The organism is Levilactobacillus sp. HBUAS70063, assembly GCF_038374745.1.
Lineage (GTDB): Bacteria > Bacillota > Bacilli > Lactobacillales > Lactobacillaceae > Levilactobacillus.
Genome location: NZ_JBANSM010000004.1, coordinates 57,672 through 115,342 on the forward strand (window position 1 = coordinate 57,672; position 57,671 = coordinate 115,342).

Below are 57,671 nucleotides of genomic sequence, written 5' to 3' on the forward strand. Positions count from 1 at the left end.
TATGCGGGTCGCGAAATTACACCATCACAGCAAGTGCAACCCGCACCAAGCGACTAGAGGTTATGAAGTTTTGTAAGCATTGCGGTAAGCACACATTACACCGTGAAACCCGTTAATTTGACTGATCGTAACGACTAACACACTACAATTTAGGAGGCAACACCATGCGTTTATTCCGTTTCTTCAAGGCGGTCGGACAGGAAATGAAGCAAGTTTCTTGGCCTGGTCCTAAGCAAACGCGGCACGATACTGGCACCGTCATTGGTATTTCAATTCTCTTCGCAATCTTCTTTGCGGTCGTTGACTGGGTCGTTCAGTACGGCTTAAAGTTCATCGCCTAGGTGAATTGTCAGTGGTCAAACCCGGCTAAATATGGTATATTAAGAGTCAACAGGAACTTCGTGCATTGCGGAGTTTTTTTATTTTGGACGAAAAAGTCAATTATTAAAAGGAGTGCAACACATGGTTGAGTCAGCTGAAAAGCAATGGTACGTGCTTCACACGTACGCCGGTTACGAAAACAAGGTTATGGCAAACTTGGAATCCCGGGCCGAATCAATGGGGATGCAGGACAACATCTTCCGGGTCGTTGTTCCCGAAGAAGAGGAACACGAAGTCAAGAATGGTAAGGACAAGGTTACCATGGAAAAGACCTTCCCAGGCTACGTCTTGGTTGAAATGGTCATGAGTGACCAAGCGTGGTACATTGTCCGGAACACGCCGGGTGTCACCGGGTTCTTGGGTTCCCATGGGCAAGGGAGTAAGCCAACGCCACTCCTGCCTGACGAAGTTGAACGGATCTTGCGGCGCGTGGGAATCTCTGCCCGGCACGCTGACCTGGATGTGGCCCCTGGTGATTCCGTAACCATCGTGGACGGCGCCTTCAGTGGCTTGGTCGGTAAGATTACCGAAGTCGACAATGAAAAGATGAAGTTGAAGGTTAACATCGACATGTTCGGCCGGGAAACCAGTACGGAACTGAACTTCGACCAAGTCGACCCGATCCTGAAGTAGGCGGCTGGATTAACGCCAGTTTCACCAATGTTTTCAGAAAAGAACTTGTTGCAGTTAGTAAAGTGTGGTATGATTCTCAGGTATGCGTGACGCATATTTTTCAAAGTGGGAGGGGCAAACTAACAGCCCCACTTACCACACACGGACTCAAGGAGGTATTGTCTCGTGGCTAAAAAAGTAGCTAATGTCGTTAAATTACAAATTCCTGCGGGTAAAGCAACCCCAGCTCCCCCAGTTGGACCAGCTTTAGGTCAAGCAGGTATCAACATCATGGGCTTCACTAAGGAATTCAACGCTCGTACCGCTGACCAAGCTGGTATGATCATTCCTGTTGTGATCAGTGTCTATGAAGATCGTTCCTTTGATTTCATCACCAAGACCCCTCCAGCAGCTGTACTGTTGAAGAAGGCTGCTGGTGTTGAAAGTGGTTCCGGCGAACCTAACACGAAGAAGGTTGCTACTGTAACCAAGGATCAAGTTAAGCAAATCGCTGAAACTAAAATGCAAGATCTAAACGCAGCTGACGTTGAAGCAGCTATGCGCATGATTGAAGGTACTGCCCGGAGCATGGGCTTCACGGTCGAAGGTTAAGCTCAGTTTTCGGATAGTCGGACACTTCACGAAAATGAAATGTGTCAAGTGGGAGGTTTATCCGTTACAACCACATTTGCAAGGAGGAATACACAAAAATGGCTCACAAACGAGGTAAAAAGTATCAAGACGCTGCCAAAATGGTCGAGGCTGATAAGGTCTACACGATGGGCGACGCCGTTGATTTAGTTAAGAAGATGGATTTCGCTAAGTTCGATGCAACTGTAGAAGTTGCTTTCAAGCTTAACGTTGATACGAAGCAAGCGGACCAACAACTCCGTGGCGCATTGGTATTACCAAATGGTACTGGTAAGGAAACCACGGTAATCGTATTTGCTAAGGGTGATCAAGCTAAGGCTGCTGAAGCAGCTGGTGCCGACGTTGTTGGTGAACAAGACTTAGTAGAACGCATCCAAGACGGCTGGTTAGACTTTGACGTTGCCATCGCAACGCCAGACATGATGGCCCAAGTTGGGCGTTTAGGTCGGGTCTTAGGTCCTAAGGGCTTAATGCCTAACCCTAAGACGGGTACGGTGACGATGAACGTCGAAAAGGCCGTTTCCGATGCTAAGAACGGGCAAGTTACTTACCGGACTGACCGGGATGGTAACGTTGCTGTTCCATTTGGTAAGGTTTCCTTTGATGCTGACAAGCTTGCCGGCAACTTGAAGACCATTGCTGAAACGATTGTTCGCATTCGTCCAGCCGCTGTACGTGGTACTTACGTACAACACGTTTCAATTTCTTCAACGTTCGGCCCTAGTGTCGACGTTGACTTGGCTTCCTTATTAGCCTAAGTTAAAACGTGAATTAAAAAAATCCCTAGCAGTGCATTGACAGTGATGTCAAAGTATTGTATGCTATTGAAGTTGTATTTAATAGATCTACCTAAGACTCAGGTGGCCGAATGGTCTTAATTTCCTGCCGAGGCAGAAGTTTACTTAAACTTTTGACTCCTTATGTCTTGGTGGCATAGGGATTTTTTTATCCCACCAAACTACTCCGGGAGGTGAACAATTTGAGTGAACAAGCTATTGCCGTTAAAGCAAAAAAAGTTGATGAGGTTGTTGAAAAATTCAACAACGCCGTTAGTGCCATCGTCGTTGACTACCGTGGTTTAACTGTTGAAGAAGCAACTGACTTACGGAAGCAATTACGTGATGCTGGCGTTCAGATGAGCGTCATCAAGAACAAGATTTTGGTCCGGGCAGCTGAAAAGGCTGGCTACGAAGGTTTAAACGAACTCTTCGCTGGCCCTACTGCTGTGGCTTTCTCTGACGAGGATGCCATTGCCCCAGCTAAGGTTTTGAAGAAATTTGCAGATAGCGTTGATGCCCTTGAAATCAAGGGTGGTTTCATCGAAGACAAGATCGTCTCCGTTGACGAAATCAACACTTACGCAAGCTTGCCTAGTCGTGAAGACTTGCTTTCTATGCTGGCTAATGTCTTACAAGCACCAGTACGGAACGTGGCCTACGCTGTTAAGGCGATTGCTGAAAAGGGTGACGAAGGCGACGCAGCCTAAGTCCCTGCTTCAGGTTGAAACATAAAAAAATAAAACCCAATTATTGGAGGAAAATAACATGGCTTTTGATAAAGATGCTATCATCGCTTCTCTTAAAGAAGCATCCATTACTGACCTTAACGACTTAGTTAAGGGTATCGAAGACGAATTCGGCGTTTCTGCTGCTGCCCCAGTTGCTGCAGCCGGTGCTGCTGGTGGCGACGCTGCTGCCAAGGATTCATTCGACGTTGAATTAACTGAATCTGGTGACGCCAAGGTTAAGGCTATCAAGGCTGTCCGTGAAATCACTGGTTTAGGTTTGAAGGACGCTAAGGGTCTTGTTGACAACGTACCATCTGTCATCAAGGAAGGTCTTTCAGAAGACGAAGCCAACGAAATCAAGGAAAAGCTTGAAGCCGTTGGTGGTGTGGTTACGCTTAAGTAGTCACCTTCAACTTAACAAAACGAATCGCTGCCCGCGGGTGGCGATTTTTTTGTACGAAAATTTACGGAAAAACAGGGGGTGTCCCGTATTCAGCGAACGACAAGGCGGCCAATCCCAGCTACGAAACGAGGAACGACTAACCTTATCTCTAATCGGCGTATGATGACCCCTGATTCTAGGCGATTTCGGTCCTGTACCGGTTAGCTGGCAGCTAAATAAGTTGAAGCAACGCGCCGTCACTTTTAAACCTATTAAGATAGTCTTAACTTTAAATGGTATAATTGGGTTTGCCTCACAAGTTGTGGGGGTACATATTCTTCGGGGAAAAGGGGATACAGTTATGCATAAAGTGATGCGCCAAGTCTGGTTCTGGGGCGGCTTTCTCCTGGGCCTGTACGTGCTCTTGGTTATTTCTAGCGTGCCGATGCTCGGGGTGATTCGGTGGTCAGGGGTCCACGGGATTGCCAACAACGTGGGGATTCGTGTCTTGAGTACGCTGGTACTGGTGGTCATCAGTGCCTTAGTGGTCTGGTGGATTTATCGCTACCGAACGGATCTGTGGCTGCGGCAGGTGATGACCCGCCAGCACGTCTGGTGGTCTCTCGGGGCCGCGGCATTAGGGGCGATTGGCTTATTCATCGTCGCCGCAACGCTGGGAATTTCCGACGGTCAGGATTTACCACCGCTATTGCCGGGCGCTTTGGTCCAGCTGGTGGTCGGCGCGTTCATGATTTTTGTCTTCTCGCTACTCTCCGTGTGGGTGTTGCAGGGGATGCTACAGGAACGGCTTAACCGGTTGCCGGACTTTCCCAAATGGGCGGCCGTGCTGTTGCCCGTCATCTGCGAGGTACTGGTCGCGTGGGGCACCCTCAGCGATAACCTCTCTTCGTTGGTGGTGAGCGTAGTCGTTGCCGGCCTGTATCAGGCCACGCGCGACTGGCAGTGTTCATGGCTCGCCATGGCGATTTTAACGGCCGTCAGTCTGGTGCTACCAGCATTAGGATTAAGTTAACCATTCAGGCACAATCGGTTCAGTCGGTTGTGTTTTTTTGATGGAGATCACGTATACGAAAAAAGTATGAGATGTTGTGCTAACTGACTGAAATCCAGATTTAACGCAATATCGGGCTCACTTACTTACTTTTAGTTATCAAATGATTGACCAGTTTTTATTGTATTTAGTTAACACCCATGGTAGGCTTAGCTTCGTCAATAACCCATTAGGAGGAAGCAATCATGACTGTAAAAATTGGCGTTATTCTTGGTAGCACGCGGACCCACTCGCTGGGGGAAAAGCTCTTTAAGTATCTGCAACGGGCCATGCCCACGACTGGGGTAGACTTCACCTGGATTGACTTGAAAGATTATCCGTTACCCCTGTACGACCACGCGGAGACCCCCCTGTCGGAACCGATTCAGAACCTGGCAGCGGTGGAAAAGCGGTGGCTGGACGTCCTCGACCAGCAGGATGGCTACGTCATTTTAAGCCCCGAATACGATCACGCCATCCCCGGTAGCCTGAAGAATGCCTTGGACTTCGTGGGACCGGAGACGGACCACAAGCCCGTCCAGATCGTCACGTACTCCAAGTACAGCGACGGTGGGATGTTGGCGGCGGCCTCGTTCGTCGAGATTTTACAAATGTTGAAGATGATGGTGCTCCCCACGCCGGTCCTCCTGTGGAACGCCGAACCGAATTTTACGGCCGACGGGGACCTGGTTGCAACGGCGCCGAACAGCGACCACTTCGCGGAACGACTCGCGGCGGCCTTTAACGAGCTGGTCCACTATGCCAGCTTGATGAAGGATCATCCCTTTAAAAGGTAAGTCAAATGGAGCTGACGCTGGATGGCGCCAGCTTTTTTTCGTCGGCCCGCATCCCTTGCGAAAGCGTGAAGATTGCCGCACAGGGATAGGCAAGTTGGCCGGTTTAGCGTAAACTAAGGCGTAATTAGGCGTGGCGCTTCGGCGATGCGGGGGCTAGTCGCCAAAAATTAGGGGAGATGCGTTCATGAACGAAATGATTTTAGTCGTGGAGGACGATGCGGCACTGTTGGCGTCGGTTACCATGGACCTGCAATTCGAGGGCTACACGGTGCTCAATGCCCAGGATGGCCGGCAGGCGCTGGAGATTTACGAAAATAATCGCGGTCAATTGGACCTGATCATCTTGGATTGGATGTTGCCGGAACTGGACGGGCTCGGCGTGTTGCGGCGGATTCGGCGCAGTGACGACCTGCCCGTCATCATGATGACGGCCCGCGACTACGTCAGTGACAAGGTCACCGGCCTGGACATGGGGGCCGACGACTACATCACCAAGCCGTTTGATCTTGAGGAATTGTTGGCCCGTATCCGGGTCATCTTACGCCATCGGCAACCGGCCAAGCCCGCGACCGAGCAATTTCAGGTGGGCCATCTGGTGGTGGACACCCGTAGTCGGCAGGTCAAGAATGCCGGTGAATTGATCCAACTGACCCAGCGGGAATATGACCTCTTGCTCTGCCTGATTAAGAATGCCGGGCAAACCCTGTCGCGTGACGAACTCCTCGATCGGGTGTGGGGCGTGGACTTCGAGGGCCAACCCAACATCGTCGACGTTTACGTCCGGTACTTACGGCACAAATTAAACGCGGCGCACGTGGCCGACTTAATTCACACGGTTCGGGGGGTCGGCTACCTCCTTTCCGCGGAAGTCGTGGGGTGAGCGTATGACTAAATCGCAAACCACGGCTCGTGAGATTCGCACGCGGTTCATCGGCATGCTGGTCCTGGCCACCCTCGTGATGGGGACGGCGATCATCGGCGTGGTCGGCTACCAGCAGGTGCGACAGACGCAGAACTCAGCCACGCGTCTGATGACCGGTCTGAAACATTCCGTCATCGACAGCCGACCGGACTGGCACTGGTGGCGCCGCTACAGTTCGATTAATACCATCGATACCTACGTGCGGGTGACCAATCACGGCGAGACTACCAAGCACTACTATTCACCGTTTACGCGAGAATTCTTGACTGAAGATCGTCATCGGATTCTCGGGACTCAGGCCCTGAACTATACGCCGGATTTCGGTTTTACCTACTACCGGCAGGCTAACTACCACGGCAATCATTTGGAAATCTGGTTGAATCTCACGCCAATCTTGACCACGCTGATCTCGGTCGTGCTGGTGGTCCTGGCCGTCATGGGGGCCACGATTCTGTTGGGCAGTGCCTACGTGCGGGTCATGGCCCGCAAGATTACCCAGCCCCTGGCCAGCCTAAATACGGCCGCTCGGGTGCAGACGCGCCAGCACGAAAAGAAAGTGGCGCTCCCCGTGCCGGCACAACCGGTCGAGGTTCGTGAGCTCGCCATCAGCTTTAATGAGTTGCTTCAGACCGTCAACGATCACGCGGTACAGGAGCAGCAGTTTACGGCCAATGCCGCCCACGAGTTGCGGACGCCGATTGCGGCGATTCTGACCCACGTTCAGCTGTTGAAACGCCGGGCCGCGGACCATCCGGAGATCGTCCCGCAATCGATCGACTATATCGGCGAGGAGTCCGGGCGGATGAAGCGGCTGGTCGACAGCCTCCTGACCCTCTCGCGGGCGGACCGGGCCGTCTTGCACCTGGCCCCGACCGATTTACACGCGGTGGCCCAGACCGTGGTGACCAGGGAGACCGCGCTGATTACGCAGTCGCTGACCTTGCAAGGCGAGTCGCCGGTGTCGGCACTGGTGGCCGGAGAAAGTGTCGAGCAGGTGCTGACGGCGCTGATTGATAACGCCGCCAAATATTCGCCGGCAACGGCGCCCATTACCGTGTGGGTTCAATCGACCGCTGCCGGTCAACAGATTGTGGTGGCCGACCAAGGCGTGGGGATTAGCGATGTCCAGAAGGCCCACGTTTTCGAGCGTTTCTATCGCGTGGACCCGGCTCGTAATCCCGAAATAGCTGGGACGGGGCTGGGGCTAGCCATCGTCTCCCAGCTGGTGCGCGCCAACCACGGGACGATTACGATCGCCGATAACCAGCCGCGGGGCAGTCAATTCATCTTAAATTTCCCCCAATCTGAGAAATTCTCAGAATAATTTCTTTTTTAAGCTATTTTTATGAGAGCGCCGTTCGACTATGATAGAGACATTCAGTTGCCCGTAGTCGCGCGGCCTTTTAATTGGGAATTAAGATGGCCGTACCATTTGGGGATTAACGGTGACGTACGGTGACTGATGGGGTGGCGGACAGCCGCGAGACGCCGGTCTGGGATGGCCGGTTAGCCGTGAGCAACCCGGGGGACCACTCCTTGGGGATTGAGAGAAGAGTAGTTGAACACCGACCGTTGGGGGAACGCCTCACGGTCGGTCAACTGACGGCACCGTTTTGAAAGGAGTCAGTGGTCAGAGGCGTAAGGGAATTTAAAGCAAACTATGAGATTTTTGGGGAGTTAGGCCGTGCGTGGGGGCGCCGGCCTTTTTTGGTAAGTTCGCTAACCTAACACGCCGTTGACCCTCTGCCTTGATTGTGTTTCGTCCGGGCCATTGCGATAATGAAGAACTACGGGGGGATTAACTATGGGGAAAAGACTATGGCGCACCATTCAAAAACACATGACGCTCATCAAGGGACTGTTCATGTTTTCCGTGCTCCTCTTCATCATTCATGAAGTCGGCCGGGTCGCCCACGAAATCAGCGGCCAACAGGTACGTTCGGTACTGGGGTCATTGAGCTGGGGGACGCTGGGCCTGTTACTGGTGGGGGGCTTTATCGCGGTCTTACCCATGTTGATTTATGATTTTACCATTGTTGAATTCTTACCGGGCCAATTTTCAGCGGGCTACATTATTCGCAGTGGGTGGGTCACCAACACCTTCACCAATCTCATGGGGATGGGCGGCCTGTTAGGGGCCAGCCTGCGGGCGAATTTTTACTCGCAATCGGCCACCAAGAAGCAGGTGGTCTACGCCATCTCCAAGATCGCTCTGTTCCTGTTGGCCGGGCTCTCACTATCCTGCTGGGTCGCGTTAGTTCTACTCTTCGGCCTGGATATCGGTCAACCCTACCAGGGCTACTGGATGTGGCTACTGGGTGGCGGGCTGTACTTCCCGGGATTGTTCGTCTTCACGCGGCTAAATGACAGCGCGTTCTTCAAGGACCTGACCTGGGCGCGCGAATTGCGGCTGATCTTAGGGTCCACCTTAGAGTGGGGCAGTTGCGCGCTGTTCTTCCTCCTAATTGGCTGGGCACTTCGCCTCCCGTTGAACCTGGCCGCGGTCTTTCCCATGTTCGTGGTGGCCTCGGTCGCCGGGGTGGTCTCCATGATTCCCGGGGGCTTGGGGAGCTTCGACGTCTTCATGATTCTGGGACTGGGGATGCTGGGCGTCAGCCGGGCCGATGCGGCGGGCTGGTTACTGCTGTATCGCCTGTTCTACTACTTCTTCCCGTTTGGCGTGGGCGTGGGGCTCTTCTTCCACGATGCCGGCCGACGCCTTAATCAATTCCTCAACGGCTTGCCGGTGGCGGCTCTGCGGCGGGGCGCTCACCTGTTCGTCACGACCTTTATGTACTTCTCCGGGGTCATGATGCTGCTGTACGCCACGATTCCCGACGTGGTCTTGACCAACCACCTGTACATTCGGTTGGTGCCGTATATGTTCTACTTTCTCGACCAGGTCTCCAACATCATCGTGGCCTTCCTGCTGATTGGGTTGGCCCGGGGCGTGGGAGCGCGAGTGAAACGGGTGTTCTGGCCCACGCTCATCGTGCTAGCCATCGCGATTGGTAATACGCTGTGGCGGGAAAACTTTCCCGGGGGGCTGGCCGTGCTTCTCGGCCTAGTCCTAGCCTGCCTGCTCTTCGCACGACCGGAGCTCTACCGCGAGGGCTTCCACTATTCCTGGGGGGGCCTGCTGGTCGATGGTAGCATCTACATCGGCACCTTCCTGCTGTATACCGTGCTGGGGCTGTCGATGTTTCAGGGCACGCACAAGGCGTGGTTTCCTCAGAATTGGCGGTTGCCGTCCACACAGGTCTGGCTCAACGGCCTGGGGGGATTGCTGGTGGCGCTGCTGATTCTAGTCGGCATCAACCGCTACCTCGCGCGCTCGCGGCAGGACTGGCTGCACCAGCCCTTCGATGCGACGCGGGTCCGGGCGTTGATTCGGCGGTTCGGCGGAAACGAGGTCAGTCACCTGGCGTTCCTGCGCGATAAGCAGTTGTACTTTTATCAAAAAGATGGCGCGGATCAGCTCCTGATTTTATTTCAGCAGCGCGCCGACAAGCTACTGGTGATGGGCGAGCCGATCGGCAATCAGGCGGAGCTGGTCCCCGCGCTCAAGCAGTTCATGACCGACGCCGATTTAGCCGGGTTGCGGCCGGTCTTCTATGAAATCAGCGAGGCGTTAACCCTGCGACTCCACGAGATGGGGTTTGATTTCATCAAGGTCGGCGAGGAAGGCCACGTGGATCTGACGACCTTTAGTCTGGCGGGCCGCGCGCACAAGGGCGAACGGGCGCTGGTTAATAAATTCCGTCGGGAAAACTACACCTGCGAGCTCCTTCAGCCGCCGTTGAGTGACCAAACGTTTGCCGAGTTACAGGCTATTTCGACCGCCTGGCTGGGGGAACAAACGGAGAAGGGCTTCTCACTAGGCTTCTTCGACCGGCAGTATCTGGACGAGGCGCCGGTCGCGGTGATGAAGACGGCGGCCGGGGAAATCGTGGCCTTCGCCAACCTGATGCCCACCGGTGACCGGCACATGACCTCGATTGATCTGATGCGGGAGAGTCCCAATGCCCCTTCCGGCATCATGGATGGGCTGTTCGTCTACCTCTTTGACTTGTGTCGCGACCAGGGTTACACGGCCTTCAACCTGGGGATGGCGCCGCTGGCCAACGTGGGCGTCTCCCACTTTAGTTTCATTGAGGAGCGGGCGGCCCACCTAATTTATCAGTACGGGTCCAGCGTGTACAGCTTCCAGGGCTTGCGGGCATACAAGGAAAAATACGTGACGACCTGGCAGCCCAAGTACCTGGCCTATCGGCGCCGGGCCTCGCTGATCTTCACGATGCTCCAGTTGATGATCGCGGTCAACCGGCCGACGACCAGTCCCAAGACGAGGTTGGTGCCGCGGTGGCTAGACCGCTGGCTGACCGACGAGATCACCTGGCAGAACCACCGGTGATTGGCGCGTTGACTCTGGCCGCCTTACCGTTTAGTTGGCAGAAACCAGTTGCCTGCGGCTGCCAGCAATTCCGCCTGCTGTGGGGACCGGTTCCAGCCAAAGGACGGGCTTCCACCTCGCTTGGAAGCCTTGCCTAAACCGCAAGTCTCCCAAGTCGTCCCACCCAGTAACCTGGCCAAGAACGCCAGCTAACTGGGTCGACACAGCTGGCTCCATTACTGGCCTCCTCCGGCGCATGGTTCGTCTGACTAATGACGGCCAAGACCCGTGACACCACCGCTGACGGTCGGATAATCAGCCACCAAGTCGATGACGACCACCATAGTAGCCGAGAGTGAAGCGAAATATGAGCTTAGCCGTGGGATTCCCTTAGCGGCGGGGCTTGCCAGTTAGGGAATGGCGACTTGGAAACGCCGACCCTTGGCGGTTTCAAGCGAGTGCCGAGACCGTTCCTCAGGCTCGGTGCGTCCTGCCCACCGCGATCCAGCTCATATTTTGCGAACGGAAGGTTTGTGTTGTGTGGCCAGTGATGTCGCCAGTTATACCGCCGGGACTCAAAGGCAAAATAAAAAGAACGGACCGTGTGCCCGTTCTCGAAAAGCCTAGTTGGTGTATTTGTAAGGAAGCTGGTGGTGGAAGGTTGCGAAGCCCTCGAAGATATCGTCGATCGAGGCCGCGTCGATGAAGAGGTCCATGTTCTCTTGCGGCGCAAACCCTTGGTCACAGCATTTCTGCATCATCGCCACGAGCTCATCGAAGTAGTGGTTGATGTTGAACAGCGCGATGGGCTTCTGGTGGACGTTGATCTGGCTCCACGACAGCATGGTGGTAAATTCCTCGAACGTGCCGAAGCCGCCGGGTAAGACGATGAAGGCGTCGGATTGCCGGAGCATCTCGTCTTTCCGTTCATCCATGGTGCTGGTCTCCAGCAGCGTGGTGACGTTGGTCTCGGCCAGTCCCATTTCACTTAGGAAGGTGGGAATAATGCCAATGACTTCACCACCGGCGTCCATGGTGGACTTGGCGATCGCACCCATCAGGCCTTCCTTACCGCCACCGTAGACCACGGGATGGTGGTTAGCGGCGAGGTATTGGCCCAGCGCGTTGGTTTGTTTAAGAAAGTCTGGATCGTAACCGTGGTTGGACCCGCAGAAGACGCAGACGTTTTTAATTTTTGGCATAAGAACTGACCCCCTGAATTTAGACAGCTACGTGGCGGAAAAGTCGCGTAACTTACCACTCATTATACCGCAAAATACGGGCGGTTCCGGTGGAAATTTCGCGGGGGATGGGGCGGTGAAGTGGGTCCAGTGCCGCCTTGGTGGAGAAACAACGAGGTGTGGGGGAGTATTGGAGAAAGGATGAGGAATCATGGCGATTGAGAAAGTGGTGATTGCTGGCGGGGGGACCATGGGCAGTCAGATTGCCTTTCAGACTGCGTTTAGTGGCCTAGACGTCACGGTTTACGATGTGAGTCCAGCGGCGAGTGCGGCGACCAAGCGGCGGGTAGCGACCTGGGATCAGACCTACATGCACGAACGCCAGGCCACACCGGCCGTGATTAAGACGACCAACGATCATCTGCGGTACGCCACGGATTTAGAGACGGCCGTGGAAGGTGCCGACCTGGTCATTGAGACTACGCCCAAGGTGGTGGCCGTTAAGAACGAATTTTACGCGTTATTAGCTAAGGTTGCCCCAAGCGAGACCATCTTTGCGACCAGTTCGTCAACGATGGTTCCCAGTCAATTTGCGGCGATTACGGGCCGGCCCGGAAAGTTTCTCGCGCTCCATTTTACCAATCACGTCTGGGCGAATCATTTGGCGGAAGTCATGGGGCATCCGGGCACCGATCCCGCGGTTTACCAGGAAGTCGTGGCCTTCGTCCGGCAGATTGGATTGGTCCCGATTCAGTTGCGGAAGGAACATCCCGCCTACATCTTAAATGCCATGCTGGATTCCTTCCTAAGCACGGCGTTGATGCTGTGGGTCGAGGGGGTCGCGGACTTTGAGACCATCGACCGGACCTGGATGATGGCGACCGGCGCGGTGCGGGGACCGTTTGCCGTCTTGGATGAGATTGGGCTGAAGACGGCGTATAAATTAATGCTGGCCGCGAGTGCCGAGCCGGGGCGCGAGGGCCTCGTGATGGTGGCGCACCAGATTAAAGTCGAGATGATTGACCAGCACCATCTAGGTCAGGAGACCGGGGCCGGTTTCTACCGGTATCCGGATCCGGCGTATCTGCAGGCGGGCTTCATCCAGGGAAATTAAAGCTGAGGAGTGGCTAATCCTCTGGGGGAGCCACTTTTTGTGCTATCCGAAGGGAAAAGACGAAAGTCGACTAAAACTAAGGTTATCAGCTAACTCATGACGGTAATTTTAGTCGTATACGGCTCCGTCGTGAAAGCGGACCGGGCCTGAGAGCGGTCTCGGCCTCGCTTTGAGCCGATAGCCCGCGTCTCAAAGACGCCAGTTCCCTAACCGGCTAAAGCTGCCGCTAAGGGAACTCCCACGGCTGAACCCATATTTGGCTCACTCACGGCTACGAGAGTGCTGACCAGCAACCAGCGGCTTAACTCGACGTAACAACTAGTTTGTCGATAAACGTCGGTGTTGCTGATAAACACCATCCCGCCGGAGATCGCTAGGGGTGGAGCCAGCTGTGTCGACGGTGTTAGCTGAGGGCCTTTCTCAGCTTACAGCGTGGGGCGACTTGGGAGACTTGCGGGTTTGGCAAGGCTTCCAAGCGAACCGGAAGCCCGTTTTCCAGGCTGGAGGCGTCCCCCATAGCAGGCGGAACCCCTGGCAGGCGCAGGCACCTGGTTTCACCAGTCTTAATGGACAGAACACCGTCGTTACGGAAATTAACGTGTTAATTCTACTTTTAACCTTCTGGTGACGATCCAATCAAATCGGGGGTGATTGGTCGCCTGGAGGAGTCGTTCATTTGGTTAACGAGTTTGCTAACCCCTCTGGAATCGTTGTTTTTCGGCGAGTGGTCACGGTATGATGGTCGTAGTCAGACGAAGGAGAAGCTTGATATTATGGGAAAACAACCTGCAATTGCCCTGGGAACTTGGGCCTGGGGGGATAACGCATCGAACAAGTATTTTGGAGATACCCTGTCGGCCGAGACGCTAAAGCCGGTGGTGACGGCGGGCATGTCTCGGGGCTTTAACCTCTGGGACACCGCCTACGCTTACGGCAAGGGGACGTCCGAACGCCTGGTGGGCGACCTACTCTCGGCTTATCCGCGGATGGATTATCAGCTGTCCACCAAGTTTACGCCCCGGATGGCCGGCAATGGCCCCCACGAGATGGCCGATATGTTGGCCGGCAGTCTGAAACGACTGCGGACGGATCACGTGGACCTTTACTGGATTCACAACCCGGATGACGTGGAGAAATGGACGCCGGAACTGATTCCGCTGGTCAAGAGCGGTCAGGTCAAACGCGTCGGGGTCTCCAACCACAACTTGGCCCAGATTAAACGAGCCAGCGAGATTTTGGGGACGGCGGGCATTCGGCTCTCGGCCGTTCAGAATCACTTTAGCCTGCTCTACCGGTCGTCCGAACGGGCCGGCATCATTGACTACTGCCATCAGCACCACATCGACTTCTTCGCCTACATGGTGCTGGAACAGGGGGCGCTGGCCGGCCACTACGACGTCGACCATCCCTTACCCGCGGGCAGTGAGCGCGCGAAGGTCTACAACGCCGTCTTGCCTCAGCTCACGCAACTAACGGCGGCCATGCGGGCCATCGGGGCCAAACAAAACGCCTCGGTCGCTGAGGTCGCTACGGCTTACGCACTGGCCAAGGGGACGACGCCCATCATCGGCGTGACCCAGGAAAAGTATATTGCCAGTACGCTACGGTCGGAAAAGGTTAAGCTCACGCCGGCAGAAATCACGCAGTTAGAGACGCTAGCGGCGGCCACCCACGTCGATACCAAGGGATTCTGGGAGGCGCCGATGGTCTAACGCATTGCCGGCACCTTGCCGGAAGTTCCGCCGGCTGTAGGGACTGCCTCCGGCCAAAGGGTGGGTATCCGATTCGCTTGGAAGCCGCAAACTATGCCGTAACCTGTCGTTTTTAGCCAGATTACGGTGTTATCACGGCCGGCGCTCTCCGGCAGGGTAGGTTTATCCCAAAATGTCGATAGTCCCGTCAGCGGTGGTGGATTGCGGCTTTGCGCGTATCAGCAAACGTTTTAAGCACGCCTATTTAAGCCGAGAGTGAAGCCCTAGATGAGCTCAGCCGTGGGATTATCTAAGCGGCAGTAGCCGGTTAGATAATGGCGACTTGAAAACGCTGGTTCTTAGCGGTTTCAAGCGAGTTTCGAGACCGTTCTTTGGCTCGAAACGTCCTCCCCACCGCGTTCCAGCTCATCTGGGGCGAACGGCAAGGCGGCCAGCGTGGACAAAGTTGCCTAAGTCGTTTAATTTCAATGACAAAAAAACCGGCAGCCGGTCGCAATCGTGAAATGGATTGCGGCCGGCTGCCGGTTTTAACTTAGTCGTTATTTACTAGGATCCTCGGGATCATCGGGTTCACCGATATTGTAGTCGCTGTCGTTCATGGCTTCGACGTTCCCCAACAGGTAGCCGTTACCGACCTGGGAGAAGAAGTCGTGGTTAGCCGTGGAAGTGGAAATCCCGTTCATGACCACGGGGTTTACGTCCTCGGCCGTATCAGGGAAGAGGGGATCTTGCCCCAGATTCATCAGCGCTTTGTTGGCGTTGTAGCGAATGAAGGTTAAGACCTGTTCCGTCCAGCCGACTTGGTCGTACAGCGTGTGGGTGTACTTTTCTTCGTTGGCGTAGAGCTTGTAAAGGAAGTCGTACATCCAGTCCTTCATCTGTTGTTGTTCGTTGTCGGTTAGTTCCTTCATGCCAAGCTGGAATTTGTAGCCGATGTAGGTGCCGTGGACGGATTCGTCCCGCAGAATCAGCTTGATGATTTCGGCCACGTTGGCGAGCTTGTTGTGGCCCAGATAGTACAGGGGCGTAAAGAAGCCGGAGTAGAACAGGAACGTTTCCAAGAAGACGCTGGAGATTTTCTTCTTCAGAGGATGTTCGTCATCGTGGTAGAGGTCAAAGATCCGCTTGGTCTTGTTCTGCAGGAATTCTTCGGAGTCGCTCCATTGGAAAATTTCATCGATTTCTTCTGGGGTGTTCAACGTGGAGAAAATCGTGGAGTAACTCTTGGCGTGAACGGATTCCATGAATTGGATGTTGTTGAGCACCGCCGTTTCATGGGGCGTCCGCACGTCCTTACGCAGGGCGGCCATGCCGTCTTGCGATTGGAGGGTATCCAGTAGGGTTAATCCCCCGAAGACGTGGCCCACGACCCATTGATGGTCGGTGTCTAACGTCCGCCAGTCGTCCAAGTCATTGGAGACGGGAATCCGGGTGTCAAGCCAGAATTGTTCCGTTAATTTTTCCCAAGTTGCTTTGTCGATTTCATCAGAAACCGCGTTCCAGTTAATCGCCTTGTAATTTTCTGTTCGTGTCATTGCAGCCACTCCTTTGTCTTTTACTAGGGTTCCACCGGTGTGTTGGCTTAAGCTTACCACACTCGTGGCGAGAACCTTTAAGTAAAGAGCGGGCGACCTCGTGAAATCTACCGGACAACGCCCGTCAAAGGCGACCGGACGGGGGCCCCACTCTCGTTATATTTCGTTTAAAATTGAAGCCTTGTTTTTTTACCGGATCAAAATGAAAATACCGGTGCCAGTAGCATTGATTGAAGTGGAAGCTAGATAACACAGCTTTCACATTGGTTGGCGCCGACTTCGTTGTTGTCATCGGTGAAGGTCCGGACGTAGTAGATTGACTTGATGCCCTTCCGGTAGGCGTAGTTACGCAGGATACTCAGGTCCCGGGTAGTCATCTTGTCGGTCCGACCGTTCTTCCATTCGTACAGGCCGGCGGGAATCGTGGAACGCATGAACAGGGTCAGACTCATCCCCTGATCCACGTGTTTTTGGGCCGCCGCGTAGACGTCGATGACTCGCCGCATGTCGGTGTCGTAGGCCGACTTGTAGTAAGGCATGGTGTCGTTGTCCAGGTAAGGTGCTGGGTAGTAAATCTTCCCAATCTTCTTTTCCTGCCGTTCCTCAATCCGGTTGATAATCGGGTGAAGGCTAGCGGTGGTGTCGTTGATGTAGGAGATGGATCCGTTGGGGGCCACGGCCATCCGGTTCTGGTGATACAGGCCGTCTTGCATGACCGCCTGCTTGAGGTCGGCCCAGTCTTCAGGAGAAGGTAACCAGACGTCCTTGAAGAGGTCTTGGACCTTGGCCGCGGTTGGGCGCCAGTCGTGTTCCGTGTAACGGTCGAAGTAGCTACCATCGGCGTAGGTACTCTTTTCGAAGTTATGGAACGTTTCGTGGCGTTCCTTGGCAATCTCGTTGGAAGCCTTTAATGTCCAATAGTTTAAAAGCATGAAGTAAACGCTGGTGAAGGCGATACTGTCCTTGGACCCGTACATCATGTGGTTCTTGGCGAAGTAGCTGTGGAGCCCCATGGCCCCCAAGCCAATCGTGTGTGCCAGGTGGTTGCCCTTTTGGATGGAAGGCACCACGTCGATGTCGGAGTGGTCGGTGACGAAGGTGAGGGCCCGGACCATCGTTTCAACGGAATGGCCGAAGTCGGGGGACGTCATCAGGTTAACGATGTTCGTGGACCCCAGGTTGCAGGAAATATCGGTGCCCTTTTGAATGTATTCTTGCTTATTGTTAACGGTAGAAGGCGTCTGAACCTGCATGATTTCGGAGCACAGGTTACTCATCACGATGCGCCCGTCGATGGGACTCTCGCGGTTGGCGGTGTCGATGTTGACGATGTACGGGTAGCCGGATTCCTGTTGGAGTTTGCCAATCTCAGTTTCCAGCTCGCGGGCCTTGAGCTTCTTCTTGCGGATGTCGGGGTTGGCGACCAAATTGTCGTATTCCTTAGTGATGTCCACGTAGGCGAACGGCTTGCCGTAGATGCGTTCGACGTCGTAGGGGCTAAAGAGGTACATGTCGGCGTCCTGTTCACAGAGTTCATAGAACTTGTCGGGCACCGTCACCCCGAGTGACAGGGTCTTGAGCCGAATCTTTTCGTCGGCGTTTTCCTTCTTGGCGCTCAGAAAGGCCACGATGTCGGGATGAAAGACGCTGAGGTAGACCACGCCGGCCCCCTGACGTTGTCCCAGTTGGTTGGAGTAGGAGAAGCTGTCTTCGAGAAGCTTCATGACCGGCACCACGCCGGAAGCGGCACCATCGATGTGTTTGATGGGGTCGCCGGCACCCCGGAGGTTGGACAGGCTAATCCCCACGCCACCGCCGATTCGCGAGAGTTGGAGGGCGGAATTAATCGTCCGGCCAATGGTGTTCATATCATCGGTGGACTGAATCAAGAAGCAAGAGACCAGTTCGCCCCGGCGTGCCCGCCCGGCGTTTAAGAAGCTTGGCGTCGCGGGTTGGTAGCGCTGGTGGATGATTTCATCGGCCAGGTCGTGGGCCAGCGTCTGGTCGCCGTCTCCGAAGTCCAGGGCGTTCATGGCCACGCGGTCGATGAAGTTTTCCAGGTAGTAGTCGTTGTCATCGGTCTTTAGCGCGTATTGGGCGTAGAACTTGTAGGCCGCCATGAAGGATTTGAAATGAAAGTTCTGGGCCTTCAGGTAGGCGTAGAGGTCTTCGATAAAGGCAAACGGGTACTGGTCGATCACCTTTTTTTCCACGTAGTTGCCGGCAATCAAGTAGTCGAAGCGCTCGCGCAGAGAGTCAAACGTCTTGGTGTTCGGGATCACATTTTCCTTCAAGAAGGCCTGTAAGGCTTCCTGATCCTTATTCAACGGAATCTGCCCATCCACGGGGATGTTGATCTCGTTGTTCAAGTCGTAGTATGTGACGTCGCCTAAATTCTTTAAACTCATACTCGTCATCTCTTCCTTCTTTTTTAGTGGTGAACTATTTCAGGTCTAGGTTAATCGGTTCAAATAAAAATGGCGGCACCGTGAACCAGCACGGCGTCGCCAAGAGGGGTTGGGGCTTACGAAGTTAACCCGCAATCTTGGTCAATTGATCTGGCCGGAAGCCGTAGAAGGCAGGAATTCCGGATGCTTCAATTACTGGAACGGCTTGGAAGCCATGTTCCTTGAGGTAAGTCACATATTCTGGGTTTTGATTAATGTTCCGTTCTTCGAATTCCACGTTGTGTTCGCTGAGAAAACGCTTCGTCATCTTGCATTGCATGCAATTATTTTTTGAGTAAACTGTTACTTTCATTGTTGCCACATCCCTTAAATTTCAATCTCAATGAGTTAAGTGTACACCAGATATAGAAAATAGCAATCAAAAAAAGCACCACATTTGGTAGTTGGGTTATACAATAACCACCAAATATAGTGCTTTGCGCTTTAAAAGTTTTTTTCCTGTTTTCCGTCAAAAATCTAAGGTAAAATAGACCTAAAAGGTGGCGGAGAATTTGACTAATCACTATTATACACAAAATCCAGATGTTTTACACGAAGAACACCATTGGCCGTTTACCCTCTTAGGCAACGAATTGTTGTTTACCACCGACAACGGGGTCTTCTCCAAGAATCGCGTGGACTACGGGTCACGGACGTTGCTGAACGCGTTTAACGCGGATAAGACGCCGGCTGGGCCGTGGCTGGACCTGGGCACGGGGTACGGTCCCATCGGGCTGGCACTGGCTAAGCAGTGGCCGGAACGGCAGGTCACAATGGTCGATGTCAACGAACTAGCACTGGACCTGGCGCGGCAAAATGCCGTGGCCAATCAGATTGAAAACGTGGAAATCAAGACGTCGGATATTTACGAGCACGTCACGCAGCGTTACGCCGCTATCTTAACGAACCCACCCGTTCGCGCGGGGAAGAAAGTGGTTACGGCCATGTTGACCGGCGCCAAGGACCACCTCTTACCCGGTGGCACGTTAACGGTGGTCTTGCAGAAAAAGCAGGGCGCGCCATCGGCCGAAAAGACCATGCAGGCCACGTTTGGCAATTGCGCCATCATCAAGAAGGATAAGGGTTATTATATCTTAGAGAGCACGTTGCGTTAGTCCCATGAATTGAGAAGGGAGGGGTTCGATGCGTGACACTTCCTATTCACCCTTACAGCGACACTATATGGAAGAAGCCTTGTTTGAAGCCGATCAGGCGGGGCTAATTGGCGAGGTTCCCATCGGCGCGGTGATTGTTCATGACGGAAAGATCGTCGGTCGAGGGCATAATTTACGTGAGCACGCCAACGACGCTACGCTTCACGCGGAGGTGCGGGCGATTGAAGAGGCCTGCGCCACCCTGAAGAGTTGGCGCTTGGAGGATTGCCAGCTCTACGTCACGATTGAACCCTGTCTGATGTGTAGCGGGGCCATCATCAACGCGCGGATTCCGGAGGTCTATTACGGTGCCAGAGACCCCAAGGCCGGTGCCGTCGATAGCCTGTATCAAACGCTGACCGATACGCGGCTCAACCACACCGTCACCGTCCACGAGGGCCTCATGGCTAAGGACGCTGGTGAGCGGATGGTGGCCTTCTTTAAGGCCGCTCGCAAGCGCCAGAAGGCAGCTAAGAAGGCCCGCAAAGCGAAAAAAGCTGCGCAAGATTAAGCAATCCCTAGACAGGTTCAGGGAATCATGATACACTAGTTATTGCCGTTAAGGCCTTGAAGCAAGGGCGGACTTACGAATTGTGTCAGGTCCGGAAGGAAGCAGCACTAAGTTTGCTTCGCTTTGTGCTTCAAGTTTATGAGCAATTAACCAACTCTCAGTCGTTGACTGGGAGTTTTTTCGTGCTGATTGGGGATTAAAAGCAAGTCTGGTCGGATGATTTTGCTGGATGTGTGGGACAGTTGATGATAAAACAACACCAACCTGACAACGATAGGAGCGATTTAATGATTAATCCATCACCAAAAGAGCGCTTAATCATTCGAATCGACGCTAAGCGTAAGCAACAAGCAGCTGAAGTTGCAGAATCATTGGGAACGGATCTACCTAACGTCGTTAATATGTTTTTAGAACAAATGATCAAAGAAAAAGCTTTGCCCTTCACGCCTGGTCGTTTTAAAGAAAAGAGTGAGCTAGACGAAGCCTTGGACGATATTAGGGCTGGTCGTACCACGGAATTCTCAAATGTCGATGAACTCTTCAAGTATCTGCATGATCTAGAGAAGTCAGCCGATGATTAAACGTTCACGCACAACGGCTCGTTTTGATTGTTTGCTCAAAAAATTGAGTAAGAAACATTTTGATTTAGGACGGCTAGATCTTGCAATTAAAACAATTTTAGCCGAAGATCATGAAGGACTCGTTCACCAATTTGATTGGCAATCTTGCGGGTATCAACGAGATTCATCTCGACAAAAACGGGTTGCTTCTATACCAAATCATCAATGATGATGAACTAACTTTGCTCTTACTCAATACGGGTAGTCACGACATCTTATAGTTGGGGATATTCAGTAAATTCGAGGGCTATTGTTGCGGCAATAGTCTTTTTCATACATGTTATGAAACTTTATTTTTATCATCTTTTGTCCCACTTTTCCTCTTTAGCCTTTGAATACCCACATCAATTTTAACTGTGGGTAATTTCTTTTTTTCTGAAATGAGTGAATGGAACGGACCGCGCGCTCCGGGCGTTTAAATTCCCTTAAAACCGGTAGAACAATCCGTGACAGATGGTAGGGAAAAAGGCTATAATTATGAACAGCGAATTTAATCGAAAGTATTGAAGAAAGGAACGGATTGCATGGCTTATCAAGCACTTTATCGGGTCTGGCGCCCGCAGCGTTTCGATGACATGATTGGGCAAGAAGTGATTACCCGAACGCTGAAGAATGCCATCACGACGAATCAGATCAGTCACGCGTACCTCTTCGCGGGGCCGCGGGGAACCGGGAAGACGTCGGCCGCTAAGATCTTTGCCAAGGCAATCAACTGTCACCATCAGGTCGACGGTGAACCCTGCAACGAATGCGAGACCTGTAAGGCCATTACGGACGGCACGTTAAATGACGTCATTGAAATCGATGCGGCCTCGAACAACGGGGTCGAAGAGATCCGTGACATCCGCGACAAGGTCAAGTATGCGCCGACCGTGGCCGACTACAAGGTCTACATCATTGACGAAGTGCACATGCTGTCGACCGGAGCGTTCAACGCCTTACTAAAAACCCTGGAAGAACCGCCAGCCAACGTGATCTTTATCCTGGCGACCACGGAACCCCACAAGATTCCCGCCACGATTATTTCACGAACGCAGCGTTTCGACTTTAAGCGGATTGCCGCCAACGATAGCTACGACCGCATGAGTTACATCCTCAAGCAAAAGGGCGTCACCTATGACGACCAGGCCGTTAAGGTGATTGCCAAGGCCGCCGAAGGGGGGATGCGGGATGCCCTGAGTATCCTGGATCAGGCCCTGTCCTTTGGCGATAACGAGATTACCCTGGACAATGCCCTCTTGGTGACCGGGAGCGTGACGCACGAGCTGTTGGCGACCTACGTGACCCAAGTCCTGTCCGGAGATACCAAAGCGGCCTTGGCAAGCTTACAGTCCGTCTTAGAGGCCGGTAAGGATGCCGAACGGTTTACCGAGGATCTGATTGGCTACGATCGCGACTTGTTGCTGTACCAACAGGCCCCGCAAATGGTGGAAGAAGCTGAGATGGGTAGCGTCAGCGCAGACTTTCAGGCGCTGGCTAAGCAGACGCCGGCGCAGACCATGTACGCCATGATTAATGAATTAAATGCCATCCAACAGCAGATGCGCTTCACCACGCACCCGGACGTCTACCTAGAAATCTTGACGATCAAATTAGCCGAGATTGGCCGGCAACAGGGGGCAACTCCGGCCGCCACGGCACCGGCTCCGAATGCCGAGGCCCCGGCGCCGGCGCAGACCGCCGGCTCGACCGAGGTTCATGAGCTCCAACACGAGATTGATCAGCTCCGCTCGGCCGTTAAGCACCTGGAACAGGCGCCGGCCGCCTCAGCCGCGGCTCCCGCCAAGGCCAAGCCGCGCGTCACCAAGTCGCCGGCCGCCAAGGAGGTCAACCTGGCGAAAATTTATCCGGTGCTGGGCTCGGCGACCCGTGAGAAATTGAATCAGCTCCAGGAAGTTTGGCCGGACCTGCTCAACAGTCTGACCGTGACCCAACGGGCGGTGATGAAGGTCTCCCAACCCGTTGCGGCCGCCAACTCAGGCGTCATCGTTGCCTTTGACTATTCCTTCTTGTATCAGCGGGCGACTACGGATCACGAGTTGACCGATGCCCTAGAGAATGGGCTCGACCGGATGATTGGGTCGGCCCTTCCCGTGGTCTTCGTGCCCAAGGATGAATGGCCGGTGATCCGGAAGAATTATCTAACGGCGCACAAGGATGAATTGCAAACCAACGGTGATAGTGCTGCGGCTCCCGCCAAGCCGGCCCCTAATCCGGTCGTGACGAAGGCGGAAGAACTCTTTGGTAAAGACATTGTCGATGTGAAACAAGACTAAGTTATGGAAGGATGATTACAATGCGGAATATGGGAAATATGGGGAACATGATGAAGCAGATGCGTCAAATGCAAAAGAAGATGGAAGAGGACCAAGCGAATTTAAACGCCCAGTCCTTTACCGGCACGTCTCCCGACAGCATGGTCCAAGCCACCTTTACCGGTGACCGGAAGATGACCGACCTCACCATTAAGCCGGAAGCCATTGATCCCGATGATCCCGACATGCTGGCCGACCTGGTCTTGGCCGCGGTAAACGATGCACTGACCAAGGTTGACGAGACCACGAAGCAGACGCTAGGCAAGTACACTCAGGGCATGAATATTCCTGGGATGTAAGCAAGAAAGGACGTTGTGACATGCAGTACCCAGAACCCATCGCGCAGTTGATCGACAGCTACATGAAGTTGCCGGGCATCGGCCAGAAGTCAGCGACTCGGCTGGCGTTTTTTACCATCGACATGGCAGATGACGATGTCACGGCGTTTTCCAAGGCCTTGGTCTCGGCCAAACGAGACCTCCACTACTGCTCAATCTGTGGGAACATCACGGAGAGTGACCCGTGTGCCATCTGCGCGGATAAGACCCGCGACCAGAGCCACGTGTTGGTGGTCGAACAGGCCAAGGATATCATGGTGATGGAGAAGATGAAGGAATATCACGGCCTCTACCACGTCTTACACGGGGTCATGTCACCGATTGAGGGCAAGGGCCCCGAGGACTTAAACATTACGAGCCTCATCAATCGGTTACAAAAGAATCCCGAGATGAAGGAAGTCATCATCGCGACCAACGCCACGCCCGAGGGGGAAGCCACGGCTATGTATCTCTCACGGCTGATCAAGCCGGCTGGCATCAAGGTGACCCGGTTGGCCCATGGCTTGTCCGTGGGGAGTGACATTGAATACGCGGATGAGATGACGTTGTTCAAGGCTGTCGAAGGCCGAACGGAAATGTAGGAGGGTTACGATGTTTGGAAGAAAGAAGCGTCAATTTCCCCGCTTAAAGGTGGCCTACGATGAACAGCTCCTATTGACCATCGACGCCGCCAAGGACCGTTGGGATCATGCCAAGCAGACCGAAGAGGCCATTGCGGACGCCGACAATGAAATGACGGCCAACACCGCGTTGGCCCGGCAGACGTACCTGTTTCTCTACCGAGAAGCGCGACGCCGGCAGGTTAAGGGGAAGCATATTTCGGCGGCGGTTTTCCGGGATTAAGATTTGTTCAACTGTGACGATTAATCGTTGAATTTCCGGTATAAAAATAGCTCCAGTTGTATAAAATATACTTTTTTGGTAGCCCCAGATCAGGTCGACTAAGACCGAGTCTGGGGCTATTTTTATCGTGTTTATTTATTGGATATAATATACAGACTGTCTAATATTATGTTGCCGGGAAATTAGTAAGGTTAGTCTATTATAGGGGCGATTAACTAGTTTAATCATTGATCAAACCAAACTCACTCTTTGCAGTAATAAAAGGTCACGTGAAATTGGCTGTGGCTAAATAGGAAAATATTATGACAGAATAAGTGATATTACGGCCTGTTTTTGATAAATGTTCAGTATATTTTTATAGGTACAAACATGTTAATATAAAAGCGAGTTTAATTAGTGAAATTACGAATTCAGAGAAGAGACTATGCCATGAAAAAACGACAGAAGTGGCTGGTGGGAATACTGATTGGCTGTGTATTCTTGCTAACAGGATGTCGGGCTAAGACGGCCACCGGTACGCCACCTAAGGCGTCACCTGAGACCTTCAGCCAATCGACCACATTACATACAACTCAGGATCGAGAAAATCAGCAGAAATTAGCTGAATTTATTCAGAATAAAATGGTGACTAAACAGGGAATTTACACCAACTATGTGGATACCAAGACCCGACAAAATGGAGCCGCCACGGGTCATGAATTATTGAGCGAATCCGCTGGAATGTGGTTGCAGTATTTAGCTTTGAATCATCAGTATGCGGCTTTTCGTGATTTTTATCGGGCGACCGTCAAGACTTTTGGCGATAGTGGTCAATTCAGCTATCGCTATGATCCGCGTAGTAAAAAAAGATTTGCCGTCAATGCAACGTTGGATGACCTGCGGATTATCCGAGCGCTGAATCTATATGATGCGCAGACGCATACGCGGCACTATCGTCAAGCCGCGGCCAACCATTTTGCGGCGTTAAAAGTGGGTGCGCTAAAAGAAGGCAAACTGTATGATTATTATGACCCGCAAACGAAACAAACGGCTAAAACCAGCAGCCTAGCCTACTTTGACTTTAAGACGTTGAAATATTATGAGCAGGGAACGCGTGCTGGACGAAAGGCCTATAACGAACAGTTGAAAGTTGTTCACGGCGGCTACTTGGGAAATGTTTTTCCGCTATATGCAACTAGCTTTAGTTGGGGCAATCTGACCTATTCGGCTAAGAACCTGAATACTTCAGAGGCGTTGGAAGTCTTGCTACACTTGGCTGAGATTGGTCAGCTGAAAGCGACCAGCCGGACGTGGTTAGCACAGCAGGTTAAGGCCAAAAAATTGTATAATGGTTATTCAACGGCAGGGAGTGTGACCAATAGTGGTCAGTCCACTGCCAACTATGCACTAGCGGCGATGATCTTTGCGGCTGCTAAAGATCAGGCAAATTATCGTGTCGCGATGCGGTTAGTTTGGGAGGGCCAAGTGACTGGTCGATCCCCAATTCAAGGTGGAATCGGGGATGCGAAAAGCCTGCAGAGTTATTCTTACAGTAACTTGACAGCGTTAAATGCGGCATCGTACTAGTTTTAACCATCTAGAAAGGGAGGGACAATGTGACCGTTGACGGAAAGAAAACAGAATGGCTGAATTTCTGGCATTGGTGCGCACGACGTTGTTCACCCGCACTATTGGCAACGATTTTAGCCGCTGGGATTGCTGGATATTTACTCTTTGTACCACCATTTCATGGTCTAGCCGATAATGGTGATTTTTACCGTGCTCAATTTGTCAATGGACTGTACCGGCTCAAGGGGTATAGCATGCTCAACTACGTGACGCCAAAGCTTGGCATTATGCAGTACTTTAATGACACGACGGCTGCCGTCTTCTCCTCACAGCCGCTTTTTGTGAAACTCGCCGTGTTGCTAAATAAGCTGTTTTATAGTAAGACAATTTTTGATCTACGATTCATGGGCTTGGTCTATTATCTGCCATACTTAGGTAGTATGTATCTTTTGACCACGGCCATGACTGCACCTTATCGCAAATTGCGGGGTTATTTGATTGCATTATTAATTGTCTTTGTCTTTGCGGATTCTTCATTTACCTTGTACTTTAACTCATTCTTCGCGGAACCTGGTATGTTGGTTCTTATGTTGTACGCTTTTTCCGCGTTAATGTTGGTTGCGCGCCGTCCGGATTGGCATCCTCGATTACTGACGGTGGTCTATTTCGTTAGCATCATGTTGTTGATTGCCAATAAGCAGCAGAATGCCCCGTTGGCCTTGAGTTATACGGTGACCAGTATTGGGTTATTCTTCATCTTTAAAAAACGGGCCCAGTGGTTGTGGATTCTCGGTGGTATTGTGGGTATTCTGGTGACGGGGATTCTGACTTATACCCTCATTACGAAGCAATTTAATGATATTAACCAGTACCAAGCCTTTACGCACGGGGTGTTGCTCCATACGGACGATCCCAGTAAAAAGATTGCTAAACGTGGCGTGGATGAACAGTATGCTTTGATGCGCAATCAAGATTATTATCCTAAGGCGTTTGCGGCAATTAATCCGAGTGCCAAGTCTGTTAAGAAAGGACTCAATGATAAGACGGGATTCGGCTGGATCGTCCTGTACTACGTTCATCATTATCCACAGTTCCATACGCTATTGGACGTGGCGGCGGGGGACATGATGATTACGCAGGTTAAAGCGGTTGGCGATTATCAGCGGTCTAGTGGTAAGCCGGCTGGTGCGCAAGTCACTTACTTCACAGGATTTAGTAGCTTGGCGGGGGCTTTCTTTCCACAGAAATTTTCTTTCGATATTCTCCTGACCATTGCATTGCTGATTGTCTTTGCCATTGGTGCCTACAATGACTTGGTTCACAAGCGCGTTGCCAATGTTGTGCGGTTCTTCTTGGTGATGGGATTGCTAACGGTTTTCATCTTCGTTCCAATAATTTCTATTATTGGGGATGGGGATGCCGATCTGGCAAAGCATTTGTTTATGGTTCCGGTGAGTTTAGATTTGATTTTAATTATGTTTATTGCCGACCTATTGAACCATCGTTTATGGCATTCGGACGGTAATATTGGGGAGGATGAAGCGTGAAAAAACGACTATTCCTCATCATATTAACAATTATTAGTCTAGTGGGTATTGGTTGGAAACAGCCGACGGTGGCTCAGGGGGCTGACAAGCGAGTTCTCATTGTTTATGATGCGTTGAATCCAACCGTTAATGGTCAGCGAAAATTGGCCGGATTACAGCAGTTATTGACTAGCATCGGCGTCACGACACAGACTGAGAAATTGAGCGATTACTACGCGGGTCAGTTGACCACCAAGAAGTACATGGGGGTCGTGACGCTAGTTAACTGGCCACAGGGAGATCTGCACAACGCGGCGTTTACGCGCGACCAGCAGACCTTTTCGGGAAAGAAACTTCACGTTGGTCAACAACTTAGTCAGGCTGAGGCCCATCAACTTCACGCGGTTCGACATAATGTTTACCACCAGCAATTGACACTGTCAGCGGGTGGTCAGCAACAATTGCTACCGTTTAGCGAAAATATCACGTTATTGACGGTGAAGAGAAAAGCGCAGAATTTTGGTCAGTTGCGGCCACAGAATCAAGGAATAGGTCATTATCCTTACGGAACGGTAGTGGGACGCGCTGGGTATCTTCCTTACTTTGAAGCGAACGGGTTCAGTCAGGTTTTGGCGGCACAAACCATCGCTACGCTTTTTGGCAACGTCCGACAGCGGAAGCCTTTGTTGACTATCACGGGTGTAACTCCCTATAGTGACTTGAATCGGTTAACGCAATTAGCGACCAAGCTCAATGCGGCGGGAATTCCTTTCGCTATTAGTACCACTTCGGTAGCCGATAATACCTCTTTGGCGGCGTTTTCTAAGTTTACGAAGGCGTTACGGATTGTCGAAAATAACCAGGGAATTATCTTCCTGCAAGTTCCAATCGTAGGTGCGGCAAACCGTCAAAGTGGGGCGCTACTTGAGCAAACGATGGTTGAAGAGCTTAATCAATTGAAACAACGCCAAGTCATGCCCGTAGGTATTAGCGCACCGGTATATTGGAATCAAGACAAGGTCTTTCGGCGATACGGGTTAGCTCGTTCCAGCAATGTTTTATTGCTCCCCAATCCGGCGACTACGACCTTTGCGGCGCAGGATAATTTAGGAGCGACTTACGGTCAGACTTGGACGGGATTAAGTTTAAATAGCCTATTGACGGTAAAAAATGGTCGTCAAATCGCGGTTAATCGGTTGGAATTTCCTACCCGTACAGCGTTGACAGTTCCTTTCCCGACGAGTCAGAAGAAGTTAACGGCGATGGTGAAGCGGGTGACTCAGCTTAATGTAGGGTGGTATCAGCCGCAAGACCACCTTCAAACTAAGATTACGAGTGCTTCGGCAACGTTTGATTACCGACAGGGGATCTATTATTTGAATGGCAGTCCGGTTACAATTGGTACTGAGGCAACCGGTATTCCGAAGTATCATTTTTCACAGACTCGACATGTCGCCTTAGATAAATATTTCAAGGTTCAAGGCAATATTCTCTTTGTCTTCTTTACGGTGACAACCATTGTGCTGGTGGTCTTCCTCTTCCTTGGACGGCGGATTTATCGTCAGATGTTTCGACGCAAGTAGCGTGGCGCATAGTTCATGTACAACACTAATTGGTGGATTATTAAAAAATACCATTATTTGAGGAAAAGGTGCAACAAATTGTGGCAATTTTACATTAGTAGTAAGTATAGGGTGTTATCAGAGTGGGAAAAGTCTGCTAGCTATTTGGGACGTTAAGGTTAAAGGACTTTGGAAAGAAGGTGTGTTATGAGTATTTTAGATTATTTTGTCTTTGCTGCAATCTTGGTCATTTGGGGAATTCTAGTCGTTAACTTGATTTTAACTATGGCGGGATATACGCAGTATTTGAAGGATGCTCGCACGCCGGCACCACAGTTGCCTGAAAAAGTTCCGTTCGTAACGGTAATGGTGCCCGCGCACAATGAAGGAATTGTGATCGTAAAAACGGTGTTGTCGTTGCTAAATTTCGATTATCCTCATGATCGTTATGAAATCATTGTCATCAACGATAATTCCAGTGATAACTCGGCCGATTTGCTTAAGCAGATTCAGGAGACCTACCCACAACGCAATTTAGAAGTGATTAATACGGATAAAGTTACGGGGGGGAAGGGAAAATCAAACGCTTTAAATATCGCCCTCAAGCAAGCTAAGGGAAGCGTTATTTCGGTTTACGATGCGGATAACACACCCGAACGTCCGGCCCTACGTTATCTTGTAGCTGAACTGATGCAAAACGACTCATACGGTGCCGTGATCGGTAAGTTCCGGACACGAAATAAGAATGCATCGCTATTGACCCGTTTTATTAACGTTGAAACGTTGTCGTTTCAATGGATGGCCCAAGCCGGTCGATTACGTCTGTTTAAACTATGTACGATTCCGGGGACCAATTATGTTATCCGCCGCGCGCTGCTCGACAAGATTGGTGGCTGGGATACCAAAGCGTTAGCTGAAGATACCGAAATTAGCTTTCGTGTGTACCGTCTGGGTTATCGGATCTATTTTCAACCTAAGGCGGTCACCTGGGAACAAGAACCACAGACACTAGATGTTTGGTTTCACCAACGGACTCGCTGGGTTAAGGGGAATATTTATGTTATTTTAAAGAACCTTCCTTTGATTTTTCGTAAGAGTGGGCAACGGATTCGGTTTGATTTGTTATATTTCCTATCGGTTTACTTTCTCTTGATGACTTCGCTGATTCTCTCAGATACGGTGTTTGTGCTCTCGGTAGCTGGGGTGGCCCACTCTAATCTATTAGGTTTTAATAACGCCTTATGGATTTTTGCCATCTTACTCTTCGTCATTAGTACCTTTGTGACGATTACCACCGAGAAAGGGGAAATGACGCTGGGAAATCTGCTGATAATTATTTTTATGTACGTGGTATATAGTCAAATGTGGCTGGCAGTAGCTGCTTATGGAATGGTGGGGTATATTCGTGAACAAGTCTTTCATCAACAAGCAAAATGGTATAAAACGAAACGTTATCAATAACGTAGTGTTGGCGCTGACCCTCCTGGGATTAGTCTTGTGTGGCGTTTTGGGAGGGACCACGACGGCTAGGGCGAAGACGGTACTGAAGACTTATACGCAGCCCTTTCAAAACAACACAACCAGTCTGTCTGGTCAGTCCGTTGAGATGAGTACTTACTTTATTAAGATGGATTATTGGAATGTCAAAAAGGCTACCTTAAATCTGAATTATCAAGTGTCACAACTTTCAAGTCGACAATTGTCGGATATTACGGTCTCATTAGGTGGAGTGAAATTTGCCTCGTTTCGGCCGAAGAAGCAAACCGGATTGCAGACCAAAACAATTAAAATTCCGCTACGGCTCTTGTCCGGTGAGAATGAATTAAAGATCAGTGGTCAAATTCTCAACCAGGCAGGTAAAAAGGATTATCGATTGACACAAACTCCCGCTAACTGGTTAACGGTAGACAATCGCTCAGATATTAATTTTCAGTATGCTTTGAAGGCACCAACAAAGAATATTGACTCTTTTTATGACCATTTTTCGGGACCAGATACCATCGTGAATAGAAACGCGTATATTGTCGTACCCAATCACGCCAACAACGCTGAGTTAGCCGCCAGCATGTATGCATTGACGGGAGAGTCGCGAGTCATTACCACGGAGAATCAACAGATTCCCGTCGTTCAGATGAACAATGTGGATGGTCGCAAGGCTGACTATCAGTTAATTATAGCGGAGTACCAGCACCTACCGGGCCGCTTTAAAAAGCTATTCCGACTGAACGATCTAAAGAATGCATCTCAAATCAAACGGTATGATTCTAAGGGGAAACACTACTTGGTGGTAACCGCGACGACGGGGGCACTGTTAAAGAAAGCGGCTCGCTTTGTGGCCAATTCCGAGTTGATGAAAGAGTCCAAACATCCAACAGAGACGGTTACTCTGGCAACCCAAACGTTTACTTCGACCCTGAACTACGATGGTAAGTACCAGCTAACGACTAGTGCGGACAAGGTTACCGGCGTCAACCATCAGGAACGCCAGTATTTCGTAAGTCTCCCCATCGACCGCAATAACGCTGATGGTTCGACTATTAGCATTCACTTGCGGTACGCTCGGAATCTGGACTTTAAGAACTCATTGGCAACGATCTACGTCAACGATACGGCCGTGGGAAGCAAGCGACTAAGCTCGGCGCGAGCGGACAATGACACGCTGACGGTGACACTACCCAAAGGAATGGCACTGGGGAACAGCTTTACGGTTCGGGTGGCTTTGGATTTGCCGTTGAGTGGAACAGCAACCACACAGAGTAACAATCATACGCCATGGGCCAGTATCGAACCCGATTCGGTGGCGCGGATTAAGTCGGCGCCGGGGAACGATCTACTCTTCAGCAACTATCCTAACCTATTTCTGAAGAATTCGACCTACGATAACATCGCGGTGGTTCGACCTAAGACCATGTCTTCCACGGATTATCAGACGTTGACAAATATCTTTAACCTGATTGGAAATTATGCTGAGAACAACCGTGGCACCATTAAATTTTATGACCAGCAACCGAGCAAGTCGGTAATGACAGATGCAAACGTGATTGCTTTTGGAACACCGCGGCAGAACAGCTTGATCCACCGACTCAATTCCCACTTATATTTCAAGTATAATTCGTCGGAGACGGGTTTCCTCTCGAATGAAAAATTAAGTATTGAACAGAAATATGGTCAGACTATTGGCAGTGACCAGTTGTTGCGATCACCATATAATAGCAAGAAAGGTTTAATGGTTGTCACCGGTGCGACCGATACAGGGGCTTACTTAGCCTCTACTCAGATCAATTATCAGCGAAATATTGATCAGTATTCTGGGGATGCCATTGTGGTCGATCCGGACAATAATCATTATGATTATCGGTTTAAGAAAAATAAGCTCATCGATACCTCCTTGAATACCAAACAAGAAATTAATCGCCATTCACAACAATTACGCTATCTGGGAATGGCCCTCATCATGATTGTAGTGGTGACGATCGCCTTACTGCTATTGTTGTGGAAACACGGGAGCTTACATCGTCGGCGAAAGGGGCGCACACGTCATGACTAATCGGTCGAAGAATTCAAATCGTGAAACGTGGATTACGGATATTTATTTGATTGCTTTCTTAATGATGGTTAGCGGACTGGCACTGGGGATGGCGGCGACACAGACGCATTACCTGATGATCAATGTGAGCTTTCTGGCGGTGACTATTTGCTTGATTCTGTTCACCTACTTTTGGGGAATTATCACGGGATTACTCCTCAACTTGGCCTTTATGTTTGCTCAAGTCTTAATCGTACTTTATGTGAGTCAGACACACGCTGAAACGGTGGCGTGGGGGCTGCTCTTTTGGATGGTCTTGCCGCTGCTCCTATCGATTTCGTTTTATGGCATGACGGATCATCTTCGTAAGTTGCAAGCGGATAATGTTAAGTTACGTAGCGATCTCGTGGAACGAGGGGCGTTTGATGAATCAACGAATTTGCGGACAACGGTCTCTTTCATTGAGGATACTGCCGTCTTTACCGAAACTAATCGGCGGTTTGATCTGCCCGTAACGGCTATGATTATTCGTATTCGCTACTTTCAAGAGATGCGAAGTATGATTAGCGATAGCCAATTAAGTGACCTGTTACAATTGGTCTCAGAGACCATCAAGGGGGCCATGCGGACAAATGATATTACCTATCTGCTGGATCGGTCCAATCCAACCTGGGGGGTGTTGCTCTTCACGAATGCTGATGGTGCAGGGATTGCTGGCAAGCGAATTAAGGGAAATTTTGACAAGGCCTTAGCTGCTTCAAGTAACCTATCGACACTAGAAGTTCGGCTGGTTGTTGGGGTTGCTAGTTGGGATTCGGAGAAGATGAAGAACCCTTACGACTTAATGAATGCAGGGATTAAAGAGACGGAATATGACGTTTAATTATATTGGTAATTGCTGAAATGGGAGAGCTCAGGATTGGACTGGGCTCTTTTGAGCGTTACTGACGAATAGATAGCGCTTGCTAAAGGCATTCCGATTATACCTAGAAATCCAGGCCGTTACTTGAGAAGCTGAACGTAATCCATATTTCATCGCTATTTCTTGCCTTGAAGCTTCACCGTTCAAGGAAGCACGAATGACTTGAAGCTTGAGAGCTTCACTATAGTGTTGATTCTTCTTAGCTTCCCTCAGTCCATCAGACCATCGCGATGATACCGATCATGCCACCGCCTAACTATTTTTCTCCTAAACCATTTGCTTTCTCAAAAGCTTCACTTAATAATTCCGAAGCTTCAAAGTCATTGATCAATGCCAACTTCTTTATAGCAGTATACTTAGCTCTTGGTATACAAAAATCCCTCAGTCATTGTCAGATGAATTTATATTATTTCATCTGACAACCACAAGGGATCATAGCTGGCGTTGGGAATCTTTTTGGTTTAGGTGAAATCGGTCTTAATGAATCTTCGCGGTCGCGGGAATCTGGGTGAGGTGGTCGGGATGGACCCGATAAAGTCCGGTATGAACGGACTGATGATAGAATTTCTTCATGCCACGCGTGAATGTTTTATCTCGTTTGGGGACTGCCACGTATGCATACTGCTGGAGATTCTTCCGGAAAGTTGCCGCGTGCTTGCTGAAGACGGCCTGACCGGTGGCATTGTTCGTAAAGAAGTAATAATTTGCGAGGTAGCCGGCGTAGTAGGTCGTGACCTCCACCTGACTGGGGTCAACAATTAAGATTTTGGTATCGTTGAGCTTGGTCCAGGGCTGGGCAACCTTGGTGAGCATAACCGGAACCGTATGGCGGTTGTAGTTATTGGTAAAGTTGGTCCCGTTAATCTCGGAATACATCATGATAATGGCGAAAAACGTCACGAGGAAGGACGCAAACTGATACCCGTTCTTGGTCCAAATCGATCTGAAATTGCGGGGACTGCGGTCATCGAAGTTCTGCTCGTAAAACGCCTCGTCAATCAAGCGCACGAGGGCCATGGCCCCAATGAAGAGGTTGAGGACGACCACCGTGGACATGTACCGTTCGAAACCGTCCAGCGTGATGGCTTCATCGTAGGGCATGGAGAGGACGTACATTCCCAGTAAACTGAGGTAATACAATAGGGAAACGAGATCCAATAAGCCCAGCAACTTCGGTAAGTTATTGGGGTGGTGACAAGCGTATTTTATAATCGCCCAGCCGCCGATAAGCAGGATATTCAACGCCAGGAAGCCTTGTGTCGATAGGGAACCGAGGTTAAAAATCTGCTTGAGAAACTGTTGACCGATACTGATAAAACCGTGGAGTCCATCATGAGACAATTGATTGGAATACGCCTGGGCATTAATTTCATGCTTAGATGCGGTAAACGTCAGCTTGACGTGAATTTCCCACCAGATGAAAGGGAGCGCCCCGACCGCGAGCGTACTCAACCACAGACCAGCTACCCGCAGTCTTTTCTTAAACCAATGCCCGGCTGGCGATTGCTTGATGAGCCGATAGAGGTAGTAGAAGAAGATGATGGCTACGAAGAAGGCGGCCGAGTTCTTGACTAACAGTAACGTTCCGCTGAACAGGGCTACGTGGGCCGCTTGAATGCGGGGCTGTCGTTGATAAACAAAAATACCGACTAAGGCGGCCACGGTGAGAATCGCCAAGACGTAGTCCACCAGCAAGTTGTTGAGGCGAATGTTGATGTTGAAGACGTAAGAAATCGCAATCGTCAGGCATAGCAACATTGAGTTTAGCCCGCGAGTCCGGTCACGCAAGGTCGCAAAGATGGCGTAGCTCGCCGCCCAGATGAGAATGAATTGGGCGACCAGCATGGTTCCAGCGTGAAAGCCCGTGAAGGTGACAAATTGGGTGATAAACAGCGCCGTTGCGGGTGGGTACGAGGTAAAGGAAATAATCGTATCGCTCGCCCCAGGCAGGTGGCCCGTGTAGGTCATGAACTTGACAATCGTGGCCCAATGGGAAAAATTATCGTAGTGAATCAGAGGACTTCTGAAAAGAACGAGGGCCATGACAAAGCCGAGAAAGATCATCCAGGCATCGAAGAAGTGAAGCCCTTCGTAGTGAAAGGACACTTTTCCCAAATAGCCGAGAACCAGACGTGCGATGAGCAACAGAACTCCCAGGGTCGTCACCACCCAGATGCCAATCCGCAGTCCCCCTAACATGGCGAAGATGTAGAGCAGTATGATTTGAACTAAGATGCCGGTAATCCAAGTTAGGTATGGGTTGACGTGAAGCCAACGCATGGTGCTACTGTAACCGATTAAGGATAGGGTAAAGAAAATGAGGCCGATGAATGCGAATGCCAAAAGGGCACCTCCATTTAGTGAATTAATGAATGCGTTTTAAGCCATGGTTGGTGACCTTGAAGAAGCCCGTTACCACGTGCTGGTGATAGACCTTTTCAGTCAGGACGGTAAAGGTTCGGTGGGTCTCGGGGATAGCCACGTAGTCAAAATGTTCGACGGCGGCCTTGAAGGCCTTGGGCGTCATCATGAAATTCTCCTGACCCACCGCTCGGTCCGTGAAGAAGTAATAGCGCCCCACGTAACCGGCGTAGTAGTCATCGACATCGACCTTTTCGGGATCGACGATGAGGACCTTCTCGTGATTCAAATGATTCCAAGGCTTGGCGATCCGGCTCATTTGAAGGGGAAGGGTGTTATGATTCATTTTATTGGTGAAGTTGGTCCCGGTAATCTCGGAATACATCATGGTGATGGCGAAGAACCCAACGACCAGGGTGGCAATCTGATAAATATTCTTGGTGACCGCGCTCTTGAAGGACTGGGTATTTCGTTTTTGGAAGTTCTGTTCGAATTGCAAGCGATCGAGCACCCGGACGAGGGCAATGGCGCCCAGAAAGAGGTTGAGAATAACCATGCTCCCCATGTACCGCTCAAAACCGTCTAAGACGATGGCCTCGGCGTAGGGCATGGAGAGAATATACATGCCGAACAGACTACCATAGTAGGCGACAAATACGAGGTCTAACAACGCGGCCATTCCGAGCAAGTCATTGGGTTGGTGGGCCCGCAGACGGGCATAGATCCAGGTCCCAATTAAAACGACATTGATGAGAATGATTCCCTTAGTGGACAGCGAATTTAGGCTGAGAATTTGGCTGATAAACTTGTGGGCAATCTTCAGTAATTGTTGCTGACTTTCACCGCTTAGCTGTTGTGAATAGGCTTGCGTACTAATCTGGTGTTTGGAGAGGGTAAAGGTCTGCTTGACGTGCCAGTCCCACCACAGAAAGGGGAGCAGACCCACACCAAGCGTTACCGCAAATCGAAGCGGAACGGTCACTAGGCGACGATACCAGTGATACTTTTTATTCGTAATTAAGGTGTACAGGAAGTAGACGGCCATCATGACAACGAAGAAGGTCGCCGAATTCTTGACGAGCATGAGTGCCCCGATGAAAATGGCGGTATGGACGCACAGCAATGTGGATTTCTTCCGATAGACAAAGATACCGACAATCCCCGCCACCGCGATAATTGGTAAAACGTAATCCACGAGTAAGTTGTTTAATCGAATGGCTACGTTAAAGACGAATGAAATGGCGAGCGTAAAGCACAAAGCAAAGCTGGTCAGGGCCCGTGAACGGTCCCGCAATCCGGCGAAGATGGCGTAGCTGGCGGCCCAAATCAGGATGAACTGCCCCACCAACATCGTGCCATCGCTAAAACCGGTCCAGTGGACAAACTGTGTAATGTAGAGGGCCGTGGCTGGCGGATAAGAGGTGAAAGAAATTAATTTATCTGCGGCCCCCGGCAAGTGACCCGTGAACGTCATAAACTTAACCATCACGGCCCAGTGAGAAAAGTTGTCGTAGTGGACCAGCGGACTCTTTAGTAAGGTTTGTCCCATGGCAATTCCGAGGCCGACCATCCAGAAGTCAAAGAGGTGAATCCCTTCGAACTGTAGGCGGCCCTTGTGCCAGAAGCTCAGGATAAACCAGACGATGAGTAAGGCTATCCCAAAGTAAGTCACCACTTGAATTCCCAGGTTGAGTAGGCCCACCATGGCAAAGACGTAGAGCATTAGGATCTGAACTAACATCGCGGTGATCCATGCGAGGTAGGGACTGACGCCCAAGCGCCGGAGGGTTCCGTTGTAACCTAGTAATCCCAAGAGATAGATAAAAAATCCAATCCAACCGTTCATGACAGCGACTCCTTTTAAAAGCGATTAAAGCGCCGACTCAAGTTACGTTCGTAGGTTCGGGCGCGTACGATTAAATTCATATAAAGTTCGTCAAATGGTGTGACCCAAGTATCCTGAACCTTTGGCAAAGTTCTATTCGCACCATCGTAAATTAACTGAAGGTAGTGATCGCGATTCTCGTCGGGCGCCACTTGGACTTGCCCACTGTAGATCGTGGTCCCATCGCGCTGACTGATCCGGGCAATCTTTCCGGATAACTGGATATCGAATTCACCGTGTTTAACGGTTAAGTTGACGTCGACGCCCTCCGCAATATCGTCGACATCGTCATCGGTGGTGAAGGCCACACCGCCCTCGGAAACATCTTCGGTAGTCATGGCGTGCCATTCACCATCGGCACTGCGCACCTGCCCCGGAACCTTGCGGATGAAACGCTCATTCTTACGATAGACGGGACGTCCCAATGAAATAAACAGACACATACTCAAGTTGATAAAGTGCATGAGTAACCAGAAGGTGATGACACTTCCAACTAAGATTTCAGAACCGTACTTGCCGTAGTTAAACTTGATGATGGCGACCACGGTGATGGTCCAGAGAATGAGGTAAGGCAAAATGTACAGCTTATCCTTGATGGAATAAGTGACGTTCTTCGAGGTGACCTTGAATTTCTTGGCCTTGATGCCCAAAGTTTCGAGAATCACCGGAATGAAGAGGTAGGGAGCGAAGAAAGTTTCTTGAACTTCCCCCCAACGTTCGTTGCGGATTTTGGCGTTGTCACCCATCCCCGAGGTATCACCCATCACGTAATGTAGCAGGAAATAGCCGGGGGCCCACACGACCATGAGAATCCAGAAATTGGCGTTAACCACTTGGATTTTAAACAGCGCATAGAGGATCGGGACAATCATATAAATCATTCGGCGGAAAAAGGCCCACCAATAAAAGTAGGTATTGATTAAGATGATGCGATTCATTAAGGATAGGTGCGGGTTGGTAAAGATATGCAGGTTCCGGCAACTTTGCATAACGCCCCGCGCCCAACGCGTCCGCTGCTTGATGACCCCCTTCATATCGATGGGAGTGATGCCGCTAGACTGTGGGACCTTAGTGGCCAGGCTAATGTAACCGGCCATGTTTAGCATGGTCCCCAGCTCAAAGTCTTCGGTAATCGTATCGGTTGGAAAGCCGCCGACTTCATCGACCGCCTTGCGTAGAAAGACCGCGTTAGAGCCGGTAAACAGCGCGCGCTTATTTCCCCCGTTCAAGACGTTAATGTCCCGTGAGAAGAAGTCTTGTTCGTTAGGGATGATTTTTTCGGAAAAGAGGTTGAACTGAAAAATATCCGCGTTATAGAAGCTCTGCGGCGTTTGGACGAATCCCAGGGGTTCGGTGTGGTCCGGGTCGTCAATCAACTGTTGAAAGTTCTCGGTAAATAGCGGTACCGTGTTGCGGAGAAAACCGGAGAAGGGAATCATGTCCGTATCAAAGATGACAAATAGAGGGGAGTGCAACTTGGCTAAGGTGTGATTAATGTTCCCAGACTTGGCCTGCTTGTTGCCTTCCATGCCGGAGTAACCAACGTGATAGTGTTCGGCCAGAGCTTTAACTTCCGGCCGATTACCATCGTCGGCAATCACCACGTGAACTTTACTTTTATCTGGATAGTCGATGTAGGTTGCCGCGTTGACCGTTTTACGCAGGAGGTCGACTTCCTCATTGTGCGTGACGATGATGAGGTCAACGTCCGGTAGCGGTTGTGTGGTGCTATAGTCCGGCATCTCAAGGTTCCACTTCTTCTTGGTGGATAACATCCGGAAGAAGATGAGAATGAAGCCGGTCGTGTTCGACAGGATCTCGCTAATCACCAGGAGCAATGCAAAAATCAACACGAATATATTGGCGTGCCAAGGAATCGTGAAGAAAATTCGCCACAATAAATAAATGACGGATAGGAGAATTGCTAAAAAGTAAAGAAACCGGCGGCGATTAGACATGTTGAGGACCTTCTTTAAAGATAAAATCACGTTGAATGTGATAGCTAATCATGAAGAGTATAAAGTCAACGATCATCTTGGCCAATGTCGGCATGAACTGGCCATCCGTGGCGGGTAATAGGGTGGTGAGGATATCGGTGAAAAAGGCGGAGGCCAACATTTGGGCGATGAATAGGCAGCCGTATTTGAAAAGTGTCTGGTGCCCGGCGCGGTTGAACACCACCTGATGGTTAATGGAGTAATTCACAACCGAGGACAAGACCCGCGAGATGACGGTTGCCACCAGAATACTGTTTAGGATGTGGTTACCGATGAAGAACAGGACAAGATAAAACAGACTAATATCAACTAAGAATGAAATTAGCCCACTAGCTGCAAATTTTAAAAAGCGGGAATAGATGGCGATTGAGTCGCGAATAACTCGAAAATGAGAAGAAGCATTTCCCTCTAAGTAGATGGTTGGAATCGGTTGCTCAATAATTTTAATGCCATATTTTTTGGCTTGGAGGAGCATATCGAATTCAAATTCAAAGCGATCGCCGGGAAAGCTGATGAGGGTGGTCGTGTACGCGGTCGGAATAACCCGCAGCCCAGTCTGGGTGTCCGAGATGTTTTGCCGCGTTAGTAAGCGAACCAAGCCGCTGGTTAAGAGGTTACCGAATTGACTTCTAAAGGGGATGTCATTGGTAAAGTGACGGACCCCAATGACCAATTGTTGCGGATTCTTTGTAAACATCGTGAGACAGCTTTGGAGGGCGTCAACGGTGTGCTGGCCGTCCGAATCCATCGTGGCAATACCAGCGACGTCCGGCAGGTGGTCCCTAAAATAAGCAAAGGCGGTCTTTAAAGCGGCGCCCTTACCGCGATTGTGAAGATGATGTAGAATGACCAGTTCGGGATAGTGTTGACTTAATTGCTGGAAAATTGGCTGATGATCGGTATCACTACCGTCATCTACAATGACAATTTTTTTAATGAGTGGGTGTAGTGCCGATGTGGTGGTCATCTGATGAATTAAGGTCATCAGTTTATCATCGGGATTAAGTGCCGGAATAGTGACGCCAATGCTTAACATAAGTGTTTCCCCGTTTCGTTTTCAAAGCCAAGACTAATCGTTGATGGTTAATTGGTTTTATTATTAATCTTAATACTATTTATTAGTGAACAATATATACGTGAAAGTGTAGTATATCAGGCATATAGACGTTGGTAAATGCTCAAAAAGGGCGAAGGGCCGAGCGGTGTTGTAGATGTATACGAAGGTGGTTTTGGTGGATCAGATTGCGCACGAAGAGCTAGGTTAGGTGGACTTACTAACAGATAATTTCATTATAAACCTAGGGCGAATGAACAACCAGCTGAATTTGTTCATGCAATAATTATTATGAGGTTAACTAAATGTCAGGTGCGATTCCGGTGATTTCGGAATAATTAAATGAGTGTCGTCGACCTGACGGATTGCGCCCAGATTGGGTGAGGTGGGAGGTCTAAAGAAAGACGGATGAAAGCGGTATCTAAAGGGCGCTGGCAGCCGTTTTTTTAAGCGTCAATTCAGTATAAAATCAAGCGATGCAAATAGACATCAATTCTTAATTCAAGTACAATGTATGTATTCAATCAAAAATGGGGTCGAGTATGTTGTCAGGAACGTTTATTAGTTTTGAAGGGCCCGATGGTGCTGGCAAAACCAGTGCTCTCGCGACCATTACCGCGAAAATTCAGCCCGTGTTAGGCGATCGGTTGACGATTACGCGGGAACCGGGGGGCAACCCGATTTCCGAGAGCATTCGGGCCATCATTTTAGACCGGGCCAATACGGCCATGGACTACCGCACCGAGGCCTTACTGTACGCCGCGGCCCGGCGACAACACCTGGCGGAGACCATCTTACCCGCGCTAGCCGCGGATCAGCTGGTCTTGTGCGACCGGTACGTGGACAGCTCCATTGCTTACCAGGGCGCCGGCCGGCAGATTGGTGAGGACGCCGTGGCGCAGATGAACACCTTTGCCACGGACGGCCTCTTACCGGAATTGACGGTGTATTTCGACGTTCCCGCCGAGGTGGGGTTACGCCGGATTCAGGCTCACCGGCAGCCCGACCAAGTCGACCGGTTAGACGTTGAGCAGACGGCCTTTCACGACCGGGTGCGCGCGGCCTACCTTCGACTCCAGCAGGCCCATCCGGAACGGATTAAATTAATCGATGCCACGCAGTCACCGGAACAAGTGGTGACTGAAGCCCTGGCGTTAATCAAACAAGTCGCAGCCCGTTATTTTTAATCGGCACTTAAGGGAGGAACAGCAATGAAATTACTAATCGCGATCGTCCAGGATAAGGACGCCAACCGGTTAAGCAATGAGTTTATCGATCAGAATATCCGCGCCACGCGGTTGTCCACGACCGGTGGCTTCTTGAAGTCCGGAAACACCACGTTTATGATTGGGGTGGAAGAAGCACGGGTCGACGAGGTCCTGCAGATGATCAAGGAAGCCAGTCACACCCGGCAACAGTTCATGACGCCTCCCGTTAATTTGGACGCGCAACTGGACAATACCTCTTCCTATCCGGTCGAGGTTCAGGTCGGCGGGGCCACGGTCTTTGTCTTGCCCGTCGATCAATTTCACCAGTTTTAGGAGGGCCGCATGACCGAAGAATCCCTGGTGGCCACAACCCAGCGCTTGCAGCCACAGTTACTAAGTCATTTTATGAATCTCATCCAGTCGCAACGCTTGGCGCACGCCTACCTCTTTAACGGCGCGGACGGCACCGGTCGCCAGCAGTTGGCTCAGGTCATCGCGATGCGGCTTTTTTGCCAAAATGTGACGGCTGACGGCTTGCCCTGTGGTCAGTGCTCGGAGTGTCGGCGCATTATGGCCGGCGACCATCCCGACGTGGTGACGGTGATTCCCGATGGGCAGCGCATCAAGGTCGACCAGGTCCGGTATCTGAAGTCCGAATTCACCAAGAGTGCCGTCGAGGGCAATCAAAAGATCTTCATCGTCGATCAGGTGGAACGGATGACCACGGGGGCCGCTAACAGCCTCCTGAAGTTCATCGAAGAACCGGTGGGCAACACCGTGGCCCTCCTCCTGACGGCCAATAAAAATCTGATCTTACCCACGATTCTCTCCCGGACCCAGATCGTCGATTTCCTGCGGGTGGCGCCCAGTGCCTTGGCGGACGCGTTGGCGGCGGCCGACATTGTGCCGAGTCAACGCCACCTGTTGGCCACGCTCACCGAGAGTGTGCAAGCGGCCAAGGCGTTGACGGCCGATGACTGGCTCAAAAACGCCCAGACCAGCGTGGGTCAGTGGTTCACGGCGGCCTGTGCCGGGGACGAGCGGGCCTTTGTCCGCGTCCAAACGGAACTACTGCCGCTGGGAACCAACCGCGATCTGCAGGGGACGTTGCTCGATATGGTCGTCCAGGTCTGGCACGACGTCTTGCGGCAGCAGAATGCCACGGTGCCGAGCGAACAGCTGGCCTTTCCCCAGGTCGCCAAGGTCAGCGGCGAGATGGCCCAACGGCTGAGCATTGACCGGCTGGTGGCTATCATGACCCTGACGCTAGAGACCCGCAGTCAATTAGCCGGCAATATGAATTTTCAAGGCATCTTGGAAGCCTTAACGTTACAGATTTTAGCGCGAATTGCGCGCTGATCAGTCAGCATTGGAGGGGTGGCAACTTGGAAAAACAGGAAGTATACGACCAATTTAAGCAGCTCGAGAGCCAATTACAAGAAGTGCTCGCCCAATTCACTGACTTACAAGGCGAGATGACCCAAGTATTTGAGCAGAATGCCGAATTGGAAATCGAGAATCAACATCTCCGGGACCTGCTGCGGGAACTGCAACGCAACCTTCCCGAAGACCCGGAGACGCCGCAGGGCTTGTCCAAGTCCCGGCAAATTTTGGAAAAATTGTACGAAGAGGGCTTTCACGTCTGTCGCGAATTCTACGGAACGCGACGCAAGCAGGACGAGGAGTGTGCCTTTTGTCTAGAAGTTATCTATCGCGATCAGTAGGAGGTCCGCACCATTCATGGAACGTCAACGAAGTTTTCAAGCCGCAGACAGCGGTCACTTGTACCTGGTGCCCACACCGATTGGTAATCTCGATGACATGACCTTTCGCGCCGTTCAGACGCTTAAGGATGCCGACCTGATTGCGGCCGAAGATACCCGGAATACGCAGAAATTACTCAATCACTTTGAAATCACGACCAAACAAATTAGCTTTCACGAGCACAACACCCAGGAGCGGATTCCCCAATTAGTGGCGAAGCTCCAGCAGGGACTGCAGATTGCTCAGGTGAGCGATGCGGGGATGCCGTCCATCTCGGACCCCGGCCACGAGTTGGTCAACGCCTGCATCGCCGCCCACATTCCGGTCGTGCCCTTACCCGGGGCCAACGCGGGCTTAACTGCCCTGATTGCCTCCGGTTTGGCGCCGCAGCCGTTTTACTTCTACGGCTTTCTGGACCGCAAGCCCAAGGACCAACGCGCCGAGATTGACGAATTGGCCCAACGCCCGGAGACACTGATCTTCTATGAGGCGCCGCATCGGTTGAAGAAGACGCTGAAGAATCTAGCCGAGGGGATGGGGGCCGATCGTCCGGCCGTCCTATGTCGTGAACTGACTAAACGCTACGAGGAATTTCTTCGCGGTAGCCTAAGCGACTTAGCCGAATGGGCGGCTACGGATACCGTTCGTGGCGAATTCGTCGTGCTCGTGGGCGGCAATCCGCATCCCACAACGACCGCCACGACCGCCGTTGACTTGAGCGAACCGATTGAGACGCAGGTCGACCGTCTGATTGCGGCCGGCGACAAGCCCAACGCGGCCATTAAGGAGGTCGCTAATCTCCGCGGCCTAAAGAAACAAGATGTTTATCGAACCTACCACCATTTAGATGAGGAGTGACCCGAGTGGCCCCAAACGAATTTAGTGAATCCCACCGGGTCGTCTACTATGAAGCCGACGATACCGGTCATCTCACCTTAGCCATGCTGATTAACCTGTTCGTCCTGGTCTCGGAAGACCAAAATGCTGCCTCGAAACTGACGCCAGCGTACATTCATAGTCTGGGCGTGGGCTGGGTGGTCACCCAATATCATTTGGACGTGACGCGCTTGCCGAAGATTGATGACACCGTGACGTTTAAGACGCGGGCGACGGCGTTTAACCGCTACTTCGCCTACCGGGAATACTGGCTATTCGATGCCAACGGCGAGCAACTGGCGTACGGCGAGGGTATCTGGGTCACCATGAGTTACGCCACCCGGAAGATTGCCACGATTCCGGCGGCCATCATGGCCCCGTACGGCACGGAGCCGGTCAAACGATTGCCACGCCTGCCCCGCCCGGAACGGGTGGCGGCCACGGCGACCAGCCGGCTAAAGCCTTACACGGTGCGGTACTTCGACATCGATGAGAATGGGCACGTGAACAACGCCCACTACTTCGAGTGGATGCTGGACACGCTACCGGCCGATTGGTTGCGGCAGCATCAGGTCGTGGATGTTCGGATTCGCTTTGAGAACGAAGTGAAGTATGGTCATCAGGTGACCAGCGAGGTCGTGCACAGCGCGACCGAGACGACTCAGCACACGGTCAAGATTGGCGCAACGACGGCGGTCCTAGCCACGATCACGTGGCAAGCCCGGGATTAGCTAGTCCCAGCAGTTTTGATGGGGACGGGTCCGACTTACCGTTCGCCAGGTTTGGTCAGCTGTTCTGAGATAACATTTGGCGAACTCACGGCAACGGGAGATGTGACCAATTAACCGTGATTGAAGCGACTGCCTTGGTGATGTTGGCGTCAATTTTATGGCTTTAACGTGGGTAACCGGAGGCAGTCAGGGATGGAGGCAGCCGTGACAGCGGTGTTAGCTGACGTTTTGGGTCAGCTTACAGCGCGGGACGTGTTTGGAGACTGACGGATCTTGTCAGGCTTCAAACCGAGCCGGAGGACCGTTCCTCAGGCCGCAGGCGGTCCCCACAGCGCCGGAATCTCTGACAGACGCAGGTGGCGTTAATGGTGAATAGAATGGCGTCAACTTTCGTTAGCTGAGTAGGAGTCGCTATGCTTAAGGCTCAATCTTCGGTTAAAAAATGATTATTTTTGATAAAGACAGGCAGAGAAGATGTTGCCAGTCGTTCTTTGTGGTAATATAGGACACTGATATGAACAGTACACGAAGAAAAGTAAGTAACCGGGTACCGGGAAAAGCGGTGGGCCGTTAACCAGCCGCCGCTTTTGCCATCTCCTGGTACCGGCTGTGGTCACCATATAGATGAAGGGGAACCCAAGCAAATATGAAGATTTTAGCAATTGATACATCGAACCGGCCGCTCAGCGTTGCCGTCTTGGATGACGAAACGGTCTTGGCGGCCATTACGGTCACGGTTCATCAGAAACACGCGGAATATCTACTGCCGGAGATCGAACGACTCCTGGCAATGGCCGACCTCAAGCCGACCGACCTGGATCGGGTCGTGGTTGCGGCCGGTCCCGGTTCTTACACCGGTATTCGAATCGCCGTTACCACGGCTAAAACGTTGGCCGCAACCTTGGACATTGACCTGGTGGCCGTGTCCAGTCTGGCAACGCTGGCCGCAAACATTCCGGTCGAGGGTGCCCTGGTGGCCCCGTTGTTTGATGCCCGGAATCAAAACGTCTTTGCCGGCTTGTATCGGATTAAGAATGGCGTGCCAACCGTAGAGATTGCGGATGCGCACACCAACGTGACGGCTTTCTTAACGGCTGTGGGTGAATACGGCGAGCCCGTGTGGTTCCTAGGCGATGCTGCACACTTCAGTGAGTTAATTGGGACGACGGTTTCAGCGGCCACGCCGGCGGTCAGCCCGTGGTTGAACCTCCCCCAAGTCGCGACGATTGGTTTGTTAGGTCAGAAGATGACGCCGGTCAGTGACGTTGATCGCTTCGTGCCGAACTATTTGCGGTTGACACAGGCGGAAGCTGAATGGCGGGCGAAGAACCCAGAAGAGGATACCGGATCATATGTTGAAAAAATTTAAAAGTTGGTATAAAAATATATTTGGTAGTCGGCGAGAAGTCGTTCGCGAGGAAACCATGGATGTCAAGAACCATCGCGTGGCGATTCGCGATGTGACTTATTTTGTGGCCAAAGCCCTGTTCACCGATATTCCAGAAATGATTGAGATTGAACGTGCCGTGTACGCCGGGCAGGCCCCGTGGGATTCGACGGCCTTCGCCAACGAATTACGGCGAGAAAAGGACCGGTTATACCTGGTTATCCGCAAGAACGACAAGCTATTGGCGTTTATCGGGAGTACTTTCGATGAACGGACGCGCGATGCCCATATCACGAATATTGCGGTTCTGCCGGAATATCAGGGGAAGGGCCTCGGTCGTTTCCTACTGGGAATCATGATTAAAAAGGCCCAGAAGCTGAACTACAAGACGGTGAGCCTCGAGGTGCGGGTCTCCAACAAGAACGCCCAACGGCTCTACCGGGATCTGCAGTTTGAGCAGACCGGGATTAAGCGCGGCTACTATTTCGGCGACCATGAAGACGCAGTCGATATGGAATTGTTCCTGAATGAAAATGAGGACGAGGCCGAAGACGGCGTGGAACCGGAAACGCGAGAACAGAATTAGAAGATAATTGGCGGGCTGGCAAGTGGCCACCCGCTTTTTGCGTGAAAACGACGCGGAAAAGCAGAAAGAGGAGTGAGTCCAACGGAAAAGCGAAATTTGATTTTAGCGTTTGAGTCAAGTTGTGACGAGACGAGTGTCGCGGTCATTGAGGACGGGCATAAGATCTTGTCCAATATTGTGGCGACCCAGATCAAGAGTCATCAACGGTTCGGTGGCGTGGTGCCCGAAGTGGCCAGTCGTCACCACATTGAAGAAGTGACCCTGTGCATCAAGGATGCGTTGGCCGAGGCCCAGGTCGGTTACGATGACTTGGATGCCGTTGCGGTGACGTACGGTCCGGGGTTAGTCGGGGCCTTATTAATCGGGGTGACGGCGGCCAAGACGGTGGCTTTTGCCCACAATCTGCCGTTGATCCCCGTGAACCACATGGCCGGCCACATCTACGCGGCCCGCTACGTGGAACCCATCGAATTTCCGGCGTTAGCCCTGTTGGTTTCTGGGGGACACACGGAGTTGGTTTACATGCCCGCCGAGAATCAATTTGAAATCATTGGCGAGACCCGCGACGATGCCGCCGGTGAGGCCTACGACAAGGTTGGCCGGGTGATGGGCGTCAACTATCCCGCCGGTAAGACGGTCGACGAGTGGGCCCACCAGGGGCAAGATACCTTTAACTTCCCGCGGGCCATGGAAAGGGACGATAACTTCGACTTTAGCTTTAGCGGGTTGAAGAGTGCCTTCATTAACACGACCCACCACGCTGACCAGATTGGCGAGACCCTAAGCAAGCAGGACTTGGCGGCGAGTTTCCAACAGGCCGTCGTCGATGTTTTGGCCGAAAAGGCGCAGCGCGCGTTGGCCGACTACCCGGTTAAGCAGTTAATCTTGGCCGGTGGGGTGGCCGCCAACCGGGGACTGCGCGAACGGTTGGAACGCGACCTCAAGCGTAATCCCACCACGCATCTGGTCAAGGCACCGTTGAAGTTGTGTGGCGATAACGCCGCCATGATCGGCGCCTTTGCCTACGTGGCCTTCAAGCACGGGGTGTTTGCCGATGCTACGTTGAACGCTGATCCAAGTCTGGAATTTGACTGGGCGGCGGATTCGGCGAAGTAAGGCGTGCCGGTTGTCTGGCTTTAGTAGGCGCATATCAGGGTTCATCCGAATTTTAGCTAAAATAAAAGGTGGTTTCATCCCGAGTTGAGGTGAAGCCATCTTTTTTGATAAATTTTTAGTTGTGGTCACCTACCGGCATATTGTATTGGGGCTGGTAAGTTTTCTATTCCAGCCTGTCCAAGATGCCGGTGGCCAAGTTAGCGTAGCTGATAGAACGAGACTGCTTTGATAGATTAATGATTTTAACGATTTAATAACTGATTTGTGATAAGACGAAATTGTCGGTTCTAAAAACCTCGCCAGCGGTCGCACTAACCTTTTGGTGCGCATCACTGGCAATCAAGCGGTCGAAACTAGCCTGATCGGCGACGTCGATTACCATGCTGACGGTGTCAGCGCTACCAGCCCAGCCCAACGATCGGCCAACCGTCAGGGACTGAATTTCTGGAACCGTGTCTTTCATAGCTTTCATATTTTGAATGGCTTGTTCGACGTTGGCATCTGCCACGCCGGGCTTAATCGTTGCAATAAAAATGTGTTTGATCATGATTGATTCCTCCAAGTTTAGGGTTAGTCGTTAAGCATTGCCATTAGTTTAAACGAAAAGCGATTAAGTTTAAAATGCTTAATTTCTTAGATTAGTTATTTGTATTTTGTATATCTATGCTAAAATATGGCTAAATAAACCGTGAAGGATGTGAGGATAAATGGATATCCGGGTGCTCAATTACTTTTTAATTACGGCGCGTGAGGAAAATGTGACGCGGGCGGCGGCTTTGCTCCATATGACCCAACCGACCTTGTCGCGACAATTAAAGGGATTAGAGGCTGAGCTACAAGTCGACTTGTTTCGCCGGAGCAATCATAGTATTTATCTAACGCGGGAAGGCTTGCTCTTTCGCCGGCGGGCCCAGGATATGGTGAATATTCTAGAACGGGCGCGAGACGAGCTACAAGAAAAGCAGGAACTTGCGGGAACGATTGCCATTGGCTGTAGTGAACTTCATAGTATGGCGGAAGTCGCGAAATTAATTGATGCGTTTCAGGAGCAGCATCCCCAAGTCAAATTTAACTTGAGAAGCGGTAATAATGACGACATTAAAGGTTGGATTGAACAGGGCGTTTTAGATTTGGGGTTACTCATCGAACCGGTCGAAATTGGTAAATATGACTTTGTTCGTCTGGAGAGCCAAGAAGAGTGGGGAATCTTAGCGCATCAGGACTCAAAATTTGCGAATTATGATGCCATTCGTCCGGGCGATCTGGTTGGTACTCGCGTCATCACGATTGCCGATCGGGTGGTTCAAAATGAACTCGTCAGCTGGTCGGGAGATTACGCAGTCAAGATGCGGAACAAGGCCCGTTACAATCTGCTTTATAGTGCGGCGATGTTGGCGCAACAAAATCACGGGGTCGTGATTTGTTTAAAGCTCAATCAGACCTTCGACCACTTAACTTTTGTACCATTAGAGCCGGCACTAAAATTAGATTCGGTATTAGCCTGGCGAGGTCAGCAGCCCCATTCGGCGGCGACAAAAGCGTTTATTGAATTTGTCCGCCAAGAAAAAAACTAAAGGTTACTGGAGAGTGGGGCAGACGTGCAAGTGCTACTGAACTCAGAGCCAAGCTCAAAAAGGGGACCATCCAAGAAATTATGCAATTTCTTGGATGGTCCCCTTTTTATGCGAGTTGGGAGTTTTGTCTCGGCCCACTTTTTAGATATTCAAGATATGTATTTCTAATCAGACAGAATAAGCATTTAACATATCTAAAAAATCGCGATACACTACAGTCATCGATTAGCAAGGGCATCACCACTGATGGTTTTACTAAGCGAGAAAATTTTGAGCAATTGGTTGTTCAGGAGAAAGCGGTGAGATTAGTGAACCAAGATGATGTACAGGCTAAGTATCATTTTCCCAGTCAACTTTTATCGGATTACGAGTCGTGGCGAGTGAAGCAGTTTGCAGGTCGGCTCACGCCGGCAACTTATACGCTGGCTGATATCGAAGCGTTGCGGTTGATGCTCCGGCTACAACAAATTGGATTTTCTTCAAATGAAATTGAAGATTTTTTGGCGCTTAATCTGCAGAAACAAGGGCCACCTGTCAAGCTGATTGCGATGCTGGCCCAGCATCGGCAAGAACGGTTAGCCGCGATTCACCAATACGAGCGACAGATTGCTGGGATTGACTATTTAAGATTTCAACTGACCGAAAATCACTAAAGGAGATTGTTAAAATGGAATTTACTACTTTAAATAATGGGATCAAAATGCCTAAGTTAGGCTTGGGCGTCTTTCGGGTAACGGATTTAGCCGAAGCCGAAGAGGCGGTTTATCAAGCCATTAAGTTGGGCTACCGGTTGATTGATACGGCCGCTGCGTATGGCAATGAACAAGCGGTTGGGCGTGCCATCAAGCGTAGTGGGGTTGACCGGTCGGAACTCTTCGTGACATCAAAGCTGTGGCTGACCGACAACTCCTATGAGGGGGCCCAACGAGGTCTTGAACGGTCTTTGACTAATTTAGGGTTGGATTACTTAGATTTGTATTTAATCCATCAACCGGTAAGCGATTATTATGGTGCTTGGCACTACTTGAGTGAAGCCTATCGTGCCGGCAAGGTTCGGGCCATTGGGGTCGACAATTTCACCCAGCAAAAACTAGTTGATCTCATTAATTTCACGGACGTTAAGCCAGCCGTGAACATGATTGAAGCCAACGTCTTTAACCAACGTGAGGCGGACCAACAAGCCATGATTGATTATGATGTTCAAATGGAAGCCTGGGCACCGTTTTCTTCGGGTAATCATCAGGTGTTTGAATTACCAGAGTTAAAGGAAATTGCGCAAGCTCACGGTAAATCGACGGCCCAAGTGATTCTTCGCTGGTTGATGCAACGTGACATCGTTGCCATTCCCAAGAGCGTTCACGTTAACCGGCTGAAGGAAAATCTGGCTATCTTTGATTTCGAGTTACGCGACGATGAAATGGCTAAAATCGCGACATTGAATACGGGCAACGGGTTCAACATGCCAGAAGATGCCAAGGATTTTCAAGCCATGTTAGACATGTCAAAGCAATTTTCAGTAGAATAGGAGCAAATAATGATGGATATGACTTCAACTTATACGTTAAATAATGGGTACAAGGTCCCCGTAGTCGGTTTCGGCACGATTATTCCGGACGGCCAAGAGACTGTGACGGCGGTTAAAAAGGCAATTAAAAACGGGTATCGGCTGATCGATACGGCTGAAATCTACGGCAATGAAGTGAGTGTGGGTCAGGGGATTCATGAGGCAATGGCCGAAAACAACCTCAAACGAGAAGATATTTTGGTTAGTACGAAAGCCTGGCACAGTCATCGGGGCTATCAGCAGACGCTACAGGCCTTCAATGCGTCGTTGGACAAGTTAGGGTTGGACTATGTTGATATTTACCTCATTCACTGGCCAGCCAATGCCAAGTGGCATGACGATTGGCGCGAACTAAACGCTGATACTTGGCGTGCCTTGGAAGAGTTGTATCGTGCTGGTAAGATCAAAGCCATTGGTGTTTCTAACTTTTTGGCGCATCATCTGAAGGCATTGGTCGAGGATAGTGAGATTAAGCCCATGCTGAATCAAATCGAGTATCACCCTGGCTTTGCCCAGACGGCAGCGGCCGAGTACGCCCAATCCCAAGATATTCAGGTCGAAGCCTGGAGTCCCTTTGGCGGACCGGACAGCAACGTCTTACAGGACGCGACGGTTAACCAGATTGCCCAAAAATATGGCAAGCAACCGTCACAAGTGATTTTGCGGTGGCTGATCCAAAAGGACATTATCCCTTTGACCAAGTCGACCAGTGATGCGCATATGCAGGCGAACTTGGATGATTTCGATTTTGCGTTGACATCGGCTGAGATGCAAGCCATCGACGAAGCCCCGTACAGTGGCGGATTCCAATTTGATCCGGACACGGCCAAATCATAAGGGCTCAGGCGACAGAAACTAGGGGCACAGTGGTACAGTAGACCTAAGAAAACTGGATGTTAGGAGATCATTGAATGGATGTCTATCAAGCTTTAAATGAACGTCACGCAACGCGTTGGTTTACAGATCAACAAATTCCCAAGGCTACGCTGGAGAAGATTATTTCTGCGGCGGAAGAGGTCCCGTCTTGGGTGAACTCGCAGCCTTATCAGGTCCACGTGGTCACGGGTGAGACACTGCAAAGCATTCGCCAAGAGCACCAACACCTGGGGGATGTCGGCGAACATGGTCATTCCGATTTACCCGTAATGGCGCGGTCGGCTTGGTCCGCGCAAGCACAGGATAATATGCAGGCGTGGTCCGATGGCATTGCCCAGTCGGTTGGCCCAGATTGGCAAAAGATTATGGGAGATGCCGCGGGTAAACTCTATAATGCCCAGGCCATCGTCTACCTGACGTTACCTGAAGGCTACTCGGAGTGGTCCCTATACGACCTGGGGGCATTTGGCATGGCGCTGATGTTAGCGGCTAAGGATGCCGGGATTGATTCCATGCCCGCCTATCAGTTTGTCAGTTTTCCAGAGGAAGTTCGGCACAATATTCAGCTGGAAAATGGCGAGAAGCTCATCATGGGGATTGGTTTAGGATATCGTGATGCGGAGGCGGCGGTTAATCGAATTACGTCTACGCGGTTACCGATCGATCAGATGACGACGTTTCATGACTAGCCGACTAAATGGCGCTTATACCAGTAGATAGAAAAAACTGTCAGCCGATTTATTCGGACTGGCAGTTTTTGCGTTGAACGAACGCGCTACTTATTTCTCAGATACCTCACCCCGTGGATGATGGATTCCACCAAAAATAGGGAAAATGTGAGAATTAAGTAGGCGAAACCTAGGACCTCAAGAAGAAGAACGGGTAGCGATTCGGGCAGGAAAGCTAAGATGAGTTGGAGCGGGATCACTAGTATCGGCCCCGCGCCAAAGAATAACCGTCTAAACCACTTGGAATAATTCTTAAATAGACCGTTTGTTTTCGCGAAACCATCTTGGTAATACTGCTTAAATAACTGCTTCATTAAAAGACATCTCCCCGTGTCACGCGTATTCTCGGCGTAATTCGAGGATACACGCTGAATTAAAATGCGAATGTTTCTCCCCTGAAACCATTTATAATTATAGACGTTGTCGGTCATTGAGACAAGGTACTTGATGAAAGTTCGAGTAATCGCTGAGTCTTGTGCAAGTCGGGGATTCGAATGAATTAAAAAATCAGCGCCGACCCTTAAATCATTAGGGGTTCGACACTGATTTTATGAATAAACGGGTTAACGCTTGTCCTTTAATTTTAGAGAGTCGAAACCATCTCGGCCTTAATCCGCAAAGTCTTCCAGTTCCAGGCTCTTCTCCGTCCACGCATCCTCCGTTTCGCTGAGTTGCGTGGTGACGGCGGTGAGTTGGGCCTGTAGGTCGGCTAGTTTGCCAGCATCGTTGAAGTTGGCCTCTTGGCTCATTTCGGTTTCTACGGCCGTCTTTTGTTTTTCCAATTCGCCCATCTGGTCCTCAAGCGCCGTGACCTGGCGGCTGAGCTTTCGTTTAGCCTTGGCTTGGTCCTTTTGCGCTTGATAGTCAACCTGGGTCTGCTTGGGGGCGACAACAGTGGGGTGGGCTTCTTCGGCCTCGGCGGCTTCCTTGGCCGCGTAGGCATCCTGCTCGGCCTTCTTGGAAACGTAGTAGTCGTAGTTCCCCAGGTACCGCGTGGTGCCCTCGGGACTGAGCTCGACGACCTGCGTGGCGACTTGGTTGATGAAGTACCGGTCGTGGGAAACGAAGAGAATGGTCCCGTCGAATTCATTGAGCGCGGTCTCCAAGACCTCCCGGCTGTCGATGTCCAAGTGGTTCGTGGGTTCATCGAGCATGAGGAAGTTGTCGTGTTGCATGGCCAGCTTCGTCAACAATAACCGGGCCCGTTCGCCCCCGCTCAGGCTGTGGACGCTCTTGTCCACGTCGGCCCCGGTAAACAGGAAGCTACCGAGGATTGAGCGGATATCGCCCTCGGGTGTGGTGGGGTGGTCGTCCCACAACTCGTGCAGGACGGATTTCTTGTCGTGTAGCGTGGCCTGGTCCTGGTCGTAGTAACCGGTATCGACGCCGGTGCCAAAGATAATCTGGCCCTGAATGGCGGGAATCCGACCCAGAATGGTTTTCAGGAGGGTGGATTTTCCAATCCCATTGGGGCCGACGATGGCCACGGCCTGGTGTTTCTTGATGTCCAGGTTGACCGGTGCGGCCAGAATCTGGCCGTCGTAACCCACGGCGCCGTTGACCACGTCGAGGACCACGTTACCGCTCTGACGCTTGGGCCGGAAGCTAAAACGCGCGGCCTTTTCGTCGCCCTCGGGTCGGTCGATGCGGTCCATCTTTTCCAACTGTTTTCGCCGGGCCTGAGCACGTTTGGTGGTGGAGGCCCGGACGATGTTCTTGTTCACAAAGTCTTCCAGCTTGCTGATCTCGGCCTGTTGTTTGTCGTATTCTTTCCAGGCTAAGCGCAGGCGCTCGGCCTTGTCCGCGATGTAGTGGGAGTAATTTCCCGGGTAATGGTCGAGTCCGCCGTGGGCCATGTCGTAGACGTCGTTGACCACGTGATCGAGGAAGTACCGGTCGTGGGAAACGACCAGGATGGCGCCGGGATAGCCTTGCAAATAGCCTTCCAACCAGGTCAACGTTTCCACGTCCAGGTGATTGGTCGGTTCGTCCAGAATCAGGAGATCGGGACGTTCCAGCAGGAGCTTGGCCAGAGCGAGTTGCGTGCGTTGGCCCCCAGATAACTCGTTAATCGGCTTATCATAGTAGCTTTCGTCGAACTCGAAGCCGTGGAGCACGCCCCGAATCTCGGCCTGATAGCCGTAACCATTCTGATCGCTGAAGTCTTGCTGTAATTGGTCATAGCTTGCACTGATTTGATCAAACTTTTCCTGATCGGCGATGATTGCGGGGTCACTCATCTGTTGTTCGAGCTCGTGCATCCGTTTTTCCATGGCGATGAGCTTGGCAAAGACGCTGAGCATTTCGTTCCAAACGGTCTTGGTCGAGGCCAGACCGGCATTCTGAGCTTGATACCCCATGGTCAGCCCACGCTTAGTGGTAATCTGACCGACATCGGGCGCCGTTTCACCGGCAATCATTTTTAATAGGGTAGATTTACCCGCGCCGTTGCGGCCGACGAGGGCCACGCGACCGTGTTCGGGCACGTCCATGCTGACGTTTTCGAAGAGGACACTGGCGCCGAAACGCCGCGTAACCTGCTGAACTTGTAAAAGAATCACGGTAAACCAACCTCCTTTGTTGTGATGGCTTAAAAGTGAAGGGACGTTACTTTTAGGTTATTTCAATTGCCGACTGTCGTGAAAAAGGACATCCCACAATTTGTTTAGTTTATTGATTAAATTTATCGGACCCATCGCGGCAATTCTGGCCGCATTAACGGGAGCAACCGCCGGTGAGTAATTCCAGCGAGGGCCGGCGTTGCCGACTCTGCCGGCTCGCGTGATTGTCCAATCACTATTTTAGCATATTCTATCGGAAGACCGAAATAACCAAATAAATTGTGAAAAAAACTTGCAAATTCTTTCACAAGATGAACGGTTATGCTATAATCTATAAGAAAGTTGATTTCACAATCCAGACAATTATTTAAATATGAGGCTATCGCTTGTGAACGGTAGCCGGTTTCTTTTAGGAGGTCTCGTTTTTGACAGAACAAAAAATTCCGCGGGCGACAGCCAAACGCTTGCCGATCTATTATCGCTATCTCAATATTTTGCTAGACGCCGATAAGACCCGGGTGTCTTCGACCGAATTGTCCGAAGCCGTTAAGGTTGATTCCGCAACAATTCGGCGGGACTTCTCATACTTTGGCGCCCTGGGTAAACGGGGTTATGGGTATGACGTTGAGAGCTTAATCAAGTTCTTTAAGAAGATTTTGAACCAGGACCGCCTGACCAGCGTCGCCCTGATCGGGGTCGGGAATTTAGGACATGCGCTCCTGAACTTTAATTTCCACCAAGACAGTAACGTCCGTATCAGTGCGGCCTTTGACGTGAAGCAAGAGATTGCCAACACGATTCAAAGTGGGGTGCCCATCTATCCGATGACGGATCTACGGACACAATTGGAAGAACAGCAGATTGAAGTGGCCATCTTGACCGTTCCCTCACAAGTGGCCCAAGAGGTTACCGATGAGGCCGTGTCTGGCGGGGTCAAAGGGATCTTAAACTTCACGCCGCTGCGAATCACGGTGCCCAAGGGCGTTCGCGTTCAGAATGTGGACTTGACCAACGAACTCCAGACGTTGATTTACTTCCTGGAACACTACAATAATTTAAGTTAACGTTTGAATCGTAATCCTCCGGGGTTGCGATTTTTTTTGGCCCCAAGTTGGGGGCGGGGTGGTTGCCTGATTATTCACCTCAATGAGCTGGAAAGCCTGGAACTCTAGGCGATGTGCCGGTGGCGGGGGTGGGACCGTGAATTTGTTTGTCAAATTCCTTGATTTTTATAGGGAAAAACCATATATTAGATATTGTTGATTAGCACTTATGTTAGTCAAGTGCTAATAGTGCTAAAAGTAAGTTTATTGGAGGGATTCAAGTGTTAAAACCATTAGGAGACCGCGTCATTTTGGATCAACCAGAAGAAGAAGAAACCACGGTTGGCGGCATTGTGCTCGCAAGTAACGCTCAAGAAAAGCCACAAACGGCAAACGTTGTTGCTGTCGGTGATGGCCGTGTGTTAGACAATGGCGAAAAGGTAGCCCCAACTGTTAAGGTTGGCGACAAGGTATTGTTTGATAAGTATGCCGGGACTGAAGTTAAGTACCAAGACACCACTTACCTTGTTTTACACGAAAAGGACTTAGTCGCTATCGTTGACTAAGCTTTTCCCACTAAGAAGACTATCCAAATAATTCAAAAATTTTAGTATGAGGTGAATGAATAAAATGGCTAAAGAATTGAAATTTTCTGAAGACGCCCGTAGCAAGATGCTTGCCGGTGTTGATAAGTTAGCTGATACGGTGAAGACCACCCTGGGACCTAAGGGACGTAACGTTGTTTTGGAACAAAGCTACGGCAACCCAACCATCACGAATGATGGGGTAACGATCGCGAAGTCCATCGAA

57 protein-coding genes, 1 other RNA gene and 1 other annotated feature (2 of these 59 cut by a window edge) are annotated in these 57,671 nt (G+C 51.1%); of the genes, 47 read left to right on the forward strand and 11 right to left on the reverse strand.

Annotation, left to right across the window (positions count from 1 at the left end; translation table 11 throughout):
* The 13 genes from rpmG to mprF form a co-directional block, all read left to right on the forward strand.
* On the forward strand, positions 1-116 hold the 3' portion of the coding sequence (gene rpmG, locus V8I28_RS07105) for a 50S ribosomal protein L33 (protein WP_168900242.1). It extends 34 nt beyond the left edge of the window; the window shows 116 of its 150 coding nt (coding positions 35-150); its start codon lies off the left edge, out of view; the stop codon is at positions 114-116.
* Positions 117-164: 48 nt separating this feature from the next.
* Positions 165-341: a preprotein translocase subunit SecE gene (gene secE / locus V8I28_RS07110; protein WP_168900241.1), complete on the forward strand. Its 177-nt coding sequence runs from the start codon at positions 165-167 to the stop codon at positions 339-341.
* Between the two features lie 121 nt (positions 342-462).
* Positions 463-1,014, forward strand: a complete 552-nt coding sequence (nusG, locus tag V8I28_RS07115; RefSeq protein ID WP_125575615.1) for a transcription termination/antitermination protein NusG — start codon at positions 463-465, stop codon at positions 1,012-1,014.
* 165 nt (positions 1,015-1,179) lie between these two features.
* On the forward strand, positions 1,180-1,605 hold the full coding sequence (rplK, locus tag V8I28_RS07120) for a 50S ribosomal protein L11 (protein WP_057732912.1): 426 nt from the start codon (positions 1,180-1,182) through the stop codon (positions 1,603-1,605).
* A gap of 98 nt (positions 1,606-1,703) precedes the next feature.
* A complete protein-coding gene (rplA, locus tag V8I28_RS07125) occupies positions 1,704-2,402 on the forward strand; it encodes a 50S ribosomal protein L1 (RefSeq protein ID WP_057732914.1) in 699 nt (232 codons plus the stop codon).
* Between the two features lie 72 nt (positions 2,403-2,474).
* Positions 2,475-2,599 (forward strand) — a sequence feature (ribosomal protein L10 leader region).
* A gap of 24 nt (positions 2,600-2,623) precedes the next feature.
* Positions 2,624-3,130, forward strand: coding sequence for a 50S ribosomal protein L10 (gene rplJ / locus V8I28_RS07130; RefSeq protein WP_341779438.1), 507 nt, complete (start codon positions 2,624-2,626; stop codon positions 3,128-3,130).
* 58 nt (positions 3,131-3,188) lie between these two features.
* The gene (gene rplL, locus V8I28_RS07135; protein WP_057732918.1) at positions 3,189-3,554 is read left to right on the forward strand and encodes a 50S ribosomal protein L7/L12; all 366 of its coding nucleotides are present in this window, start codon (positions 3,189-3,191) and stop codon (positions 3,552-3,554) included.
* 340 nt (positions 3,555-3,894) lie between these two features.
* Entirely contained in the window at positions 3,895-4,566 is a 672-nt protein-coding gene (locus V8I28_RS07140) for a hypothetical protein (protein ID WP_341779439.1), read from the forward strand.
* Positions 4,567-4,790: 224 nt separating this feature from the next.
* On the forward strand, positions 4,791-5,381 hold the full coding sequence (locus V8I28_RS07145) for an NADPH-dependent FMN reductase (RefSeq protein WP_341779440.1): 591 nt from the start codon (positions 4,791-4,793) through the stop codon (positions 5,379-5,381).
* A gap of 184 nt (positions 5,382-5,565) precedes the next feature.
* On the forward strand, positions 5,566-6,261 hold the full coding sequence (locus V8I28_RS07150; RefSeq protein WP_341779441.1) for a response regulator transcription factor: 696 nt from the start codon (positions 5,566-5,568) through the stop codon (positions 6,259-6,261).
* Between the two features lie 4 nt (positions 6,262-6,265).
* Positions 6,266-7,627, forward strand: a complete 1,362-nt coding sequence (locus V8I28_RS07155; protein WP_341779442.1) for a sensor histidine kinase — start codon at positions 6,266-6,268, stop codon at positions 7,625-7,627.
* Between the two features lie 131 nt (positions 7,628-7,758).
* Positions 7,759-7,920: a hypothetical protein gene (locus V8I28_RS07160; RefSeq protein WP_341779443.1), complete on the forward strand. Its 162-nt coding sequence runs from the start codon at positions 7,759-7,761 to the stop codon at positions 7,918-7,920.
* Positions 7,921-8,107: 187 nt separating this feature from the next.
* Positions 8,108-10,717 (forward strand): bifunctional lysylphosphatidylglycerol flippase/synthetase MprF, encoded by a 2,610-nt coding sequence (gene mprF, locus V8I28_RS07165; RefSeq protein WP_341779444.1) that lies wholly within the window; start codon positions 8,108-8,110, stop codon positions 10,715-10,717.
* A 602-nt stretch (positions 10,718-11,319) separates the two neighbouring features.
* On the opposite strand, the gene V8I28_RS07170 is transcribed toward mprF, so the two are convergent.
* Positions 11,320-11,898, reverse strand: a complete 579-nt coding sequence (locus V8I28_RS07170; RefSeq protein WP_341779445.1) for an LOG family protein — start codon at positions 11,896-11,898, stop codon at positions 11,320-11,322.
* 190 nt (positions 11,899-12,088) lie between these two features.
* On the opposite strand from V8I28_RS07170, the gene V8I28_RS07175 reads away from it, so the two are divergent.
* Complete coding sequence (locus V8I28_RS07175; protein WP_341779446.1) at positions 12,089-12,991, forward strand: 3-hydroxyacyl-CoA dehydrogenase; 903 nt, start codon at positions 12,089-12,091, stop codon at positions 12,989-12,991.
* A 773-nt stretch (positions 12,992-13,764) separates the two neighbouring features.
* The gene (locus V8I28_RS07180) at positions 13,765-14,703 is read left to right on the forward strand and encodes an aldo/keto reductase (protein ID WP_341779447.1); all 939 of its coding nucleotides are present in this window, start codon (positions 13,765-13,767) and stop codon (positions 14,701-14,703) included.
* A gap of 539 nt (positions 14,704-15,242) precedes the next feature.
* Here V8I28_RS07180 and nrdF read toward each other — a convergent pair.
* The 3 genes from nrdF to nrdH all read right to left on the reverse strand — a co-directional run bounded on the left by nrdF (position 15,243) and on the right by nrdH (position 18,998).
* Positions 15,243-16,238, reverse strand: coding sequence for a class 1b ribonucleoside-diphosphate reductase subunit beta (gene nrdF, locus V8I28_RS07185; protein WP_341779448.1), 996 nt, complete (start codon positions 16,236-16,238; stop codon positions 15,243-15,245).
* A gap of 242 nt (positions 16,239-16,480) precedes the next feature.
* Positions 16,481-18,646, reverse strand: a complete 2,166-nt coding sequence (nrdE, locus tag V8I28_RS07190; RefSeq protein ID WP_341779449.1) for a class 1b ribonucleoside-diphosphate reductase subunit alpha — start codon at positions 18,644-18,646, stop codon at positions 16,481-16,483.
* A gap of 124 nt (positions 18,647-18,770) precedes the next feature.
* Complete coding sequence (gene nrdH, locus V8I28_RS07195) at positions 18,771-18,998, reverse strand: glutaredoxin-like protein NrdH (protein WP_233669634.1); 228 nt, start codon at positions 18,996-18,998, stop codon at positions 18,771-18,773.
* A 199-nt stretch (positions 18,999-19,197) separates the two neighbouring features.
* On the opposite strand from nrdH, the gene V8I28_RS07200 reads away from it, so the two are divergent.
* The 15 genes from V8I28_RS07200 (at position 19,198) to V8I28_RS07270 (ending at position 33,511) form a co-directional block, all read left to right on the forward strand.
* A complete protein-coding gene (locus tag V8I28_RS07200; protein ID WP_341779450.1) occupies positions 19,198-19,800 on the forward strand; it encodes a class I SAM-dependent methyltransferase in 603 nt (200 codons plus the stop codon).
* A 28-nt stretch (positions 19,801-19,828) separates the two neighbouring features.
* Positions 19,829-20,350 (forward strand): tRNA adenosine(34) deaminase TadA, encoded by a 522-nt coding sequence (gene tadA / locus V8I28_RS07205; protein WP_341779451.1) that lies wholly within the window; start codon positions 19,829-19,831, stop codon positions 20,348-20,350.
* Between the two features lie 53 nt (positions 20,351-20,403).
* Positions 20,404-20,490, forward strand: an RNA gene (ffs, locus tag V8I28_RS07210) — signal recognition particle sRNA small type.
* Positions 20,491-20,595: 105 nt separating this feature from the next.
* Positions 20,596-20,931, forward strand: coding sequence for a type II toxin-antitoxin system RelB/DinJ family antitoxin (locus V8I28_RS07215; RefSeq protein ID WP_341779452.1), 336 nt, complete (start codon positions 20,596-20,598; stop codon positions 20,929-20,931).
* A 110-nt stretch (positions 20,932-21,041) separates the two neighbouring features.
* Complete coding sequence (locus tag V8I28_RS07220) at positions 21,042-21,191, forward strand: hypothetical protein (protein WP_341779453.1); 150 nt, start codon at positions 21,042-21,044, stop codon at positions 21,189-21,191.
* 303 nt (positions 21,192-21,494) lie between these two features.
* Positions 21,495-23,246, forward strand: coding sequence for a DNA polymerase III subunit gamma/tau (dnaX, locus tag V8I28_RS07225; RefSeq protein WP_341779454.1), 1,752 nt, complete (start codon positions 21,495-21,497; stop codon positions 23,244-23,246).
* 20 nt (positions 23,247-23,266) lie between these two features.
* Positions 23,267-23,584, forward strand: coding sequence for a YbaB/EbfC family nucleoid-associated protein (locus V8I28_RS07230; RefSeq protein ID WP_341779455.1), 318 nt, complete (start codon positions 23,267-23,269; stop codon positions 23,582-23,584).
* A 20-nt stretch (positions 23,585-23,604) separates the two neighbouring features.
* Complete coding sequence (gene recR / locus V8I28_RS07235) at positions 23,605-24,204, forward strand: recombination mediator RecR (RefSeq protein ID WP_168899992.1); 600 nt, start codon at positions 23,605-23,607, stop codon at positions 24,202-24,204.
* Positions 24,205-24,214: 10 nt separating this feature from the next.
* Complete coding sequence (locus V8I28_RS07240; RefSeq protein WP_341779456.1) at positions 24,215-24,466, forward strand: YaaL family protein; 252 nt, start codon at positions 24,215-24,217, stop codon at positions 24,464-24,466.
* A gap of 429 nt (positions 24,467-24,895) precedes the next feature.
* The gene (locus V8I28_RS07245; RefSeq protein WP_341779457.1) at positions 24,896-26,032 is read left to right on the forward strand and encodes a glycosyl hydrolase family 8; all 1,137 of its coding nucleotides are present in this window, start codon (positions 24,896-24,898) and stop codon (positions 26,030-26,032) included.
* 104 nt (positions 26,033-26,136) lie between these two features.
* The gene (gene wsfD / locus V8I28_RS07250) at positions 26,137-27,561 is read left to right on the forward strand and encodes a glycan biosynthesis hexose transferase WsfD (RefSeq protein ID WP_341779458.1); all 1,425 of its coding nucleotides are present in this window, start codon (positions 26,137-26,139) and stop codon (positions 27,559-27,561) included.
* Positions 27,558-29,123: a hypothetical protein gene (locus V8I28_RS07255; RefSeq protein ID WP_341779459.1), complete on the forward strand. Its 1,566-nt coding sequence runs from the start codon at positions 27,558-27,560 to the stop codon at positions 29,121-29,123. The genes wsfD and V8I28_RS07255 overlap by 4 nt, the downstream gene beginning before the upstream one ends.
* A 186-nt stretch (positions 29,124-29,309) precedes the next feature.
* Positions 29,310-30,563 (forward strand): glycosyltransferase, encoded by a 1,254-nt coding sequence (locus tag V8I28_RS07260; protein ID WP_341779460.1) that lies wholly within the window; start codon positions 29,310-29,312, stop codon positions 30,561-30,563.
* A complete protein-coding gene (locus V8I28_RS07265; RefSeq protein ID WP_445928197.1) occupies positions 30,487-32,649 on the forward strand; it encodes a cellulose biosynthesis cyclic di-GMP-binding regulatory protein BcsB in 2,163 nt (720 codons plus the stop codon). Before V8I28_RS07260 ends, V8I28_RS07265 begins: the two co-directional genes overlap by 77 nt.
* Positions 32,642-33,511, forward strand: a complete 870-nt coding sequence (locus V8I28_RS07270; protein ID WP_341779462.1) for a GGDEF domain-containing protein — start codon at positions 32,642-32,644, stop codon at positions 33,509-33,511. Before V8I28_RS07265 ends, V8I28_RS07270 begins: the two co-directional genes overlap by 8 nt.
* Before the next feature lie 30 nt (positions 33,512-33,541).
* Here V8I28_RS07270 and V8I28_RS07275 read toward each other — a convergent pair whose 3' ends face one another.
* The 5 genes from V8I28_RS07275 to V8I28_RS07295 all read right to left on the reverse strand — a co-directional run bounded on the left by V8I28_RS07275 (position 33,542) and on the right by V8I28_RS07295 (position 40,829).
* Positions 33,542-33,763 (reverse strand): transposase, encoded by a 222-nt coding sequence (locus tag V8I28_RS07275; protein WP_341779704.1) that lies wholly within the window; start codon positions 33,761-33,763, stop codon positions 33,542-33,544.
* Positions 33,764-34,027: 264 nt separating this feature from the next.
* On the reverse strand, positions 34,028-35,893 hold the full coding sequence (locus V8I28_RS07280; protein WP_341779463.1) for an ABC transporter permease: 1,866 nt from the start codon (positions 35,891-35,893) through the stop codon (positions 34,028-34,030).
* A 22-nt stretch (positions 35,894-35,915) separates the two neighbouring features.
* Entirely contained in the window at positions 35,916-37,757 is a 1,842-nt protein-coding gene (locus V8I28_RS07285; RefSeq protein WP_341779464.1) for an ABC transporter permease, read from the reverse strand.
* 14 nt (positions 37,758-37,771) lie between these two features.
* Positions 37,772-39,754, reverse strand: a complete 1,983-nt coding sequence (locus V8I28_RS07290) for a glycosyltransferase family 2 protein (RefSeq protein ID WP_341779465.1) — start codon at positions 39,752-39,754, stop codon at positions 37,772-37,774.
* Complete coding sequence (locus V8I28_RS07295; protein WP_341779466.1) at positions 39,747-40,829, reverse strand: bifunctional glycosyltransferase family 2/GtrA family protein; 1,083 nt, start codon at positions 40,827-40,829, stop codon at positions 39,747-39,749. The genes V8I28_RS07290 and V8I28_RS07295 overlap by 8 nt, the downstream gene beginning before the upstream one ends.
* Before the next feature lie 560 nt (positions 40,830-41,389).
* Here V8I28_RS07295 and tmk point away from each other — a divergent pair.
* From tmk to tsaD, 9 genes are all read left to right on the forward strand, one after another.
* Positions 41,390-42,034 carry a dTMP kinase gene (tmk, locus tag V8I28_RS07300; protein ID WP_341779467.1) on the forward strand — a complete coding sequence of 215 codons (645 nt, stop codon included), beginning with the start codon at positions 41,390-41,392 and terminating at the stop codon, positions 42,032-42,034.
* A gap of 24 nt (positions 42,035-42,058) precedes the next feature.
* Positions 42,059-42,388: a cyclic-di-AMP receptor gene (locus tag V8I28_RS07305; protein WP_341779468.1), complete on the forward strand. Its 330-nt coding sequence runs from the start codon at positions 42,059-42,061 to the stop codon at positions 42,386-42,388.
* Positions 42,389-42,397: 9 nt separating this feature from the next.
* Positions 42,398-43,414, forward strand: a complete 1,017-nt coding sequence (holB, locus tag V8I28_RS07310) for a DNA polymerase III subunit delta' (protein WP_341779469.1) — start codon at positions 42,398-42,400, stop codon at positions 43,412-43,414.
* Positions 43,415-43,440: 26 nt separating this feature from the next.
* Positions 43,441-43,779: a DNA replication initiation control protein YabA gene (locus V8I28_RS07315; protein WP_233669644.1), complete on the forward strand. Its 339-nt coding sequence runs from the start codon at positions 43,441-43,443 to the stop codon at positions 43,777-43,779.
* 16 nt (positions 43,780-43,795) lie between these two features.
* A complete protein-coding gene (rsmI, locus tag V8I28_RS07320) occupies positions 43,796-44,677 on the forward strand; it encodes a 16S rRNA (cytidine(1402)-2'-O)-methyltransferase (RefSeq protein ID WP_341779470.1) in 882 nt (293 codons plus the stop codon).
* Between the two features lie 5 nt (positions 44,678-44,682).
* A complete protein-coding gene (locus V8I28_RS07325; RefSeq protein ID WP_341779471.1) occupies positions 44,683-45,426 on the forward strand; it encodes an acyl-[acyl-carrier-protein] thioesterase in 744 nt (247 codons plus the stop codon).
* A gap of 646 nt (positions 45,427-46,072) precedes the next feature.
* Positions 46,073-46,795 carry a tRNA (adenosine(37)-N6)-threonylcarbamoyltransferase complex dimerization subunit type 1 TsaB gene (gene tsaB / locus V8I28_RS07330; RefSeq protein ID WP_341779472.1) on the forward strand — a complete coding sequence of 241 codons (723 nt, stop codon included), beginning with the start codon at positions 46,073-46,075 and terminating at the stop codon, positions 46,793-46,795.
* Positions 46,779-47,399, forward strand: coding sequence for a ribosomal protein S18-alanine N-acetyltransferase (rimI, locus tag V8I28_RS07335; RefSeq protein ID WP_341779473.1), 621 nt, complete (start codon positions 46,779-46,781; stop codon positions 47,397-47,399). The genes tsaB and rimI overlap by 17 nt, the downstream gene beginning before the upstream one ends.
* A 72-nt stretch (positions 47,400-47,471) precedes the next feature.
* Positions 47,472-48,515, forward strand: a complete 1,044-nt coding sequence (tsaD, locus tag V8I28_RS07340) for a tRNA (adenosine(37)-N6)-threonylcarbamoyltransferase complex transferase subunit TsaD (protein WP_341779474.1) — start codon at positions 47,472-47,474, stop codon at positions 48,513-48,515.
* Between the two features lie 250 nt (positions 48,516-48,765).
* On the opposite strand, the gene V8I28_RS07345 is transcribed toward tsaD, so the two are convergent.
* Positions 48,766-49,062: a Dabb family protein gene (locus tag V8I28_RS07345; RefSeq protein ID WP_341779475.1), complete on the reverse strand. Its 297-nt coding sequence runs from the start codon at positions 49,060-49,062 to the stop codon at positions 48,766-48,768.
* 160 nt (positions 49,063-49,222) lie between these two features.
* On the opposite strand from V8I28_RS07345, the gene V8I28_RS07350 reads away from it, so the two are divergent.
* The 5 genes from V8I28_RS07350 to V8I28_RS07370 all read left to right on the forward strand — a co-directional run bounded on the left by V8I28_RS07350 (position 49,223) and on the right by V8I28_RS07370 (position 53,218).
* Positions 49,223-50,089, forward strand: a complete 867-nt coding sequence (locus tag V8I28_RS07350; protein WP_341779476.1) for a LysR family transcriptional regulator — start codon at positions 49,223-49,225, stop codon at positions 50,087-50,089.
* Positions 50,090-50,469: 380 nt separating this feature from the next.
* Entirely contained in the window at positions 50,470-50,742 is a 273-nt protein-coding gene (locus V8I28_RS07355) for a MerR family DNA-binding protein (protein WP_341779477.1), read from the forward strand.
* Between the two features lie 14 nt (positions 50,743-50,756).
* Positions 50,757-51,614: an aldo/keto reductase gene (locus V8I28_RS07360; protein WP_341779478.1), complete on the forward strand. Its 858-nt coding sequence runs from the start codon at positions 50,757-50,759 to the stop codon at positions 51,612-51,614.
* Between the two features lie 12 nt (positions 51,615-51,626).
* Complete coding sequence (locus tag V8I28_RS07365) at positions 51,627-52,490, forward strand: aldo/keto reductase (RefSeq protein ID WP_341779479.1); 864 nt, start codon at positions 51,627-51,629, stop codon at positions 52,488-52,490.
* Positions 52,491-52,564: 74 nt separating this feature from the next.
* Positions 52,565-53,218, forward strand: coding sequence for a nitroreductase (locus tag V8I28_RS07370; RefSeq protein WP_341779480.1), 654 nt, complete (start codon positions 52,565-52,567; stop codon positions 53,216-53,218).
* A gap of 647 nt (positions 53,219-53,865) precedes the next feature.
* On the opposite strand, the gene V8I28_RS07375 is transcribed toward V8I28_RS07370, so the two are convergent.
* On the reverse strand, positions 53,866-55,818 hold the full coding sequence (locus tag V8I28_RS07375; protein WP_341779481.1) for an ABC-F family ATP-binding cassette domain-containing protein: 1,953 nt from the start codon (positions 55,816-55,818) through the stop codon (positions 53,866-53,868).
* Positions 55,819-56,243: 425 nt separating this feature from the next.
* Between V8I28_RS07375 and V8I28_RS07380 the strand changes: the two genes are divergently transcribed.
* The 3 genes from V8I28_RS07380 to groL all read left to right on the forward strand — a co-directional run.
* A complete protein-coding gene (locus tag V8I28_RS07380; protein ID WP_020088177.1) occupies positions 56,244-56,882 on the forward strand; it encodes a redox-sensing transcriptional repressor Rex in 639 nt (212 codons plus the stop codon).
* 260 nt (positions 56,883-57,142) lie between these two features.
* Positions 57,143-57,427: a co-chaperone GroES gene (groES, locus tag V8I28_RS07385; RefSeq protein WP_341779482.1), complete on the forward strand. Its 285-nt coding sequence runs from the start codon at positions 57,143-57,145 to the stop codon at positions 57,425-57,427.
* A 64-nt stretch (positions 57,428-57,491) separates the two neighbouring features.
* A protein-coding gene (gene groL / locus V8I28_RS07390; RefSeq protein WP_341779483.1) for a chaperonin GroEL crosses the window boundary here: on the forward strand, positions 57,492-57,671 show its 5' end (the start). Its footprint extends 1,446 nt past the window's final position; the window shows 180 of its 1,626 coding nt (coding positions 1-180); it begins with the start codon at positions 57,492-57,494; the stop codon falls past the right edge of the window.

What these genes read in the sequence shown, in the direction of transcription:
- rplL (WP_057732918.1), top strand. Translation starts at nt 3,189, where the DNA reads ATGGCTTTTGATAAAGATGCTATCATCGCTTCTCTTAAAGAAGCATCC.
- tadA (WP_341779451.1), top strand. Translation starts at nt 19,829, where the DNA reads ATGCGTGACACTTCCTATTCACCCTTACAGCGACACTATATGGAAGAA.
- mprF (WP_341779444.1), top strand. Translation starts at nt 8,108, where the DNA reads ATGGGGAAAAGACTATGGCGCACCATTCAAAAACACATGACGCTCATC.
- V8I28_RS07215 (WP_341779452.1), top strand. Translation starts at nt 20,596, where the DNA reads ATGATAAAACAACACCAACCTGACAACGATAGGAGCGATTTAATGATT.
- V8I28_RS07245 (WP_341779457.1), top strand. Translation starts at nt 24,896, where the DNA reads ATGAAAAAACGACAGAAGTGGCTGGTGGGAATACTGATTGGCTGTGTA.
- rplA (WP_057732914.1), top strand. Translation starts at nt 1,704, where the DNA reads ATGGCTCACAAACGAGGTAAAAAGTATCAAGACGCTGCCAAAATGGTC.
- V8I28_RS07175 (WP_341779446.1), top strand. Translation starts at nt 12,089, where the DNA reads ATGGCGATTGAGAAAGTGGTGATTGCTGGCGGGGGGACCATGGGCAGT.
- nrdF (WP_341779448.1), bottom strand. Translation starts at nt 16,238, where the DNA reads ATGACACGAACAGAAAATTACAAGGCGATTAACTGGAACGCGGTTTCT.
- V8I28_RS07285 (WP_341779464.1), bottom strand. Translation starts at nt 37,757, where the DNA reads ATGAACGGTTGGATTGGATTTTTTATCTATCTCTTGGGATTACTAGGT.
- holB (WP_341779469.1), top strand. Translation starts at nt 42,398, where the DNA reads ATGACCGAAGAATCCCTGGTGGCCACAACCCAGCGCTTGCAGCCACAG.
- V8I28_RS07150 (WP_341779441.1), top strand. Translation starts at nt 5,566, where the DNA reads ATGAACGAAATGATTTTAGTCGTGGAGGACGATGCGGCACTGTTGGCG.
- tsaB (WP_341779472.1), top strand. Translation starts at nt 46,073, where the DNA reads ATGAAGATTTTAGCAATTGATACATCGAACCGGCCGCTCAGCGTTGCC.
- V8I28_RS07360 (WP_341779478.1), top strand. Translation starts at nt 50,757, where the DNA reads ATGGAATTTACTACTTTAAATAATGGGATCAAAATGCCTAAGTTAGGC.
- dnaX (WP_341779454.1), top strand. Translation starts at nt 21,495, where the DNA reads ATGGCTTATCAAGCACTTTATCGGGTCTGGCGCCCGCAGCGTTTCGAT.
- V8I28_RS07240 (WP_341779456.1), top strand. Translation starts at nt 24,215, where the DNA reads ATGTTTGGAAGAAAGAAGCGTCAATTTCCCCGCTTAAAGGTGGCCTAC.
- V8I28_RS07295 (WP_341779466.1), bottom strand. Translation starts at nt 40,829, where the DNA reads ATGTTAAGCATTGGCGTCACTATTCCGGCACTTAATCCCGATGATAAA.
- V8I28_RS07155 (WP_341779442.1), top strand. Translation starts at nt 6,266, where the DNA reads ATGACTAAATCGCAAACCACGGCTCGTGAGATTCGCACGCGGTTCATC.
- rsmI (WP_341779470.1), top strand. Translation starts at nt 43,796, where the DNA reads ATGGAACGTCAACGAAGTTTTCAAGCCGCAGACAGCGGTCACTTGTAC.
- V8I28_RS07350 (WP_341779476.1), top strand. Translation starts at nt 49,223, where the DNA reads ATGGATATCCGGGTGCTCAATTACTTTTTAATTACGGCGCGTGAGGAA.
- V8I28_RS07230 (WP_341779455.1), top strand. Translation starts at nt 23,267, where the DNA reads ATGCGGAATATGGGAAATATGGGGAACATGATGAAGCAGATGCGTCAA.
- V8I28_RS07220 (WP_341779453.1), top strand. Translation starts at nt 21,042, where the DNA reads ATGAAGGACTCGTTCACCAATTTGATTGGCAATCTTGCGGGTATCAAC.
- V8I28_RS07170 (WP_341779445.1), bottom strand. Translation starts at nt 11,898, where the DNA reads ATGCCAAAAATTAAAAACGTCTGCGTCTTCTGCGGGTCCAACCACGGT.
- V8I28_RS07270 (WP_341779462.1), top strand. Translation starts at nt 32,642, where the DNA reads ATGACTAATCGGTCGAAGAATTCAAATCGTGAAACGTGGATTACGGAT.
- recR (WP_168899992.1), top strand. Translation starts at nt 23,605, where the DNA reads ATGCAGTACCCAGAACCCATCGCGCAGTTGATCGACAGCTACATGAAG.
- V8I28_RS07140 (WP_341779439.1), top strand. Translation starts at nt 3,895, where the DNA reads ATGCATAAAGTGATGCGCCAAGTCTGGTTCTGGGGCGGCTTTCTCCTG.
- V8I28_RS07145 (WP_341779440.1), top strand. Translation starts at nt 4,791, where the DNA reads ATGACTGTAAAAATTGGCGTTATTCTTGGTAGCACGCGGACCCACTCG.
- nrdH (WP_233669634.1), bottom strand. Translation starts at nt 18,998, where the DNA reads ATGAAAGTAACAGTTTACTCAAAAAATAATTGCATGCAATGCAAGATG.
- V8I28_RS07265 (WP_445928197.1), top strand. Translation starts at nt 30,487, where the DNA reads ATGGAATGGTGGGGTATATTCGTGAACAAGTCTTTCATCAACAAGCAA.
- nrdE (WP_341779449.1), bottom strand. Translation starts at nt 18,646, where the DNA reads ATGAGTTTAAAGAATTTAGGCGACGTCACATACTACGACTTGAACAAC.
- V8I28_RS07365 (WP_341779479.1), top strand. Translation starts at nt 51,627, where the DNA reads ATGGATATGACTTCAACTTATACGTTAAATAATGGGTACAAGGTCCCC.
- secE (WP_168900241.1), top strand. Translation starts at nt 165, where the DNA reads ATGCGTTTATTCCGTTTCTTCAAGGCGGTCGGACAGGAAATGAAGCAA.
- V8I28_RS07370 (WP_341779480.1), top strand. Translation starts at nt 52,565, where the DNA reads ATGGATGTCTATCAAGCTTTAAATGAACGTCACGCAACGCGTTGGTTT.
- V8I28_RS07305 (WP_341779468.1), top strand. Translation starts at nt 42,059, where the DNA reads ATGAAATTACTAATCGCGATCGTCCAGGATAAGGACGCCAACCGGTTA.
- V8I28_RS07290 (WP_341779465.1), bottom strand. Translation starts at nt 39,754, where the DNA reads ATGTCTAATCGCCGCCGGTTTCTTTACTTTTTAGCAATTCTCCTATCC.
- V8I28_RS07345 (WP_341779475.1), bottom strand. Translation starts at nt 49,062, where the DNA reads ATGATCAAACACATTTTTATTGCAACGATTAAGCCCGGCGTGGCAGAT.
- V8I28_RS07260 (WP_341779460.1), top strand. Translation starts at nt 29,310, where the DNA reads ATGAGTATTTTAGATTATTTTGTCTTTGCTGCAATCTTGGTCATTTGG.
- V8I28_RS07180 (WP_341779447.1), top strand. Translation starts at nt 13,765, where the DNA reads ATGGGAAAACAACCTGCAATTGCCCTGGGAACTTGGGCCTGGGGGGAT.
- rimI (WP_341779473.1), top strand. Translation starts at nt 46,779, where the DNA reads ATGTTGAAAAAATTTAAAAGTTGGTATAAAAATATATTTGGTAGTCGG.
- tmk (WP_341779467.1), top strand. Translation starts at nt 41,390, where the DNA reads ATGTTGTCAGGAACGTTTATTAGTTTTGAAGGGCCCGATGGTGCTGGC.
- nusG (WP_125575615.1), top strand. Translation starts at nt 463, where the DNA reads ATGGTTGAGTCAGCTGAAAAGCAATGGTACGTGCTTCACACGTACGCC.